This window comes from Marinobacterium lacunae (assembly GCF_000705555.1).
GTDB classification, from domain to species: Bacteria; Pseudomonadota; Gammaproteobacteria; order Pseudomonadales; family Balneatricaceae; genus Marinobacterium_D; species Marinobacterium_D lacunae.
Genome location: NZ_JMQN01000038.1, coordinates 1 through 57,671 on the forward strand (window position 1 = coordinate 1; position 57,671 = coordinate 57,671).

General features: G+C 56.2%; 48 protein-coding genes and 1 pseudogene. 25 read left to right on the forward strand and 24 right to left on the reverse strand.

Going from position 1 to position 57,671, the window contains the following annotated elements; translation table 11 throughout:
• Together ADIMK_RS22125 and ADIMK_RS12065 are read left to right on the forward strand one after the other, a co-directional pair.
• The coding region (locus ADIMK_RS22125; protein ID WP_036188425.1) for a hypothetical protein at nucleotides 1-193 on the forward strand (193 nt) is incomplete at its 5' end.
• Nucleotides 168-5,324 (forward strand): AAA domain-containing protein, encoded by a 5,157-nt coding sequence (locus tag ADIMK_RS12065; protein ID WP_051692907.1) that lies wholly within the window; start codon nucleotides 168-170, stop codon nucleotides 5,322-5,324. The genes ADIMK_RS22125 and ADIMK_RS12065, both read left to right, overlap by 26 nt.
• A gap of 66 nt (nucleotides 5,325-5,390) precedes the next feature.
• Here ADIMK_RS12065 and metH read toward each other — a convergent pair whose 3' ends face one another.
• Nucleotides 5,391-9,101: a methionine synthase gene (metH, locus tag ADIMK_RS12070; protein WP_036188428.1), complete on the reverse strand. Its 3,711-nt coding sequence runs from the start codon at nucleotides 9,099-9,101 to the stop codon at nucleotides 5,391-5,393.
• A gap of 358 nt (nucleotides 9,102-9,459) precedes the next feature.
• Here metH and ADIMK_RS12075 point away from each other — a divergent pair, with 358 nt between their 5' ends.
• The 3 genes from ADIMK_RS12075 (at nucleotide 9,460) to ADIMK_RS12085 (ending at nucleotide 11,696) form a co-directional block, all read left to right on the forward strand.
• Nucleotides 9,460-10,611: an iron-containing alcohol dehydrogenase gene (locus ADIMK_RS12075; RefSeq protein WP_036188431.1), complete on the forward strand. Its 1,152-nt coding sequence runs from the start codon at nucleotides 9,460-9,462 to the stop codon at nucleotides 10,609-10,611.
• A gap of 186 nt (nucleotides 10,612-10,797) precedes the next feature.
• Complete coding sequence (panD, locus tag ADIMK_RS12080) at nucleotides 10,798-11,232, forward strand: aspartate 1-decarboxylase (protein ID WP_036188434.1); 435 nt, start codon at nucleotides 10,798-10,800, stop codon at nucleotides 11,230-11,232.
• A gap of 29 nt (nucleotides 11,233-11,261) precedes the next feature.
• Nucleotides 11,262-11,696 carry a DUF3465 domain-containing protein gene (locus ADIMK_RS12085; protein ID WP_036188436.1) on the forward strand — a complete coding sequence of 145 codons (435 nt, stop codon included), beginning with the start codon at nucleotides 11,262-11,264 and terminating at the stop codon, nucleotides 11,694-11,696.
• 19 nt (nucleotides 11,697-11,715) lie between these two features.
• Here ADIMK_RS12085 and ADIMK_RS12090 read toward each other — a convergent pair whose 3' ends face one another.
• Both ADIMK_RS12090 and ADIMK_RS21385 read right to left on the reverse strand, forming a co-directional pair.
• A complete protein-coding gene (locus tag ADIMK_RS12090) occupies nucleotides 11,716-12,174 on the reverse strand; it encodes a CopD family protein (RefSeq protein WP_036188438.1) in 459 nt (152 codons plus the stop codon).
• An 88-nt stretch (nucleotides 12,175-12,262) separates the two neighbouring features.
• Nucleotides 12,263-12,670: a hypothetical protein gene (locus ADIMK_RS21385; RefSeq protein WP_051692909.1), complete on the reverse strand. Its 408-nt coding sequence runs from the start codon at nucleotides 12,668-12,670 to the stop codon at nucleotides 12,263-12,265.
• A gap of 229 nt (nucleotides 12,671-12,899) precedes the next feature.
• On the opposite strand from ADIMK_RS21385, the gene ADIMK_RS12100 reads away from it, so the two are divergent.
• On the forward strand, nucleotides 12,900-13,361 hold the full coding sequence (locus ADIMK_RS12100) for a GNAT family N-acetyltransferase (protein ID WP_036188440.1): 462 nt from the start codon (nucleotides 12,900-12,902) through the stop codon (nucleotides 13,359-13,361).
• An 8-nt stretch (nucleotides 13,362-13,369) separates the two neighbouring features.
• Here the strand turns inward: ADIMK_RS12100 and ADIMK_RS12105 are convergent, their stop codons facing one another.
• The 5 genes from ADIMK_RS12105 to ADIMK_RS12125 all read right to left on the reverse strand — a co-directional run bounded on the left by ADIMK_RS12105 (nucleotide 13,370) and on the right by ADIMK_RS12125 (nucleotide 18,248).
• Nucleotides 13,370-15,052: a sensor domain-containing diguanylate cyclase gene (locus ADIMK_RS12105; RefSeq protein ID WP_231517046.1), complete on the reverse strand. Its 1,683-nt coding sequence runs from the start codon at nucleotides 15,050-15,052 to the stop codon at nucleotides 13,370-13,372.
• Between the two features lie 70 nt (nucleotides 15,053-15,122).
• Nucleotides 15,123-15,686: a DUF3299 domain-containing protein gene (locus ADIMK_RS12110; protein ID WP_051692910.1), complete on the reverse strand. Its 564-nt coding sequence runs from the start codon at nucleotides 15,684-15,686 to the stop codon at nucleotides 15,123-15,125.
• Nucleotides 15,687-15,703: 17 nt separating this feature from the next.
• A complete protein-coding gene (locus ADIMK_RS12115; RefSeq protein ID WP_036188445.1) occupies nucleotides 15,704-16,957 on the reverse strand; it encodes an ABC transporter permease in 1,254 nt (417 codons plus the stop codon).
• On the reverse strand, nucleotides 16,954-17,655 hold the full coding sequence (locus tag ADIMK_RS12120; protein ID WP_036188447.1) for an ABC transporter ATP-binding protein: 702 nt from the start codon (nucleotides 17,653-17,655) through the stop codon (nucleotides 16,954-16,956). Before ADIMK_RS12120 ends, ADIMK_RS12115 begins: the two co-directional genes overlap by 4 nt.
• Nucleotides 17,652-18,248: a DUF2796 domain-containing protein gene (locus ADIMK_RS12125; RefSeq protein ID WP_036188449.1), complete on the reverse strand. Its 597-nt coding sequence runs from the start codon at nucleotides 18,246-18,248 to the stop codon at nucleotides 17,652-17,654. The genes ADIMK_RS12120 and ADIMK_RS12125 overlap by 4 nt, the downstream gene beginning before the upstream one ends.
• Nucleotides 18,249-18,564: 316 nt before the next feature.
• Between ADIMK_RS12125 and ADIMK_RS12130 the strand changes: the two genes are divergently transcribed.
• A complete protein-coding gene (locus ADIMK_RS12130; RefSeq protein ID WP_255344283.1) occupies nucleotides 18,565-20,514 on the forward strand; it encodes a propionyl-CoA synthetase in 1,950 nt (649 codons plus the stop codon).
• 139 nt (nucleotides 20,515-20,653) lie between these two features.
• Here ADIMK_RS12130 and ADIMK_RS12135 read toward each other — a convergent pair whose 3' ends face one another.
• The 3 genes from ADIMK_RS12135 to ADIMK_RS12145 all read right to left on the reverse strand — a co-directional run bounded on the left by ADIMK_RS12135 (nucleotide 20,654) and on the right by ADIMK_RS12145 (nucleotide 26,017).
• Nucleotides 20,654-23,788, reverse strand: a complete 3,135-nt coding sequence (locus ADIMK_RS12135; RefSeq protein WP_036188452.1) for an efflux RND transporter permease subunit — start codon at nucleotides 23,786-23,788, stop codon at nucleotides 20,654-20,656.
• Between the two features lie 41 nt (nucleotides 23,789-23,829).
• Nucleotides 23,830-24,960 (reverse strand): efflux RND transporter periplasmic adaptor subunit, encoded by a 1,131-nt coding sequence (locus ADIMK_RS12140; protein WP_036188460.1) that lies wholly within the window; start codon nucleotides 24,958-24,960, stop codon nucleotides 23,830-23,832.
• A 181-nt stretch (nucleotides 24,961-25,141) separates the two neighbouring features.
• Entirely contained in the window at nucleotides 25,142-26,017 is an 876-nt protein-coding gene (locus ADIMK_RS12145) for a helix-turn-helix domain-containing protein (protein WP_036188462.1), read from the reverse strand.
• A 191-nt stretch (nucleotides 26,018-26,208) separates the two neighbouring features.
• Here ADIMK_RS12145 and ADIMK_RS12150 point away from each other — a divergent pair, with 191 nt between their 5' ends.
• From ADIMK_RS12150 to ADIMK_RS12170, 5 genes are all read left to right on the forward strand, one after another.
• Nucleotides 26,209-27,108 carry a DMT family transporter gene (locus tag ADIMK_RS12150; protein ID WP_036188464.1) on the forward strand — a complete coding sequence of 300 codons (900 nt, stop codon included), beginning with the start codon at nucleotides 26,209-26,211 and terminating at the stop codon, nucleotides 27,106-27,108.
• 188 nt (nucleotides 27,109-27,296) lie between these two features.
• Nucleotides 27,297-28,046, forward strand: a complete 750-nt coding sequence (locus ADIMK_RS12155) for an electron transfer flavoprotein subunit beta/FixA family protein (RefSeq protein ID WP_036188466.1) — start codon at nucleotides 27,297-27,299, stop codon at nucleotides 28,044-28,046.
• A 10-nt stretch (nucleotides 28,047-28,056) separates the two neighbouring features.
• Nucleotides 28,057-28,986, forward strand: a complete 930-nt coding sequence (locus ADIMK_RS12160; protein WP_036188468.1) for an electron transfer flavoprotein subunit alpha/FixB family protein — start codon at nucleotides 28,057-28,059, stop codon at nucleotides 28,984-28,986.
• A 15-nt stretch (nucleotides 28,987-29,001) separates the two neighbouring features.
• On the forward strand, nucleotides 29,002-29,418 hold the full coding sequence (locus tag ADIMK_RS12165; protein WP_036188470.1) for a PaaI family thioesterase: 417 nt from the start codon (nucleotides 29,002-29,004) through the stop codon (nucleotides 29,416-29,418).
• Nucleotides 29,415-30,212 carry an alpha/beta fold hydrolase gene (locus ADIMK_RS12170; RefSeq protein WP_036188472.1) on the forward strand — a complete coding sequence of 266 codons (798 nt, stop codon included), beginning with the start codon at nucleotides 29,415-29,417 and terminating at the stop codon, nucleotides 30,210-30,212. The genes ADIMK_RS12165 and ADIMK_RS12170 overlap by 4 nt, the downstream gene beginning before the upstream one ends.
• A 20-nt stretch (nucleotides 30,213-30,232) precedes the next feature.
• Here the strand turns inward: ADIMK_RS12170 and ADIMK_RS12175 are convergent, their stop codons facing one another.
• On the reverse strand, nucleotides 30,233-30,850 hold the full coding sequence (locus tag ADIMK_RS12175) for a response regulator transcription factor (protein WP_036188474.1): 618 nt from the start codon (nucleotides 30,848-30,850) through the stop codon (nucleotides 30,233-30,235).
• Nucleotides 30,850-32,364 (reverse strand): PAS domain-containing sensor histidine kinase, encoded by a 1,515-nt coding sequence (locus ADIMK_RS12180; protein WP_036188476.1) that lies wholly within the window; start codon nucleotides 32,362-32,364, stop codon nucleotides 30,850-30,852. The genes ADIMK_RS12175 and ADIMK_RS12180 overlap by 1 nt, the downstream gene beginning before the upstream one ends.
• 534 nt (nucleotides 32,365-32,898) lie before the next feature.
• Here ADIMK_RS12180 and ADIMK_RS12185 point away from each other — a divergent pair.
• The 4 genes from ADIMK_RS12185 to ADIMK_RS12200 all read left to right on the forward strand — a co-directional run bounded on the left by ADIMK_RS12185 (nucleotide 32,899) and on the right by ADIMK_RS12200 (nucleotide 35,857).
• Nucleotides 32,899-33,444, forward strand: coding sequence for a hypothetical protein (locus tag ADIMK_RS12185; RefSeq protein ID WP_036188478.1), 546 nt, complete (start codon nucleotides 32,899-32,901; stop codon nucleotides 33,442-33,444).
• A gap of 107 nt (nucleotides 33,445-33,551) precedes the next feature.
• The gene (locus ADIMK_RS12190) at nucleotides 33,552-34,361 is read left to right on the forward strand and encodes a hypothetical protein (RefSeq protein ID WP_036188480.1); all 810 of its coding nucleotides are present in this window, start codon (nucleotides 33,552-33,554) and stop codon (nucleotides 34,359-34,361) included.
• A 103-nt stretch (nucleotides 34,362-34,464) separates the two neighbouring features.
• Entirely contained in the window at nucleotides 34,465-35,370 is a 906-nt protein-coding gene (locus tag ADIMK_RS12195) for a hypothetical protein (RefSeq protein ID WP_036188482.1), read from the forward strand.
• A 148-nt stretch (nucleotides 35,371-35,518) separates the two neighbouring features.
• Nucleotides 35,519-35,857, forward strand: coding sequence for a hypothetical protein (locus ADIMK_RS12200; RefSeq protein ID WP_036188485.1), 339 nt, complete (start codon nucleotides 35,519-35,521; stop codon nucleotides 35,855-35,857).
• Between the two features lie 472 nt (nucleotides 35,858-36,329).
• Here ADIMK_RS12200 and ADIMK_RS12205 read toward each other — a convergent pair.
• Nucleotides 36,330-37,374 (reverse strand): annotated as a pseudogene (locus tag ADIMK_RS12205) (IS110 family RNA-guided transposase).
• A 176-nt stretch (nucleotides 37,375-37,550) separates the two neighbouring features.
• Here ADIMK_RS12205 and ADIMK_RS12210 point away from each other — a divergent pair.
• From ADIMK_RS12210 to ADIMK_RS12220, 3 genes are all read left to right on the forward strand, one after another.
• Nucleotides 37,551-38,570, forward strand: coding sequence for a HEPN domain-containing protein (locus ADIMK_RS12210; protein WP_036188487.1), 1,020 nt, complete (start codon nucleotides 37,551-37,553; stop codon nucleotides 38,568-38,570).
• 145 nt (nucleotides 38,571-38,715) lie between these two features.
• Nucleotides 38,716-39,150, forward strand: a complete 435-nt coding sequence (gene yidI, locus ADIMK_RS12215; protein WP_036188488.1) for an inner membrane protein YidI — start codon at nucleotides 38,716-38,718, stop codon at nucleotides 39,148-39,150.
• A 49-nt stretch (nucleotides 39,151-39,199) separates the two neighbouring features.
• Nucleotides 39,200-39,490 carry an Ada metal-binding domain-containing protein gene (locus ADIMK_RS12220; protein WP_036188490.1) on the forward strand — a complete coding sequence of 97 codons (291 nt, stop codon included), beginning with the start codon at nucleotides 39,200-39,202 and terminating at the stop codon, nucleotides 39,488-39,490.
• 44 nt (nucleotides 39,491-39,534) lie between these two features.
• Here ADIMK_RS12220 and ADIMK_RS12225 read toward each other — a convergent pair whose 3' ends face one another.
• From ADIMK_RS12225 to ADIMK_RS12270, 10 genes are all read right to left on the reverse strand, one after another.
• Nucleotides 39,535-40,785 (reverse strand): DEAD/DEAH box helicase, encoded by a 1,251-nt coding sequence (locus ADIMK_RS12225; RefSeq protein WP_036188493.1) that lies wholly within the window; start codon nucleotides 40,783-40,785, stop codon nucleotides 39,535-39,537.
• A gap of 115 nt (nucleotides 40,786-40,900) precedes the next feature.
• Nucleotides 40,901-41,572, reverse strand: a complete 672-nt coding sequence (locus tag ADIMK_RS12230; protein WP_036188495.1) for a metal-dependent hydrolase — start codon at nucleotides 41,570-41,572, stop codon at nucleotides 40,901-40,903.
• 482 nt (nucleotides 41,573-42,054) lie between these two features.
• The gene (locus tag ADIMK_RS12235) at nucleotides 42,055-43,755 is read right to left on the reverse strand and encodes an AMP-binding protein (RefSeq protein WP_036188498.1); all 1,701 of its coding nucleotides are present in this window, start codon (nucleotides 43,753-43,755) and stop codon (nucleotides 42,055-42,057) included.
• Between the two features lie 73 nt (nucleotides 43,756-43,828).
• Nucleotides 43,829-44,410: a peroxidase-related enzyme gene (locus ADIMK_RS12240; RefSeq protein ID WP_036188499.1), complete on the reverse strand. Its 582-nt coding sequence runs from the start codon at nucleotides 44,408-44,410 to the stop codon at nucleotides 43,829-43,831.
• Between the two features lie 9 nt (nucleotides 44,411-44,419).
• Nucleotides 44,420-45,388 (reverse strand): hydroxymethylglutaryl-CoA lyase, encoded by a 969-nt coding sequence (locus ADIMK_RS12245; RefSeq protein ID WP_081849778.1) that lies wholly within the window; start codon nucleotides 45,386-45,388, stop codon nucleotides 44,420-44,422.
• Nucleotides 45,388-47,382 (reverse strand): acetyl-CoA carboxylase biotin carboxylase subunit, encoded by a 1,995-nt coding sequence (locus tag ADIMK_RS12250; RefSeq protein WP_036188501.1) that lies wholly within the window; start codon nucleotides 47,380-47,382, stop codon nucleotides 45,388-45,390. The genes ADIMK_RS12245 and ADIMK_RS12250 overlap by 1 nt, the downstream gene beginning before the upstream one ends.
• Before the next feature lie 6 nt (nucleotides 47,383-47,388).
• Nucleotides 47,389-48,198 (reverse strand): enoyl-CoA hydratase/isomerase family protein, encoded by an 810-nt coding sequence (locus ADIMK_RS12255; RefSeq protein ID WP_036188502.1) that lies wholly within the window; start codon nucleotides 48,196-48,198, stop codon nucleotides 47,389-47,391.
• Nucleotides 48,199-48,218: 20 nt separating this feature from the next.
• The gene (locus ADIMK_RS12260) at nucleotides 48,219-49,826 is read right to left on the reverse strand and encodes a carboxyl transferase domain-containing protein (protein WP_036188504.1); all 1,608 of its coding nucleotides are present in this window, start codon (nucleotides 49,824-49,826) and stop codon (nucleotides 48,219-48,221) included.
• Between the two features lie 62 nt (nucleotides 49,827-49,888).
• Nucleotides 49,889-51,055 (reverse strand): isovaleryl-CoA dehydrogenase, encoded by a 1,167-nt coding sequence (locus tag ADIMK_RS12265; protein WP_036188506.1) that lies wholly within the window; start codon nucleotides 51,053-51,055, stop codon nucleotides 49,889-49,891.
• A gap of 45 nt (nucleotides 51,056-51,100) precedes the next feature.
• Nucleotides 51,101-51,511 (reverse strand): MerR family transcriptional regulator, encoded by a 411-nt coding sequence (locus tag ADIMK_RS12270; protein WP_036188509.1) that lies wholly within the window; start codon nucleotides 51,509-51,511, stop codon nucleotides 51,101-51,103.
• Between the two features lie 345 nt (nucleotides 51,512-51,856).
• Here ADIMK_RS12270 and ADIMK_RS12275 point away from each other — a divergent pair, with 345 nt between their 5' ends.
• The 6 genes from ADIMK_RS12275 to ADIMK_RS12300 are packed head-to-tail and all read left to right on the forward strand — an operon-like array spanning nucleotide 51,857 to nucleotide 57,612.
• On the forward strand, nucleotides 51,857-52,894 hold the full coding sequence (locus ADIMK_RS12275; protein ID WP_036188512.1) for a substrate-binding domain-containing protein: 1,038 nt from the start codon (nucleotides 51,857-51,859) through the stop codon (nucleotides 52,892-52,894).
• Nucleotides 52,895-52,913: 19 nt separating this feature from the next.
• The gene (locus ADIMK_RS12280; RefSeq protein ID WP_036188515.1) at nucleotides 52,914-53,930 is read left to right on the forward strand and encodes an ABC transporter substrate-binding protein; all 1,017 of its coding nucleotides are present in this window, start codon (nucleotides 52,914-52,916) and stop codon (nucleotides 53,928-53,930) included.
• Complete coding sequence (locus ADIMK_RS12285) at nucleotides 53,930-54,820, forward strand: ABC transporter permease (protein WP_081849779.1); 891 nt, start codon at nucleotides 53,930-53,932, stop codon at nucleotides 54,818-54,820. Before ADIMK_RS12280 ends, ADIMK_RS12285 begins: the two co-directional genes overlap by 1 nt.
• Nucleotides 54,820-55,644 (forward strand): ABC transporter permease, encoded by an 825-nt coding sequence (locus tag ADIMK_RS12290; protein WP_036188518.1) that lies wholly within the window; start codon nucleotides 54,820-54,822, stop codon nucleotides 55,642-55,644. Before ADIMK_RS12285 ends, ADIMK_RS12290 begins: the two co-directional genes overlap by 1 nt.
• Before the next feature lie 23 nt (nucleotides 55,645-55,667).
• Complete coding sequence (locus tag ADIMK_RS12295; RefSeq protein WP_051692911.1) at nucleotides 55,668-56,759, forward strand: ABC transporter ATP-binding protein; 1,092 nt, start codon at nucleotides 55,668-55,670, stop codon at nucleotides 56,757-56,759.
• A gap of 22 nt (nucleotides 56,760-56,781) precedes the next feature.
• Nucleotides 56,782-57,612 (forward strand): phosphodiesterase, encoded by an 831-nt coding sequence (locus ADIMK_RS12300; RefSeq protein WP_036188520.1) that lies wholly within the window; start codon nucleotides 56,782-56,784, stop codon nucleotides 57,610-57,612.
• Nucleotides 57,613-57,671: the final 59 nt, after the last annotated feature.

A 57,671-nucleotide genomic window follows, 5' to 3' on the forward strand; every position in this document is an offset into this window, starting at 1 on the left:
AAGAATAGAGGATCAGCCCGGTATCGCGGACTTAATCACATGTTCCCTAGCCGAACAGGTCGGATTGGATCAGGTGTTCGAAACGCTCGTGCGCAAAGAACTCAAGCATAAAAAGCAGGACGTTGAGCAGATGAAAATGGATGCACAAAGGATAGTGGAAGCAGCTAATGAAGCACACGCCAACGAACTCTGACGCAAAGACGTTTCTTCAACAACTCGGCGAATGGCGGGAGCAGGCAGCGGTAGGTACGGATGACCTGTTGGGCATGGTATTGCCCTTGTTCGAACAGGTGTCTGACCTCCATGCACAGGGAAAGGTAGCGCCTTTAAATGGTGTGGATGCACTATCAGTATCGATGGGGCAACTCTGGTTTAGCAATGCGGACGCTGAGCGCGTCGGAATCAATGACAGGGTTGTCAGGAAGCTGGGGGCAGAAGCGGCCTCCAACCGAGGGGTCGTCATTACCGGCCATTTTAGCCAAACCCTCTCGTCCGACACCTCCCAGATCATCGATAAGTGTATCGCTGGCCGAGAAGAGGAAGAGCCTCGGATGGCCTACTATCTCGACTACATTGCCTGGGAACAACGGGTCTACCACCACGATGCGTTAAGCGATGTGTATGTGTTGGGGTTGATCCTGGCGAGCCTCGCCGGGCAGCTAGACTTGACCGAGCCCGATGACCTCGCCACCTTCGTGAGGATTCGTACTGATATTCGGCAACTCAATGACCGAATACACCCTGTGGTTGCACAAGCGATCGCGCAGATGACAAGTCTTGTGCGAGAGGAGCGCCCTCAGGATCTGGCCACACTGACACAAGCGCTTTATCACTACCGCGATCAGGATATAGACGATTCGGTGCGCGGGATCTCGCAAGAGGAGGAGGGTGATAAACGGGCGATCCAGCGCAGTTTACGGAACAAACTCTTTGAAATCAGTCGGCGCAACCGACTTCTGTATTTTCGTGAGTCAGGTGGCAGCGTCAACCTGACACATGGCTCTGTTCCGCACGTCCTGGATTATCGGTCGATACGTTCCGAGCAGTTAATGACCGCCAATCAGTATCTGTATAAGGAGCTGAGTAAAGGAAAATCGGTTTCTCTATCCCGTTGGTTACGGTTTGAGGATTATCCCTACTTGGCGGGTAGCCTGGACAAGATAAGGCTGCAGGCGAATCGAGATGAAAAGGAGTATGGGTTTTCCCAACTCCGGTTGGTGTTGGCCTTTTTTCGCTGGCACAACCTCAAAGAAGCTCCCGAGGAGCGGATCAACACGCCACTGTTATTGGCGCCCGCCAAACTCCTGAAAAAAAAGGGGGTTAAAGATCACTACCTTTTCAGCGCAGAACTTGAGAACGTAGAGGTCAACCCGGTTTTACGCCATCAACTTCAACAGCTGTACGGGATATCGCTGCCGGAGAGTATCAACGCCGAGGAACCCGACGCGATAAGGTCTCTCTACGAAAGCCTGAGCCACCAAATCGATAGCAGCACCAGCGGCGTAGGGCTTGCGTTTATCGACCAGCCGCGGATTAAGCTTATTGCGACCAAGGCGAAACGCAAGCTGGATGACTTCCGGCGTAAGGTGCGTATAACCGGTCGAGGCGTGCGCGACTACAAGGGCCTTGCATACAGTTACGCTCGAGATAAGTTCGAGCCTCTTGGCGTACAGATATTCGAACGAAACGTGAGGGTGTCCGTCGCGCCGTGTCGTGAACTGGTCGAGGATCCGGATCGGGCGGCCGTATTCAATGCAATGACCAGCGACGAGACCACCGTCGAGCGCGATCTGTTTGTCATGGATGAGGGGAGTGCGGGCAGCAAGAATCAGTGGGAGTTCGATCTCTGTTCTCTAACGCTGGCAAACTTCAACTATCGCAAAATGACCCTGGTCAGGGATTATAGCGAGTTGCTCAATAGCGACGATCTGACCGATGCCGGGGTGAACTTCTCCACGCTATTCAGCGATCAGGCCAAAGAAACGTTAAGTCCACTCGCACCGATGCCGCTGAAGGAGCAATTCCATGTGCTTCCTGCCGATCCCAGCCAAACCGACTCCGTTCTGCGTGGGCGCAGTGGACAGAGTTATGTAATTCAGGGGCCGCCCGGTACCGGCAAGTCACAAACCATTACCAACCTTATTGTGGACTACCTGGCCCGGAATAAGTCGGTACTGTTTGTCTGTGAAAAGCGTGTCGCCCTGGATGTGGTTTTCCACCGGCTCAAACAGATTGGCCTGGATAGCCTGTGTGCGCTTATTCATGACTCGCAGGCAGATAAAAAGGCGTTCATAAATGATCTCGAAGAGATCTATCAACGCTGGCTCAAGGATGTGCCGGAGACGCAAGAGGGTGGGCGAAATACCGTTCTTGCAGAACTCGAGCAACTCTTGGACGAGCTGGAGCAGTTTTCTGATTCGATGCAGGCAAACATCGAGGGGACTGATACAAGCCTTAGACAACTCATCCAGCTGTGGGTGGCCAGTGGCTGTGTGGAGGTTAGTCTCGATCCGGCGGATCGAGCGCTGCTGCCCACTTGGGAGACGTTCCGGCGCAATGCATCCTTGCTGGGTGAATTGTCGGACCGGCTCGCCGGCGTCATGAAAACGGATGTTCTGGCCGCGACCCCGCTCTGGTGCTTGAGTGGGAGTATTACGCGCGCCGCAGATCCGCAAACCGCATTGAACGAGTTCTCCGACAGGATGCTTCTTGAACGCCCCAGGGTGTTGGCAGCAGCGGATCGGTTGTCCTCTTTTTTGCAGCGCGAAGCGCTGAACTGGCAAGGGCTACTCGAGGCTGACGAACGACTGAAAGGACTACTCCCTCTCATGCTGGACGAGCAGATTGGTTTGCTCGACGGTCAAAGTCTCTCGGCGTTAAAACTTAAAAAGCAGCTCTCGGAGCTGGATAGCCTTGCCGAGGATGCAAAGCAGAAAAGTGCGCTGGCTGCTGGGTGGGATCTAACTGTCGATATAGACGCTATCAAACTGGCGCTGAATGCAGCGCGCGATTGCGAAGGTAGATGGTGGTCATTTCTTAGCGGTCGATGGCGCAGGGCCAAAAAACTTGTAAGGGAGAAGGGCGCTGCAGTCGAGAAGGGGTATACGCAGAGCTTATCCAACGCCTATCAGGCGATTTTGGCGGGTCAGGCCCTGGCGGATAAGAAGCGTGAGATTGAAACCCGCTTCGCTCTGGAGGATGCCGATATCGCAGCGCCTTTGTTGAGCGCCGCCTGGCAAGACCCGAAAGAGCAGAGCGACATTGCACGATCAGTTTACCGGGCCTGTTTGGCGCATGCAGATGATCCAGCCGGGCTGGTAAAACTGACGCAGGACTCTGCCCTTCGCGATGTCGATGTCGAGTTGAGCAATTGGTTGACAGCCTTTCAGTATAAGCAACCCGTTGAAGTGATGGAGGCGGTAGAAGCGCTGAGGGACAAAGGGGAACTGGCATTCGAGATTGGTGATCTGCTGCAACGGCTTGATGCTGCCGGGATGCATGTGAGCCACGCGATTCGACTCATACCCTTGTCTGTAAAGCTTATCGAGAGTGTCGTCATAGCGGACACTATCTCCCTTACACTGCGTCGCAATAGAGCGCTCAATCACTTTGAAGGCGAACGTCTGGATAAAGTTTTCAACGAGTTAGATCAAGTACTGAAACGGTTACGTGATGAAAACTCGGCGTCAGTCAGGCGGGCTGCCCAATTGCACTTTCAGAGCAACATTCAGCGTGCATCAGGTTCAATGGCCGGAACCAGCGAAGAGGAGAAAAACTGGCGAAGGTCCTTTAATCGCGGTCGCAAACTACTGGAGCGGGAGTTTGAAAAGACCCGGGCCTTTAAATCGGTCCGAGAGTTGCTGTCATCGGACTCAGGCACACTGCTTCGTAACCTGAAGCCGATCTGGATGATGAGTCCTTTGAGTATTTCCGATGTGTTGCCACTGAATGAGGAGCTGTTTGACGTCGTTATTTTTGACGAGGCGAGCCAGATTCCATTGGAGGACGCGGTACCGGCCCTGTATCGAGCCCGTCAAATGATTGTGGTGGGTGATGAAATGCAGCTGCCGCCGTCGGCATTTTTTGCCTCTCAGGGTGGTGAAAATGAGGATCAGGACAGCAAGTTGCATCTATACAATATCAACGCCGACTCCTTTCTGACGCGTGCAGTCGGCGCGCTACCCAGCACTATATTGAGCTGGCACTATCGGAGCCGGCATGAGAGCTTGATCGGCTTTTGCAATCAGGCATTTTACACCGGGCAGTTAAAAACCGTGCCCAGTACGCGGGCCCTGATCGAGCAGGCCCCCGTCAATTCAGGCAGCAGTGAAGCGCCGGACGTTAACGGTGGGCGGCCAAACATCCAACTACAGGATCATCTCTACAGTCGCCCGATCAGCTACCACAAGCTTGAAGACAGTCCATACAGCAAACAGCGAAACAAAGGTGAAGCGGAGTATATCGCGCACCTTGTGAGGGAGTTGTTGCTTGACGATAGCGACGACAACACCCTGGGTATCGTCGCTTTTTCGCAAGCGCAACAAAATGAGATTGAACAGGCCCTGGACCGTCTGGCCGCTCAAGACAAGGCCTTTGCCGCACGTTTGGACGCGGAGGAGGAGCGTGAACAGGATGGGCAGTTTGTCGGCTTGTTTGTTAAGAATCTCGAAAACGTTCAGGGTGATGAACGGGATATCATCATTCTAAGCATCTGTTATGGTCCTGGTCAGGACGGCAGGATGTTGATGAATTTCGGCCCCATTAACCAGAACGGCGGCGAGAAGCGTTTGAATGTAATTTTCTCGCGTGCCAAAAAACATATGGTGGTGGTGACGTCCATCGAACCCAATCAGATAACCAACACCTACAATACGGGCGCGAATGCGCTGCGCCAGTATTTGAGATATGCGCAGGCTGTCTCCGAGGGAGATAGTGCGGGAATCCAGAGCGCACTGCTCGAATACGGTTATTCACCCTCAGCGCAAGGTGACGACAGCTTCCTGATGATCGAGGCGATAGCACAGCGGTTACGATCCGAGGGACTTCACGTGGTCACCCAATATGGGCAGTCGTCCGTAAAATGTGACCTGGCCGTTCGGCGCGCAGAGGATCGTCACTTCTCTCTCGGTATTCTTACGGATAATGTCGAACACTATAAGATCAAAGATCTGATTAACCGTTACCATACTCAAGGCAGCGTGCTCAGTGCATTCGGATGGACGCTATGCCATGTGTTAGCCAAAGACTGGTATAAGGACAGCGACGCCGTTGTTAAACGGATTCTTGCAAATCTGAAGTCGCAAGAGACTGTCTCGTCTGAATGATTGTTCTCGTATCAAGGGTGCTGAGGATCGATTCGAACCTCAGCAATACAGGCCGTGAGCAGGGGGCTACCCCTGCTCCGGCTCGTAGCCCAGATTAGGCGCCAGCCAGCGCTCAGCTTCGTCCATGCTCATGCCCTTGCGTTTGGCATAGCTTTCCACTTGATCCTCACTGATCTTGGCGACACCGAAGTACTGTGACTCAGGGTGGCTGAAATACCAGCCGCTGACGGCAGCGGTCGGCAGCATGGCGTAGCTGTCGGTGAGCGTCATGCCGGCAGTGTGGTCCACATCCAGCAGCTCCCAGAGCAGCCCTTTCTCGGTGTGATCGGGGCAGGCGGGATAGCCCGGCGCCGGGCGGATGCCCTTGTACTGCTCCTTGATCAGCGCTTCGTTGTCGAAACTCTCATCAGAAGCGTAACCCCAGAACTCCTTGCGCACTCGCTCGTGCATGCGCTCGGCGAAGGCCTCGGCGAGACGGTCGGCCAGAGCCTTGATCATGATGCTGTGATAGTCATCGTGATCGGCCTCATATGCGGCGACGATCTCATCGATACCGATACCGGCTGTCACGGCAAAGGCGCCGACATAATCCTCTTTGCCGCTGTCTTTGGGAGCCACGAAGTCGGTCAGGCAGAGGTTGGGCTTTTCGTTCACCTTCTGCATCTGCTGCCTGAGGTGATGCACACGCATGTGAACCTTCTTGCGGCTGTCATCGGTGTAGAGCTCGATATCGTCGTGGCCCACCGAGTTGGCCGGGAACAGGCCAATAACGGCGCGCGCCTTGAGCTTCTTGTTGTCGATGATATCGCGCAGCATCAGCTTGGCATCGTCATACAGCTTGCGGGCTTCCTCGCCGACGATCTCGTCATCGAGAATGCGCGGGAAACGACCTGCAAGCTCCCACGACTGGAAAAACGGCGTCCAGTCGATGTAGTGGCTCAACTCTTCCAGATCATAGTCGTCGAACACGTGGATGCCGGGCTTGATCGGTTTAGGCGGCGTGTAGCCCTCCCAGTCGATCTTGTAGCGGTTCTCGCGGGCGGCTTCCAGTGTCACACGGCGCTGGTCGTTCTGACGTGCCGCATGGCGCTCACGCACCGCCTGATAGTCGGCCTTGATCTCGGCGCAGAACGCATCGTGGCGCTCTTTCGAAAGCAGGTTGGAGGCAACGCCGACCGAGCGTGACGCGTTGGTCACATGCACAACCTGATTGTTCTTGTAGTTGGGCTCGATCTTCACCGCCGTATGCGCCTTGGAGGTGGTTGCACCGCCGATCATCAGCGGAATATCGAAGCCCTGACGCTGCATCTCTTTGGCAACGTGCACCATCTCGTCGAGCGACGGCGTAATCAGGCCGGAGAGGCCGATGATGTCAGCATTCTCTTCACGAGCGGTCTTGAGGATCTTCTCGGCTGGCACCATCACGCCGAGGTCGATGATCTCGAAGTTGTTGCACTGCAGGACCACGCCGACGATGTTTTTGCCGATATCGTGTACGTCGCCCTTGACCGTTGCCATCACCACCTTGCCGGCGGAGCTGCTGGCGCTGCCCGCTTTCTCTTCTTCAATGAACGGCATCAGGTAGGCCACGGCTTTTTTCATAACGCGTGCAGATTTCACCACCTGGGGCAGGAACATCTTGCCGGAGCCGAACAGGTCGCCGACGATGCCCATGCCATCCATCAGCGGTCCTTCGATCACCTGCAGCGGGCGTTCGTAGTTGTGGCGGCACTCCTCGACATCTTCGTCGATGTAATCGGCAACACCCTTGACCAGCGCATGGGCCAGACGTTTGTTGACCTCCCAGCTGCGCCACTCAAGATCCTGTTGTACCGAAGAGGCAGAAGCGCCGCCGCGGTACTTCTCGGCGAGTTCCAGCATACGCTCGGTGCCATCTTCGCGGCGATTAAGCACTATATCTTCTACATGCTCGCGCAGATCCGCCGGCAGGTCGTCATAGATCGCCAGCTGACCGGCGTTGACGATACCCATGTCCATGCCTTGTTTGATGGCGTGGTACAGGAATACGCAGTGGATCGCCTCGCGCACCTTGTCGTTGCCGCGGAACGAGAACGACACGTTGGAGACGCCCCCGGATATCTTCGCGTGGGGCAGGTTCTTTTTGATCCAGCCGGTCGCGTTAATGAAGTCGACAGCGTAGTTGTTGTGCTCTTCGATACCGGTGGCGATGGCGAAGATGTTGGGGTCGAAAATGATATCTTCCGGCGGGAAGCCGACCTTGTCGACCAGCACACGGTAGGAGCGCTCACAGATCTCGATCTTGCGCTTGTAGGTGTCGGCTTGTCCGGTTTCATCAAACGCCATGACAACAACGGCAGCGCCATACAGGCGAATCTTGCGTGCCTGCTCAATAAACTTCTCTTCACCCTCTTTGAGGCTGATCGAGTTGACGACACCCTTGCCCTGAATACGCTTGAGACCCTCTTCGATAACCTCCCACTTGGAGGAATCGAGCATGATCGGCACGCGTGAAATATCGGGCTCGGAGGCGATCAGGTTGAGGAAACGGTTCATCGCCGCGATGGCGTCGAGCATCCCCTCATCCATGTTGATATCGATGATCTGGGCACCGTTTTCCACCTGCTGGCGGGCTACATCCAGCGCGGTTTCATAATCGCCTTCCTTGATCAGACGGCGGAACTTGGCGGAGCCGGTGACGTTGGTACGCTCGCCGACGTTGACGAACAGCGTCTCGGCACCGATGTTCATCGGTTCAAGACCTGACAGGCGGCACTCGACGGCCAGTTCAGGAATCGTGCGCGGCGCCTGATCGAGCAGTCCTTCGCGGATGACGCGAATATGTTCGGGCGTTGTACCGCAGCAGCCGCCAACGATGTTCACGAAGCCAGACTGCGCCCACTCGCGGATCTCGTCGCGCATCTGCTCAGGCGTCTCATCGTATTCACCAAAGGCGTTCGGCAGGCCGGCATTGGGGTGTACGGAGACGAAAGTGTCGGCGACACGCGAGAGCTCTTCCACGTACTGTCTGAGCTCTTTCGGGCCCAGTGCGCAGTTAAGCCCGATGCTGATCGGGTTGGCGTGGCGTACCGAGTTCCAGAACGCCTCGGTGGTCTGGCCCGACAGGGTACGACCGGAGGCGTCGGTGATGGTGCCGGAGATCATCACCGGCAGGCGGATGCCGTGATCGTGGAAGTACTGCTCCACGGCGAAGATCGCCGCCTTGGCATTCAGTGTGTCGAAGATGGTCTCAATCAGGATGATGTCGGCACCACCCTCGACCAGGCCGTCCACCGACTCAGTGTAGGACTCCACCAGTTGATCGAAGGTGACGTTACGGAACCCCGGGTCGTTCACATCCGGAGAGATGGTCGCAGTGCGGTTGGTCGGGCCCAATACCCCGGCCACGTAGCGTGGGCGATCAGGCGTAGCGGCCGTGATCTCGTCGCACACCTCTTTAGCAATACGCGCGGCGACTACGTTGATCTCGCGCGAAATGTCCTCCATCTCGTAATCGGCCATGGCGATACGGGTGGCGTTGAAGGTGTTGGTTTCGATGATATCGGCACCGGCTTCGAGATAGCGGCGGTGTATATCGCGAATCATATCCGGCTGGGTGAGCACCAGCAGGTCGTTATTGCCCTTTACGTCCAGATGCCAGTCGGCAAAACGCTCGCCGCGGTAATCCTCCTCCTGGAGGCCGAAGGCCTGTATCTGGGTGCCCATACCGCCATCGAGAATCATGATGCGGTTTTTAAGGGTGTTACGCAGGGTGTTCAGCAAAGTGGTGTCGCTCACGTGTCGCTATCCATCCGGTTACTTCAAAAAGGCGAATATTGTACTGCAAATTGATCTGCCTCTGCCTGAGGCTGCTTCAACTTTCTGTGAATCTGGCTCACCTGGCGCCGTTTCAAACCAGATCGGTTTCCGTGGGCGCAACACAGAGATGCCTGTTTTTCTGGAGCAGAAGTACGCAGACCCGAGCCAGATCAACTAATTAGTCAGGTTTTAGGCGTACAGTGGCGTGAATCAGACAGATCGACAGTTGAGGCTTGTCGTGGACGCGGATCCGTTTCAATCGAAATGATCTGCAGCCATTCCGGGGTATTGAGCATCCGTGCACGACGTCCCAAACACTGTAATGGAGGTACCTAATATGGCTACTCAGGAATTTTTTGTACCCAATGTTTCACTCATGGGACCGGGGTGCTTCGCCAGCCTGCCGGAGCGAGTGCGCATGCTCGGAGGCAGCCGGCCGTTGGTGGTGGCGGACAAGGGAATGACGGCGCTGGGCTATACCGCACGCCTGACCGAACTGCTGGGCCGCGCCGGTATCGCAAGCGTGGTCTACGACGACACTGTACCCAATCCCACCGATATCAATGTGGAGGAGGGGCTGGCCGCCTACGAGGAGGGTGGTTGCGATATGCTGATCTCCCTCGGCGGCGGCAGCGCTCACGATTGCTGCAAAGGGATAGGCATCGTCGCCACCAGTGGCGGCACTATCCGGGACTACGAAGGGCTGGATAAAGCCAGCGCGCCTTTGCCGCCCTATATCGCTGTCAATACCACCGCCGGTACCGCCAGCGAGATGACCCGTTTCACCATCATCACCAACACCAGTAACCACGTGAAGATGGCAATTGTCGACTGGCGCGTGACGCCTGATGTGGCGATCAACGATCCGGAACTGATGGTCGATATGCCGCCGGCACTGACAGCCGCCACCGGTATGGATGCGCTGACCCACGCGGTTGAAGCCTACGTCTCCACCGCTGCGACCCCGATCACCGATGCCTGTGCACTGCAGGCGATTCGATTGATCGGCCAGTATCTGCGCAAAGCGGTGGCGCGTGGAGACGATATGGCGGCGCGTGACAAGATGGCCTACGCCGAGTACCTGGCTGGCATGGCGTTCAACAACGCCAGTCTTGGCTATGTACACGCCATGGCGCATCAGTTGGGTGGTTTCTACAACCTGCCGCACGGGGTCTGCAACGCGTTACTGCTGCCGCACGTCTGCCGGGTCAACCTGATCGCCGCTACCGAACGCTTCGCCGATATTGCCGATGCCTTGGGCGAGGTGACCGACGGCCTGTCCGAACGTGAGGCAGCCCTGCTCGCGATCGATGCAATCGAGACTCTGGCGCAGGATGTCGGTATTCCGCAGTCGCTGGCTGAACTGGGTGTCAAGGATGAGGATATAGATACCATGGTCGGCAATGCACAGAAGGATGTCTGCCGTCTGACCAACCCGCGCAAGCTGTCGGATGCGGAAGTCGCTGCCATTTACCGCGCAGCGCTCTGACAGGGCATCAAGCCGAAACAGTGTCGCTGCTTCGGCTTTTTATTAGTCTCCGGAGATCGATCCGCTCGGTCAAGATCGGCGACTTTCTGGCAATATCGGCCTCAAACCCCTATTATACCGCCCGTTTTATTCAGCCAAACCGCGCCGCAATGGGTCGAGCCATTACAAAGTATAAGGGGGTAAATGATGTTGCAGACCTTCCTCAAAGCCAAGCTGCACCGTGTCACCGTCACTCATGCCGAACTTCACTATGAAGGCTCCTGTGCCATCGATGGCGAACTGCTCGATGCATCAGGTATCCGCGAATACGAGATGGTCCATATCTACAACATCAACAACGGCGAGCGCTTCACCACCTACGCTATCCGCGCCGAAAACGGCAGTGGCGTCATCTCGGTCAATGGTGCCGCCGCGCATAAGGCCAGCAAGGGCGACCTGCTGATTATCGGTGCCTATGTACAGCTGACCGAGAAGGAGGTCGACAGCTTCCAGCCGACACTGTGTTACTTCGAGAATGCCCAGAACGACAGCGGTGTGGGTGTCAGCGATGATGCCTTGCGTGCACGCAACAAAATGACTGGTATGAAATCCGCCATCCCGGTTCAGACGGCCGATATGTAAGCGCCCCTCGATCCCCGCCTGGACGCATGATGAAAAAAATACTGATTTTACTTGTGATCGGTTTCGTTGCGGTCGGCTACCTGAAAAACGAAACGACGCTTTTTCATCCTGGAACAGGCGAAGTCGGTGTCAGTGATGAGCGGTTGGCTGATGCCTGGAAAAACGGCGAGAGTGATCTTCAGGTCGAGGGCGCCGGTGTTGTGATCAAGATTCTGGCGGACGATCTGAGTGGAAGCCGACACCAGCGATTTATTCTCGAACTCGGGACCGGGCAGACCCTTCTCATTGCGCATAATATCGATCTGGCCGAACGCATTGACAGCCTGAGAGAAGGGGATAGGGTCGAGTTCTTTGGCGAGTATGAGTGGAACCAAAAAGGTGGGGTGATTCACTGGACCCATCACGACCCCGCAGGGCGTCACGTCGGCGGCTGGCTGAGGCACGAAGGGGTTACCTACCAGTAGAAGCCAGCCGCCGATTTCATTATCCGTAAAAGAAACGGCCACCGGTTGCGTTAATCACCGTCAGTACACCCAGCGCCAGATTGATACCAACAATCTGGCGTATCTGGTTGAGTGCCTTGCCACCTGCCGGCCAGTCCTCGGTTTCGACAGCCTTTTTGAGCCGCTTGAACGGGGCGAAATAGAGGTGCAGAAACAGCAGCACCATCAGGTAGCCCGTGCCCAGCATGATATGCACGTGGGTACCAGCGTATTTGAAACCGCCTAGCAGCGCGATCATCCAGTGGCCGGTCAGCGGCAGCAGGATTACTGCGCCCCATACCCAGACAAAGAAGCGCTTGAATAATCCGCACCACAGTTGCAGGCGTTGTGGCGGCTCAAACAGAGAAGCGGCCAGGGGGCGCAAGCAGACATAAGCCAGAAACATGCCGCCGACCCAAACGATCGCGGCGAGTATATGAAGCGTCAACGCGTAAGCCATAAGCGTATCCTTGCTGTACAGGTCGAAGGGGGCTTGGGTGTTAGAGCGACACCGATACTAGCAGTAAAACGTTTGCCCCGACATGCCTCTACACCTGGCGCATTGCTTCGGTTTTATCATAATCCCCGCCGAGTTGGCGTTTAATCTCGGCCTCGATTTTCGCCTCGATCCGTTGCTGCTCCCCCAGCGGTAGTGCTTCCAGTGATTCTTCGGTCAGCCCCATATCCTTAAGCATCATGTAGCGTATTCTCTCGGCGGTGCTCATGCTGAGCAGCTTAATGAGTTCCTCTCGGGCATCCTCCTCTTCGGCTTGAGGCTGCAGGGCATCGGCCTCCGTTTCCAGCAGATAATCGCCGCCCTCCTCATCGCGCTCGTCATGCTGCCGGGAGCGGGCGGTTTGCTGGGCCAGAAGCTCGGAGAAACTCGAATCCTCCGAGGCATGTTTAGACGGGTACAGCGTGTTTATCGGCCCCCCAGTGCTGGTGATTTTGATCATGGTGCAGTCCTCCTTGTTAGATCAAAAATTGCTCAGCAATGGATATGCCTGCCGATGTAAAGCTCATTAATAACAAATGATTAGCGCTAATTATAAAAGCGGGTTCGAGGTTTTGTGACGGATGGGTGGCAAGCAATTGCCGGGAACAAGGCAAAATAATGGCCGCCATGCTTGGTCTGTCGATGGGTCTGCGGCAAAGTAGCGAAAGCGTTTCAACAGGAATATTGAAATGAACACTGATTACACCACTGTACAGATTGTGACCGCCCAGCCGGACGACCTTCGAGAGCTCGCCACATTGTTCGACCTGTATCGTGTGTTCTATGGGTATGCGTCGGATCTGGAGAAAGCATCAACGTTCATCCGCGAACGCCTTGATGGCGGTGATGGATTGGTGCTTCTTGCAAAAGTTAACGGGCATGCAGTGGGTTTTGTACAGTGTTACGCTGGATTCTCGTCGCTTGAGTGCAAGCCTAGTTGGCTGTTGAGCGACCTCTATGTGTTGGAAAGCACAAGAGGCAAAGGGGTGGGCTCCGCGCTGCTGGCGGGGGTTAGAGAACGAGCGCTCAAGGCAGGATGCTGTGTCGTCGAGTTGTTTACCGCTGAGGGTAACTTGCCAGCGCAACATCTCTACGAAGCGCAGGGCTACCGGCGGGATGTCGAATATCGACACTACGAGCTGTTTCTATAAAAGCGTGACTAGATGTTGCGGGCAAGAATGAACTGGTTTTTGCCGCTGTTCTTGGCCCGATACATGATCTGGTCAGCCAGTATCAGCAGCTCGGTGCCATCTTCACCGTGATCGGGGTAGCAGACCGCACCCAGGCTGAGAGTGACATTCACATCGCGGTAGGCCGTGGCTGCTTCGCGGGTAACGCGCTCGAGCACGTCCGACAGCATCTGATCATCGCCACAGTTTGGCAGGATTACGGCAAACTCGTCGCCCCCGATACGGGCGAGAATATCGCTCTCTCTCACGAGGCTTTTGAGCGTGGTTCCAAGTGAGCAGAGCAGTTCATCGCCCGCTTCATGGCCGTAGGTGTCATTTACCTGCTTGAAACCATCGAGATCGATATAGACAACACCGACGCGTGTCTCATTACGCTTGCAGGCGGCGATTGCCTGACTCAGGTGCTCGGCAAATAGTCGGCGGTTAGGTAGCCCGGTGAGCGAATCGTGCATCGCCTGGTGCCGCAGCAGCTCTTCCTGTGCCTTGATGTCGCGGATGTCGCTACAGACAAGCACATACTCGCCCGCACCGTGGGCACTGTCGATGGTTGATACCGATGCCAGCACAGGGATCATTTCGCCGTTGCTCAGCTTAAGTTGAAGCTCGCCACGCCATTCGTTGTCGTCCGGCCCGGAGTGACTGACCAGCGCGTTCAGTGACAGCGAGGCACTACTATCCGGATCAACAAAGAGGTCAGCGGCGCATATGGCCTCGACCTCATCACGTTCGTACCCGGTTATCTCAAGTAGCGCATTATTGGTGCGCAGCAGCTGTTGTGCAGCATCGAAAACAAGAATGCCCTCGGCGCAATGCTTGAAGACCGCTTCGGCCAGCTGGAGTTCGGTTTCGGCGAGCCGTCGGTCGGTTATATCAACGACACTGCCCCACATATACTGAAGGTGTTCGTCTGCGTCCTTATGTAGATAGTTGCGCTCAAGCAAGTGACGGATCTCTCCGTTGCGCACTATCCGGTATTCGATCTCATAGGGGCGGGCAGTTTCCTGCGACAAGCGTATTGCCTTGTCGACCTGCGCCCGGTCTTCGGGGTGCACCACCTGCAAATAAGCGTCGTAGCTTGCTTCGAATTGGTTGCGGTCGAGGCCAAACATATCGTAGACGCTGGTTGACCAGCTGAGAGTGTCTTTCTCTATATCCCACTCCCAGGTACCGACACCGGCATCCCTTTGTACCTGATTCAGGATCTCTTCATTCTCAATAGCAGGGTACAGAACCACGACGATATCAAACGGTTCAGTGCCTCCCTGATCGTGAGGCGTGAGCTCTATCCTGACAGGAACCGAGCGGCCTGACTTGTGACGTGCCGCCAGTGCGTTGAGTTGGCCCATCGGGCGGGCTCTGCGCGATTGCTGGAACATCTTGCGCCAGTGAGGATGGTGGTGGCGCTGTTGTTCAGGCACTAGCTCATCGACGCAAAGGCCGACCAGCTCACCCTTATCGTATCCAAGTAAACGACAAGCCGCCTTGTTGGCGAAGCTAATGATTCCAACAGAATCGACCGTAAGAACGGCGTTGGGGATGTGCTCGACGAGACAGGTGGCCGGCAACTCTGTTTTCGTCGACCGGCGCCACAGCCATAGATTGGCGCCTAGCGTTGCAATCAGAGCTGGCACTAAAAGCCATTCAAGCAGCATCTGCACTAAACACTCGCTCTAGTCCCCGTAAAGGGGAGAGCATAGCGCTAAAATTTTTACGAAAACAGCCTCACTGTGTGCTTTCAGGAACAGAATCGTCCTCTTCATAGGGTTCGATACGGTAAGCCTCAAGCCTGTAACCGGAGGTGCCAAGCTCATTGGTGAAACGCTCGACGGTTAATCTGCCTGTGATCCAGACCGCGTCGTAAAGGCTTTCAAGGCGGGTGCCCGGCTCAAAGTGGGTATCGATTATCTGGTTGGACGGTGGCGGAGGGGTGTGGATGCAGGCACCGAAATAGGGGACGAGGAAAAACCTGTCGATACGTTGATCATCGCCGCCCAGTGGAACGACGAAGCCCGGTATGCGAATCATGCTGCCATCGAGTTCCGATACAACGGGGGCGGAGCTCAGTACCTGCTGCATATGATCGAGCATGCTTTGCGCTTCGCCTTCGTAATCGTCGATTGCGTTGATATCGACATCCGAACCATAGAGGTCTTCATAGGAGAGGGTGTAGTCGGGCGGCATGAGATCGTCCCAGGTCATCTCGCGAACCTCCTCCCCGTTGAATACCTTCGCGTGGACAGCGGTACTCAGTAGAAGGGCAAAAAACAGGGTAATGAAACTACGCATACAGGTGTCTCGTACGTTCAGATTTTGGGGGTAAGGCCGTCGGCGAGAGTATAACGCCAGGCCTTCCATGCCGGGAGAGTGCCGGCGAGTGTTCCGGCGATCAGCACTGCTGTGAGTATCTCCCCAAGGCCGGTAGGCCAGCCAAACGTGAGGTAGAGCCCAAGGCCCTCCTGCACAATACTCTGAATGGCTGCCAGTGTGCCCCAGAGTAAAGCCAGACCCGCAGCGATGCCGGTGGCCGTCAGTATGCACGCCTCGGCGATGACCAGCCTGAGCAGGTAGAACGGTGACGCGCCAATGGCCCGCAACAGTGCGAGCTCTCGCCGGCGCTGCTGCATGCCGGTCAAGAGTACGCCCAGCATGCCGGTCAGGCCTGCCAGTACAACGCAGGCCGAAACCAGCAGCATGGCCTTCTCAACACCGCCAAGCACCTGCCAGAGTTCCTGCAGAGCCACACCCGGCAGAATCGCCATAAGCGGCTCCTTTGAGTAGCGGTTGATGGCGCGCTGCATCTGGAATACCTGTGTTTTGGTCTTCAGCCCCACCATGAACGCGGTAATCTCCTTCGGCGTGAGGTCCATCGTGGCGAGTTTATCGGCATCAGCCTTGAATCCCGGCATCGGCACGCCAGCGCGCCAGCCGATGTGAATGGCACTGATTGACTCCAGACTGACCAGAAGTGACTGATCGACCGGTGTGCCGGTCGGAGCCAGTATGCCGACTACGGTAAAGGGCTGATCCTTATGCTGCGAAAAGCTGGTGCTGCCCAAGCCGTGGGCGATAATGACCTGATCGCCAACCTTGTAGCCAAGAGTCTTGGCAACCTTGGCACCGAGTGTTACCTCATGCACAGCGTTAAATGATCTGCCCGTCGACATCGAGAGGCTCTTATCGCGGCCGAAGCGGAAATGCTCGAAAAATGACGCGCTGGTACCGACTACACGAAACCCTTTATGGGAATCGCCGAGCGACACCGGAATGGTCCACTGAACGGCACTGTCGTTGGTGATACGCTGGTAGCTGCTCCAGCGGATATTGTTGGTGGCCGATCCCAGATGAAACACGGAATAGAGCAGCAGTTCTATCTGGCCGGTGCGTGCGCCTACGATCAGATCGGTTTCGGACACGGTATTAAAGAAGCCTTCGCGCATATCCTGTCGTACCTTCTCGACCCCGGCGAGCAATGCAACGCTGAAAGCGATGGTCAGTACGCACAGCAGCGCCGTGCCGCGACGGTTTTTGAGGCTCTTCCAAAGCAGATCGATCATCATGACGCGATGCGGGCTCCTTCCAGATGCAACGTGTGTTCGAAGTGTTGCGCCAGACTGAGGTCGTGGCTGACGAAAAGCAGGCTGGTGCCGCATTCCCGGGCTTCTGCGAGCAGCAGGTCAATAAAGCGGTCGCGGTGTTCCGTATCGAGCGCGGATGTGGGTTCGTCGGCCATGATCAGTTCAGGGCCACCGATCAGTGCGCGGGCAGCGGCCACCCGTTGCTGTTGTCCAATCGAGAGGGCCGAGGTGGGGCGATTATGACTTAACACCTCATCAAGCCCCAGTTCGCTCATGAGCCTGCGGGCGTCCTCTATGACTGAACCGGAACGCTCGACGGCGCGCGTTCGTCGCCGGTCCGAAAACCGGCAGGCGAGGGCGACGTTCTCAAGAGGTGTCAGCCAGGGCAGCAGGTTGAACTGCTGGAAGATCAGGCCTATGTGATCGGCCCGCAGACGGTCACGCTGACGTGCAGAGAGCGACTCAAGGCGTTGACCGCAGATCTCGATTGAGCCCTTGTACCCCTCAAGCACACCCGCTGCCAAATTCAGCAGTGTGCTTTTGCCGCACCCTGAGGGGCCGCGCAGAAACAGGCTGCTGCCGGACCCCAGTTTAAGATCGTCGATCGTGAGAAGCGCAGGCGCATTTTTGGCCCAGCTAAAACTGAGTTTTTGGATTGAAAGTGTGTCGGCTGATCTCATTTGAACCGTATCTGTGGGTTGTCGGCGCTCAGTGTCTGTATCGACTGTGTTTCGTTGATGATCTGGGCCTCGATCGACTCAAGGGCGGGATAGCGCTCAAAGAGCGTAACCGTCGCCGATTTGATCGCCTGCGGTGATCTGCAGGTGAAGCGGTAGTCGAAACTCAGATCCATGTGCTCGTCCATGTGCTGGGCATTACCGCCATTCTCATGTTCATGTTCATGTTCATGTTCATGGTCATGCGAATGATCGTCATCGTGATCGTTCAGTGTCATCTCCTCATGCTGCCCGACTTCGGCATGATCAAGTGCGCAGCCTGCCGCGTCCGGCAGCTTAATCCAGTTCGACGGTGAGCGCATTGTTGTGTCGAGTTCGGCCAGCAGGGCTTTTTCCTCTTCGGTCTTGGGCGCATGCTCGAATCCGACCAGATTGTAAGCGGGCGATTGCAGGCTAAAGCTCAGTAGTTGACCGTCAAGCACCACCTGAAGTTCTGCTGCACCATGAACATGTGGGGCAAGGCTGTCTTGGGCGCTAGCGCTGCCCGAAAGAGCCGCGAGGATAAGGGCAGTGGAGGTGTTTAAGAGGCGGGCCATTCGAGTCTCCTTTTCGGAATGGGTGAAACGGGCATATTTATCGTTATGTTATAGTGTAACGTTTTGCGATCCAAGCGGAATTTTGTATGGCAGGCGCGACATGCAGGATCGCTGGCACAAGTGTCGACAATGTGTGTTGCCGCGGTGTGGCTGTTGTTCAATCACTTGCGGTACAGGAGGACAACGGCGCCATAGCTGTTTTGTGTCAATATTTAGGGCTTGAACCCCTGTTGGGTACGCCTTTTGTCGTATCTCATTTGTCGACATATTGAGCTAGAGTGGCTGTCGATAACGAGGAAGTGTCAACAATAAAAGAATATTCCTCCATACCCCAAGCGACCAAAAACCCAAGAATAAAAGGACCTGTGCCATGTCCTACCAAGCCGAATACAGCAACTCCATCCAGAATCCTGAAGGCTTCTGGGCTGAGAAGGCCACAGATCTACCCTGGTATACGCCACCGAAGACCATTCTCTCTACCGATGAAAACGGCATCTACCGCTGGTTTGCTGATGGCGAAATGAACACCGCCTATATGGCGCTGGATCATCATGTCGAGAGCGGCCGCGGCGATCAGGATGCACTGATCTACGACTCTCCTGTGACCGGAACCAAGCGCAAGCTGACCTACCGTGAACTGCGTGACGAAGTGGCTAAATTCGCCGGCGTTCTGAAAGCGCAGGGCGTGACCAAAGGCGATCGCGTGGTGATCTACATGCCGATGGTGCCTGAAGCGCTCATCGCTATGCTGGGTGTGGCGCGACTCGGTGCTATCCATTCAGTGGTATTCGGTGGCTTTGCGCCCCATGAACTGGCGGTTCGTATTGACGATGCCGAGCCGAAGGTCGTGGTCAGTGCGTCCTGCGGTATCGAGGTCTCGAAGGTTATCGAGTACAAGCCGATGCTGGATCAGGCGATTGAGCAATCCGCCCATAAGCCGAAGGCCTGCATTGTCCTTCAGCGTCCAGAAGCGAAAGCGGCGCTGACGGCGGGGCGTGATATCGACTGGGAAGAGGCGATGGCATCGGCCGAGCCTGCCGACTGCGTACCGGTTAAGGGCACCGATCCGTTGTATATCCTCTACACATCGGGCACCACCGGAAAGCCGAAAGGGGTTGTGCGCGATAACGGCGGCCACGCCGTTGCGCTCAAGTATTCCATGAAGGCGATCTACAACATGGCGCCGGGCGACGTGTTCTGGGCGGCGTCGGATGTCGGCTGGGTGGTCGGACACTCCTACATTGTGTACGGACCGTTGCTGGCCGGTTGCACCACTGTCGTCTACGAAGGTAAACCGGTGCGCACACCGGATGCCGGTGCCTTCTGGCGTGTGGTTGAAGAGTATAAGGCCAAGGCGTTGTTTGCTGCGCCGACCGCTTTCCGTGCAATCAAAAAAGAGGATCCGGAAGCCTCCCTGCTCGAGAACTACGACCTGTCGTCACTCAAGACCATTTTCATGGCCGGTGAGCGTCTTGATCCGCCGACCTACGACTGGACCGTCAGTAAAACCGGTAAGCCGGTAGTGGACCACTGGTGGCAGACCGAAACCGGTTGGGCTATCTGCGGCAACCTGATGGGTATCGAGCCGAAAACACCGAAGGCGGGTTCATCCACACTGCCGGTGCCGGGCTTCAATGTTCAGATTCTCGGCCCGGACGGGCAGGAGCTGCCAGCAGGTGAACAGGGCTCTATCGCACTCAAGCTGCCGCTGCCGCCGAGCTGTCTGCCCACCATCTGGGGCGACTTCGAGCGCTTCCGTACCGGTTACCTGTCTGACTTCCCCGGCTACTACACCTCCGGTGACGGCGGTTACAAGGATGAAGAGGGATATGTCTTCATCATGGGGCGTACCGATGATGTGATCAACGTGGCCGGACACCGTCTCTCCACCGGTGAGATGGAAGAGATCGTAGCGGCGCATCCGGCTGTGGCCGAGTGTGCGGTGATCGGTGTCAACGATCCACTCAAGGGACAAGCGCCGATCGGCCTTGTACTGCTTAAAGACGGTGTAGAGGTTGAAGAAGACCAGCTCCAGGGCGAACTGGTTGCGATGGTACGCAAAGAGATCGGGCCGATCGCCTGCTTCCAGCGTGCAATTGTGGTTCAGCGTCTGCCAAAGACCCGCTCAGGCAAGATTCTGCGCAAACTGTTGCGACAGATAGCAGATGGTCAGAGCTACACCGTGCCTTCCACCATTGATGACCCGGCCAGCCTGTCCGAGATCGAAGGGATCATGGACAGTCACGGTCTGGTGCAACGCGCGTAAAAAATCAGTGGCTAACCCTGGCTGCTGTAATAAAAATAAATAAGTCCAACGGCAAGGGGTGAGGTACAGGGAAGTGCCAGCCCCGCCTGCGAAGGATACGCAGGCGGGGCCAACATGGATGTGTTTAAGCGATACCCGTCTACTCGGCGCGCTCCAGCGCCAACTCGGCGTTCAGTTCCGGCTCCTGTTCATGCTGACGCGCAATCAGCATATAGAGCGAGGGCACCACGAACAGCGTAAAGATCGTTCCGATCGTCATACCGCCTACCAGTACCAAACCAATCGAGTTACGTGCCGCAGCTCCAGGACCGTCTACCAGCGTCAGCGGGAAGTGACCGGCTATGGTGGCAATGGAGGTCATTAGCACCGGACGCAAACGTGTCATGGCGGCTGTGCGGATCGCATCGATCTTGGCCTGACCCTGCTCCTGAAGTTTGTTGGCAAACTCCACGATCAGGATACCGTTCTTGGAGATCAACCCGACCAGCGTCACCAGACCCACCTGAGCATAGATATTCATGGTGGTGGTCCAGCCGTCGGTCCAGAACGGGATATCCGGGTTGGGCATCTTCAGCACGGTGAACGTCAGTGCACCGAACATCGCCAGTGGCACTGAACCCAGCAGAATCACGAACGGATCGCGGAACGAGTTGAACTGTACCGCCAGCACCAGAAAGATCATCAGTATCGCCAGCCCAAGCGAGGGCAGGAACTTGTTGCCCTCGGTGCGCAGCTGGCGGGACTCGCCGGTATAGTTGATGGTGTAGTTGGTTGGCAGAATCTCTTCGGCCGAGCGCTCAAGCACCTTCAGGCCCTCGTCGATCTGGGCCGTCATGCCTGACAGCTTGACCGCGTTAAGCTGCTGAAACCGGTTAAGCGAGCGCGGCACAGTGGTGTCGTTAAGCGTCGCAATCGAGCTTAGCGGAATCAGCTGGCCGCTGGGACCGGTGACATAGATCTGGCTTAGCTGCTCGGGATTGAGCCTGTCGATACGGGCGATCTGCGGGATCACCTTGTAGGCGCGGCCATCCACATTAAAGCGGTTAACGTAGTTGGCTCCGAGTGCTGCACCGAGATCTGCGCCCACCTGAGCGTTGGTCAGGCCAAGCGCTGCAACCTTCTGGTGATCGATCACAATCTCCGACTGCGGTTGGTCGTACTTCAGGTCGATTTCGGGCGGGAAGTAGAACAGACCGCTCTCCATCGCTTTCATCTGCAACTGCTGGGCGTATTCCAGCATCTGTTTGGGATCGTCAGTGGATGTGATGACGAACTCGACAGGGAAGTTGCTGCCGCCGGGTAGGGCAGGCGGCTGGGTTACGAAAATCTGCAAGCCCGGAATAGTCGAGAGCTGACCCTGCATCTCACGGATCAGCTGGTTGACCGACTTGTCGCGCTCATCCCAGGGTTTGGTAACCATGCCGCTGAAACCGCCGATGCCCAGTGCCGCCGCGAACGAGTCAGACGGCGCGAGCAGAATCTGGAAGGTCAGTTCGCGGTCGGGGGCGTTGTAGAACATCTGCTCGGCAGCTTTGCCGAAATGCACCTTCTGGTCAGCCGAGGCGTTGGCAGCGTTATTGATAATGCCGAACATGACACTCTGGTCCTCAAGGGGGGCCAGCTCTTTGGGCGAAAAGATGTACATCGGCACCACCATGATGCTGAGCGCAATCCACACCACGTACACCACAGGGCGCACGTTCAGAATGCGGGCAAGCAGTGCGCCATAGCCGTCGCGCAGGCGGTCGAAGAAATGGTTTACCTTGCCGGTAAAGCCGTGCTCTTCGCTTTCTGCACTTTTGAGCAGGTGTCCGGCCATCATCGGCGATAGCGTCAGCGCCACAATCCCGGAAATGGTGACGGCGCCCGCCAGTGTCAGCGCGAATTCACGGAACAGCGCACCGGTAAGACCGCCCTGTAGGCCGATGGGGGTGTACACGGCGGCAAGGGTAATGGTCATGGCGATGACCGGTCCGATCAGCTCTCGGGCACCGATAATCGCGGCGTCCATGGGCGAGCGTCCTTCGCGCAGGTGTCGCTCCACGTTTTCGACCATGACGATGGCGTCGTCCACCACAAGACCCACCGAAAGCACGATGGCCAGCAGCGTTAGCAGGTTAAGGGTGAAGCCGAACACCTGCATCAGGAAGATTGCACCAATCAGCGACACAGGAATCGCCACAATCGGCACCAGAACCGAGCGCATGGAACCCAGGAAGATAAAGATCACCAGCACGACGATGGCCAGAGTCTCGGTCAGCGTACCGACCACTTCATGAATTGCATCGTTGATATAGGCCGACGCGTCATAGCCGATATCGGCTTCCATACCGCTGGGCAGGCCGGCTTTGATCCCTTCGAGATCCTTGCGGACGAGTCCGATAACATCAATGGTGTTGCTATCCGGTAGGGGGAATATCCCCATGAACACCGCGTTCTGGCCATTGAAGCTGACGTTGGTTTCGTAGTCTTCGGCACCAAGCTCCACATCGGCCACATCGCGCAGACGGATGATGGTGTCATTCTCGTTGCGAACTACCAGTTGCTCGAACTGCTCGCGGGTGTGCAGGTCGGTGTTGGCGGTGAGGTTTACCTGCACCATATTGCCCTTGGTATTACCCACGGCGGCCAGATAGTTGTTCGACGCCAGCGCCGTTCGCACCTCAACCGGGCTGATGTTTAGCGAGGCCATGCGGCCCGGGTCCAGCCAGACGCGCATGGCGAAGGTGCGCGCGCCGAAAATATCGGCACGCTGTACACCCTCAAGCGCCGACAATCGGGGTTGAACCACACGCACCAGATAATCGGTGATCTCAGCCTGCGACAGCGTATCCGAGGAGAAGCTCAAATAGGCGGCGGCAAACTCGGAATCGGCAGACTGAATGCTGATGGAGGGCACTTCGGCTTCGGCCGGCAGCGAGTTGCGCACCTGGTTCACTTGCGCGGTGATATCGGTTAGCGCCTTGGTTGGCTCGTAGTTGAGTTCAAGGCGCGCGGTCACCATCGAGAGACCCAGCAGGCTCTTTGACTCGACGTAATCCACGCCCTGAACCGCGCCGATGGCGCGCTCTATTTCGGTGGTGACAAAGCCTTTGACCACCTCGGCGCTGGCGCCAATGTAGGGGGTGGTTATGGTAATGGAGGCGTTTTCGCTCTGCGGGTATTGACGCACGCTAAGCGACCACCAGGATTGCACGCCCGCTATGATGATGACGACACTGACCACGATGGCAAGGACAGGTCGGCGGACAAAAATATCGGTAAAAGCTTTCATGATCGATCTTCCGGCACAGGTTCGGGTTAAGTGACGCAGCTTCAGCTATTGCCGGGCTTGGGTTCGAACTTGAACTCCGGTGCCAGACTGTTATCGACCACTACCGCCATACCCGGGCGCAGTTTGAATACGCCGGTGGATACCACACGATCACCCGCTTTAAGTCCTTCTGTAACCTCGACAAAATCGCCTTTGTGTGTGCCCAGCTGGACACTCTGCTGGCGCAATACCAGTGTGTCGGGGTTGTCCTTGCTGGCTTCGATGATAAATACCGTTGATCCGTACGGGCCATACTGAATAGCCGTGGTCGGCAACATCAACACCTTTTCGGTGGCGGCTTCGAGCAGGCTTAACGACACATACATACCCGGGCGCAGAAGGCTCTCGGGGTTGGGCAGCGTCGCCTGCACACGGATGTTGCGGGTTACCGGATCAATATCGGGGTTGAATGCCGAGATGCGGCCTTCAAATGTACGATTCGGGTAGGCGTCGGAGATAACCTGAACCGTCAGCCCCATCTGCAGGTTGGACTGGCGCTGCTGAGGCAGGGAGAAATCGACATAGATTGGGTCCAGCGCCTGAAGCGACACGATCTCGTCGCCTTTATTGAGAAACTGTCCAACGCTGATCTGACGAATACCGAGCGTACCTGAGAAGGGCGCGCGAATGGTCTTTTTTGCGATCACGGCGCGCACATAATCCACCTGCGCATCGGCTTGTTTCACGTTGGTGCGGATAGAGTCGAATTCGGACTGCGCGATATACTTGCTCTTGCGCAGCTCTTGAGCACGCTTTAATGAGATGCGTGACAACTCAGCCGTGGCTTCTGCCTCACGAAGCTGCGCCTGCTCCAGTTCGATATCAAGCTGCACAAGCGGCTGGCCCGCTTCTATGTAGGTGCCGGGGGTGAATAGTATCTCGCGTACAATCCCTTCGGCTTCAGTGCGAACCGTGGTGCCTTGTACGGCCATAACAGTACCGACCGCAGCAATTTCGGGCTGGCGTGTGTATTCGAATACTTCCGCGGCGTTGACCTGCTCGGGCGGCATGGTCATTTCGGCAAATGCATCGCCCATCGTCTTGAACTGCAAAAGCTTGATACCTGCCAGGCTTGCGATCAGAGGTATCGCGATCACCGCGCCGAGCAATACCAGCAGTAGTTTCCTTAACATCTTTCCTTGTCCCTTTTTCGGTCAGTTTTTGCAGGCTTTCACACCGTTTCGCGTCTCAATAATAAAGGATATAGATCGGCAAGGCCGCTAAAGAGATGTGAAAAGTACATTAATTTCACAAACCCTGTTTATTGCGTAATACCGTCTGAGAACGGCCTCGCAAAAGAGGGTTTGTTCGGAGTTACACCGCGCGTCTACGAACATCGGACGGCGGGTAACCCATATTTTTGCGAAAGCAGTTGCTGAAATGGCTCGACGAGCTGAAACCGCAGCGCAGTGCGATGTCGGTCAGTGGCAGCTTTGTCGTTATCAGCAGGTCACGGGCCCGTTCCAGCCGTCTGTTGGTCAGGTACTGGTGCGGTGGTATACCAAGGCTCTGACGAAACATACGCGCGAAATGGTATTCACTCAGATCGGCGATAGCCGCCAGTTCGCTAAGGGGTATCGGCCTGTCGAGACTTGACTCGATATACTCGATTACCCGCTTAAGCTGATAGGGTGCAAGCCCGCCACGGATGCGCGGCGCGGTCCAGTCCAGCTGGGTATAGCCTTTTATCAGGTGCGCCAGCAGCAGGTTGACTGCACTGGTTAACTGTAACTGCTCCTCGGGTGCCTGCCAGTCGCAGTTGAGCAGAAACTGACGGTAGATAGCCGTTACCTTGGCGTCATCTGTGAAGATCTTCTCATCGAGGCGTATCTCGGCGGGGGATCTGTCCCAGGTGTTTTCCGCCAGTTCGCGTATGTGTCGGTCGTTGAAGTAGAAATGCACGAAAGTAAGCGGGCCGCGAATATCCCAGGTGTTGCAGCTCTGTTCCGGCATCAGGCACATGCGGTCGGGCCCGCCGCCGTTATGCCAGGCGTTGCCCTGGCGACGGTAGCTCTCATAGCCATCTTCGATGTAAAGGCTGAGGGTGTGGTGCGGGTTCTCTTCCTGATGGATACGGTCACGATCATTGTGCCAGTGAGCCAAGGCCATGCCGGAGGGCAAGCTTGCGCTATTCCTCAACTGAGCGTTCGATTTTGCGAGCGTTTCGAATACCCGATATGTCGGCTCCACCCAGAGCTCTCCGATCTATCCATTTTTACGAAAGCCTGATACTAGCGAGCAGGACCTGACCGTGCCAACAGGTTTGGCGAAATATCTGGCGAGAAAACCGCAAGATTGTGCAAGTCCGCGCGCCTTTGTGAAAGCTCAAATCTGCGCAGTTGGTGACACTTGTGGTAAACCCAACCTACGAGAGCACTTCTATGAATGCCGTGCTGTATATGCTGACTGTACTGATCTGGGGGACAACCTGGATCGCGATCTCGCTTCAGGAGGGGATAGTTGCGCCGGTGGTGTCGGTGTTTTACCGCTTTGCCGTTGCAGCAATCCTGCTGTTTCCGTTGCTGATACTCTGCAAGCGATTAAGGCCGCTGGATAGGCGTGACCACCTGTTTTGCATGCTGCAGGGCATGTGCGTGTTCGGCCTTAACTTCTATTGCTTTTATACCGCCGTGAGCTACATCAGCAGCGGGCTGGAATCGGTGATCTTCTCCATTGCCGTGATATTCAACGCGCTGAATGCCGTGGTGTTTTTGCGCCAGCCCGTTACCGCCAAACTCCTGTGTGCGGCCCTGCTGGGCGTTGCGGGCATGGTGAGCCTGTTCTGGAACGATCTGGTTAAGGATGTGGGCAACAGCGATACGCTGCTCGGTGCCGGCCTGTGCCTGCTGGGCACCTACGGATTCTCGTTGGGCAATATGATAAGCGCACGGCACCAGAAGCGGGGGCGCGACGTAATGACCACCAACGCCTGGGCGATGGGGTATGGCGCGCTGTTTATGGCCGCTTTGGCCACGCTAAGCGGTGCGGAGTTTACCATCGAAATGACGCCATCCTATCTGATCAGCCTGTTCTACCTGTCCGTGATCGGCTCGCTGGTGGGCTTCGGTGCCTACTTTGCGTTGATCGGGCGCATCGGTACAGGCCCCGCGGCCTATGCCACCGTGCTGTTCCCCCTGGTGGCGCTGTCCATCTCCACTGTATTTGAGGGCTATGTCTGGACGCCGGGCGGGTTTCTCGGCCTTGGTCTGATACTGCTGGGCAATATCGTGATGTTTGCGCGCTGGCCTAAGGTCCGGTTTCTGGCGCAGCGTTATCAGTAGCCCTGATAAATACGTATGAATACCTATTACCCAGGTGGTGCTCAAAGACCTGGCGTTGGTCATCGATGCATAATAAGGGTAATTGCTTATATCGTTGAAGCTGGTAGGATAAGGGAAATCACTTATTTCTGAGCGGTCGCCAATAGGGCTGCTGCACACCCAACAACAATGACATAAGGTTTGCAGAGATGAAGGTACTCGTAGCCGTTAAGCGGGTGATCGACTACAACGTCAAGGTACGTGTGAAAGCCGATAACACCGATGTGGATCTGGCCAATGTCAAAATGGCGTTGAACCCGTTTTGTGAAATTGCAGTAGAGGAGGCGGTGCGCCTTAAAGAGGCAGGTGCCGCAACCGAAGTGGTTGTGGTGTCGATAGGCCCTAAGGCGTGTCAGGAGCAGATTCGCACCGCGCTGGCACTCGGTGCCGACCGCGGTATTCATATCGAAACCGACACTAGCCCCGAGTCGCTCTCGGTGGCCAAACTGCTGGCCAAGGTGGTCGAGCAGGAGCAGCCGGGAATTGTGATTCTCGGCAAGCAGTCAATCGACTCAGATAACAACCAGACCGGCCAGATGCTGGCCGCACTAACCGGCATGCCCCAGGGCACCTTTGCATCGAAGGTTAGCGTGATCGACGGATCGCTCAACGTCACCCGCGAAGTGGACGGCGGCCTGCAGACGTTGGCGCTGAAACTGCCCGCTGTAATCACCACTGATCTGCGCCTCAACGAGCCGCGCTATGCAAAACTCCCCGACATTATGAAAGCCAAAAAGAAACCGCTGGAGGTGAAAACCCCGGCTGATCTTGGCGTTGAGTTGCGCGAGCATACGCGACTGTTGAAGGTAGAGGCCCCGGCGACGCGACAGGCCGGTATCAAAGTGGCCAGCGTGGATGAGCTGGTCGAGAAACTCAAAAACGAAGCCAAGGTAATTTAAGGGGGCAGTGATGGCTATTCTGGTAATTGCGGAACACGACAACAGCTCCCTGAAGGGCGCAACACTTAACACCCTGGCTTCGGCCGCGCAGATTGGGGGCGATATTCACCTGCTGGTTGCCGGCAGCGGCTGCGAGGCAGTTGCACAAGAGGCCGCAAAGGCCGAGGGCGTCGGCCGCGTACTGTGCGTTGATGCGCCTATCTACGAGCATCAGCTGGCCGAGGACGTCGCGCTGCTGGTAGCCGAATGCGGGCGGGATTACAGCCACATACTGGCACCGGCCACCACCAACGGCAAAAACCTGATGCCGCGGATAGCGGCGCTTCTGGATGTGGCCCAGATCTCTGACATTACAGCCGTCGAGAACGAGAACACCTACCGCCGCCCGATCTACGCCGGTAACGCCATCGCCACCGTGCAGGCGCTGGACCCGATTCAGGTGATTACCGTGCGTGGCACCGGCTTTGATCCGGTATCGGCCAGCGGTGGCAATGCCGAGGTGCAGATGCTGAGCGCGGCAAGTGCAGCGGGGCTGTCACGCTTTGTCGGCGAAGAGCTGGCCCAGTCGGACCGTCCTGAGCTGACTGCCGCCCGTGTGGTTGTCTCCGGTGGACGTGGGCTTGGCAGTGGCGAGAACTTCGCGATACTCGAAAAACTCGCCGACAAACTCGGCGCGGCTGTCGGTGCCTCGCGTGCAGCGGTGGATTCAGGCTTTGTGCCCAACGACATGCAGGTGGGGCAGACCGGCAAGATCGTCGCGCCCGAGCTGTATATCGCCGTGGGCATCTCCGGTGCCATACAGCATCTGGCCGGTATGAAAGACTCCAAGGTGATCGTGGCGATTAACAAGGATGAAGAGGCACCGATCTTTCAGGTTGCCGATTATGGCCTGGTGGCCGACCTCTTTGACGCCGTACCGGAGCTTGAGCAAAAGCTGTAACGGGGGTACGCCGCGATGATGAATTTCGACGATCTGGTCGCCTTTCTCAACGACCACTTTCCGCAGGGTGCCCAGTACGGCGAGTTGGTCGAACTGGGCGACGGTTGGGCGCGTATGCGCCTGCCGGTGGATGATCAGCATCTGCGCCCGGGCGGCACGGTATCGGGCCCCGCGATGATGGGGCTGGCCGATGTGGCGGTGTACGCCGCGCTGCTCAGCCGAATAGGGCCAGTGCCGCTGGCGGTAACCACCAGCCTCAACATCAACTTCCTGCGCCGGCCCCGTTCCGGTGCCGATATTCTCGCCTACGCCAAAATGCTGAAGGTGGGCAGGCGTCTGGGTGTGGGTGAGGTGTATATCACCTCAGACGGGGATGAAGAGCCGGTCGCCCACGCCACCATGACCTACTCGATACCGGAGCGGGGCGAATGAGCATTCAGTATGAAGATCTGATGCTGTCGATATCCGATGGTGTCGAGATCCACGCCCTGCACGGCCGCCATCCCGAGGGTGGCGGCAGGCCCACGCTGGTGTTTCTGCACGAGGCGCTGGGCCATATCCGCATGTGGAAGCAGTTTCCCGAACAACTGGCCGAACGCTGCGGCTGCGATCTGCTGATCTACGAGCGTCAGGGCTATGGCGGCTCGACGCCAATTGAACTGCCGCGCAGCAATGACTACCTGCTGGTAGAGGGGGAGTACTATCTGGCAAAGGTGACTGAAGCCGCCGCTATCGATCAGATGATCCTGATCGGCCATAGCGACGGTGGCAGCATCGCGCTACTCGGTGCCGCCTGCCTTGGCGACAGGGTGCGGGGGCTGATCACCGAGGCCGCCCACATCAATGCCGATGAACTCACGCTGGCTGGCGTGCGCCAGGCGGTCGATACCTATCGGAACACAGATCTGCATCAACGGCTGGAGCGTTATCACGGCGATCGCACCGAACTGCTGTTCAGGGCATGGACCGAAACCTGGTTGCGCGAGAGTTTCCATCAGAACATCGACCTCAGCCCCTGGCTGTCGCAAATTCGCTGTCCGGCGCTGATCATGCAGGGCAGGGATGACCAGTACGGCCTGCCGCAACAGGTGGAGGATATCTGTCAGGGGATAGGTGAGCACGCGCAGGCGGCGTTTATAGAGGAGTGCGGGCACATACCGCATCTTGAAAGACCCGATGCGGTGCTTGATCTGATGGTGCCCTTTATTCGAGAACTAATCGACTGAAGGCTGGCGCGGCGCGGCGATCAGGCCTGTGGGTTCAGGCGCGCCGACTGTTGTACCAGCTCTGCAAGGCTTCCCGCCTGCATCTTGCTCATCACCCGTGAGCGGTGCACCTCAACGGTTTTCGGGCTGATGCCCAGTGTTTCGGCGATCTCGCGGTTAGACTGCCCCTCAACCACCAGCGCCATCACCTCTTTCTCACGACGGCTCAGCTGCGCGTAGCTGTCGTGAATCTGGCTGTTCTGCGCCCGCAACTGGTGCTGCTTGGCGGCCTGTGCCAGCGCCTGATTCACCAACTGCAGCATCACCTCGTCGTCAAACGGCTTCTCGATGAAATCCAGTGCGCCGTTTTTCATGGCGCTGACCGCCATCGGAATATCGCCGTGGCCGGTCATTACGATGGTGGGCATCTCGATGCCGCGCATCTGCAAAATCTGTTGCAGGGCCAGGCCGTTTATTTCGGGCATGCGCACATCCAGCAGCAGACAGCCAAGCTCGCCGTCGTAGGCATCGAGAAACGCCTGGGCGCTGGCATAACCGGACACCTTCAGGCTTGCCGATTCCAGCAGCCACTGCATGGAGTCACGGAAATCCTCGTCGTCATCAACGATATAGACAGTACCGGGCGCAGGGTGTCGCATCATGAATCCTTCAACGGCAGTTTAAGGTGAAAGCAGGTTCCGGAGTGGCCGTCGCTCTCGGCCCACAGCTGGCCGCCGTGGGTTTCGATAATGGTGCGCGAGATCGGCAGTCCCATGCCAAGACCGGTCGACTTGGAGGTGTAGAACGGCTCGAACAGCTGGTTAAGCGCCTCGGCCGAGATACCCTTTGCCTTGTCGGTGATCCTGATATGCAGCTCATCTCCGGTGCTGCGGGTAGAGAGCATAACGGGTCGCGGGGTCTTGTCACAATCACTGTACGCTTCAATGGCGTTGCGCATCAGGTTAAGCAGCACCTGCTCAATCTGAATCTTGTCTGCCAGCAGCGTAGGGTTTGATGGGTCCAGATCCATTTCGAAGCGGATGCTGTGATCCTGCGCCTCCTGATGCAGAAACTTGCTGACATCCACGCAGGCATCGTTAATGGGAAAGCGCAGGCGCTGATACTCGGTTTTGCGTACAAAACTGCGCATCCGCTTGATAATCTCGGCGGCACGCCGCGCCTGACGGGAGATCAGCTCGATGGCACGCTTTGCCGTACCGACAGGGTCATCCGCGCCTTCATCAAGGCGGCGCTGTGCGCCATTGCTGTAGTTCAAAATCGCCGCCAGCGGCTGATTCAACTCATGGGCCAGCCCCGTGGCCATCTCGCCAACGCTGAGCAGGCGCGACATATGGGCCATCTCTAGCTGGTGGCGCTTGGCCTCTTCCTCGGCCTTACGCTTGATGGTGATATCGCGGGCGATAATCGAGTAGTACTCCACCTTCATGTTCTCGCGACGGTTGCGGTGGGCGATGATCTCGCGCACCTCGGCATGGCGCTGCTGCACCGGCAGCTGCATCGACAGCGTGCCTTCCCAACTGCCGGCGGTGGCGGCCTGAAGCAGGGCGGTTTTAAGCTCGTTCTGCGCTGTGGCGGCATCGAACAGCTCGGGCAGGCTGAGCGCGCCGGGGTTGTCACGATCAGCCCCCAGCGTGAGGCAGGCGGACTCGTTCAGATAGGTAAGCTGCAACGCATCGGGGCTGCAGAACAGAATCATATCGCTGGAGGCTTCCACCACGCGGGCCAGACGGCGAATCGACTGCTGCGCCTGCTCACGCTCGGTGACATCGCGGGTGACGCAGATAATCTCCTGCGGCTGCCCCTTCTTGTCGCGAATGGTGCGGCTGGTGGTTTCCAGCCAAACGTAATGCCCCTGCTTGTGCCTATAGCGGTACACGTTGGTGTACATCCCCTTCACATACCGCACCGACTCGGCCCGCTGTTGCAAGTTATCGGCATCGTCCGGGTGAAAGAGGGCGCGCCCGGGTGTGCCGATCAGCTCTTCGGGTTTATAACCCAGCAAGCGCTCCACCGCTGGGCTTACATCGATATAGGTCCAGTCCGGTGATGGTGTTTGGCGCGAGATCATATCGGTAGACTGCTCGGCAAGCAGCCGATAACGGTCCGCCTCGGCGCGGCACTTTTCCAACTCGGCAGGAATCGGCACAGTCATGACACCCCCTCGGGTATACCCGGAGTGCACTCCGGTGTTGCAGTGTTATGACAGTAGAATACTGCAAAAAATAGGTGAAAACACTTATGCGCATGGCGTGACTGCCCACGGCAGAAAGGGAAGGGCGCAAACGCAGATAAAACTTGTGCCTTTATTCAGACAGTCGCTATATTTGGAGAACGCGTCAGACAGGCAGTAGACGCATGCGATGACTCGCAGACGATCCGAAAGGGACTGATTTTATGGATGCGTACACTTCACCCCACCCGTCGGTGGCCATCTCGATTCTTTACGGAAAATCCTTAACGGGATGTGCTGGCTCGTCTTGGCTGCGGTTACCTTTTCTGCACGTAGTATATGAAAAGGTATACCTTTTTCGTCTGTGCACGCGGAAGGGTTGGCTAATTTTTGAAGTGATATCAAATGCTTGTAAAAACACCCTCGTTCGGGAGCGGAGTTAGAAGGTAAACCTTATAAAAACTATTATGAGGTCGAAGACCTCATAATTGGACTGTTATACGCAAAGGAAGGATCATGCTTAAGAAGGTAGTAATAGGTCTTATTCTGGCATTGCCATTGATCGCAATAGCAGAAGAAAAGGAGCCGGAATTTGAAATTTCCTGTCAGGGTGGACCTGAGGGAATGGTTATAGAAGTTCCAAGTGTAGTTAGCGCTTTAGCAAGTGTTAAATGTACACTCTACGGCCAAATTATAACCGGAGCGGAAGGTGTTCTTTGGAACTATCCTGGTGGTTTCGCGCCAGTAATAATTCCAGCACAAATGGTTCGTAGTCAACCTGAAAAGGTTAATAACGAATACTATTTCACCTCTATAACCGCAAAGAATCTTAGTAAAAAAGAGGCTGCCGAGGTTTATAAGGGGTTTGGGCAAGGATTTGATCAAATGCCAAAAGATGCGCCGGAAACAACTGAGATAATTGCTACCAATCAAAAGGGTGTGGTCCAAAAAGTGTATCTTTTCCAGCTAGGGCCGCAAACAATATGGGGCTATGCTTGTCAACCAACATGCAAGCCAGAAATGTCATTTATGGTAATGAAGTTTGAGCGTCCAAAATCGTAAGCGTATAACAAGTGCATGTTGTTCGCCCCTGCGGGGCTGGGACCTTCGTTCCGCTGCGCTTCACTACGGCCCCAAATGCAAGCGTTAGGCATCTCGGGGAATTTGACATGACTTTGTGCATCACCTACGCCACCGACACCGGCAAGGCACTATCAGTTTCTGATTCACTTCTTTCGACAATAAAACGTAAGGAAAAGCCGTCAGAAGAAAACGCTAGTTTCCTCCCCTCAGATCAGGAGCTTATTCATCAGACACCATTCGCTGTGAAGATTCATATCGTCAAAAATGCTGCTGCTTATGGTGGACACGAAGTTGACATGCTTACGGCAATAGCAGGAAATCTCTCACTAGGGCTGCAATGTACCCTACATATAGAGGCATACATGCAGTCTGGGCTTACACGCTGGTTCGGTGATTTGAAATTTGATCTTGAGCAGCGAATTCGGCAATTCTGGAATCATGCCCGAGACCAACAACTGCAGATGTCATTTGCTCTTTTTGACCATAAGTCACGCCCTCATATTTTCGAGTGTCGCTCAGACGAGTTCGGGGCATTCGCGTTTTCCTCTGCAGAAGATTCTGGAGGCTTCAAACTCTCCGTCTTGGGCGATGGGGCGGATCAAGTTCGAGAGAGCATATTGTGTAAAGTAAATTCATTGCTGTACCAGCACGATCTTGAAACGGCACTTCGAATTGCGTCCGTTTCCAAACTTCAGGAAAAGATTGAGGATGATGCCGAGTTGTTTATCGGCGGAAGCATTCAAGGGGCCCACATGCAGGAGTATCACGCGCAGTACCTTCTGGTGGACTATTTAGAAAAATGTGTGCGCGGTGCACCTATAGAACACTACGAAGAACTTGAGCTTCCAACTCTTAGGGTGTTTGATTCTGAGCACAGAATTGAAGTCTATGCCTAAAAACGTGCCGGAAGGGACGTTTGGCCCGCTGGCCATTTACGTACAACACCTAAAACGTCCCTGAACATGGGCGTTGAGGGGCCAGTCAACTGAAGGAGCGAGAATGATCACCACCGTTAGCGAATTTCAGGATGCCGTCGCATTCGAAACCTATGTTCTCGACAAGATGTTGCCGGTGGTCTCAGGTGGTGAAAACGGTTCTATAGATTTGCGAGGAGATGCCACTATCGCAGCTATTCAGGTTTCGTTTACTGATAACTTGTCGTCTGGTGCCGTAGAGAGCGTAAAGAACGATCTGGCTCCATTGATGTTTGGTGCTGCCTGGAAGGTGTTAGACCTTGCGCTGGAGCTAATTCTCAATGCCGGCGCCCTTACGGCAGACCGTAGAAATGGAAATGAGTGGTCAATCATTGCCAAGCAATCTCTCGCCGCACAAAGTGCCGGTGATTTCCACGTTCTAACTTCTGATCGTCAGGTTTGGGTGGCAATTGGCGCTCTATATGCCAATACAGTCGAGCATCGGCATTGTTTGGTTCACCGTACAGCGCTGATCGATTCAAACACCGGAGCATTAGGGGGAAAGGACAGATCAGGCAACGCACTGGCAAGTCTTTCTCTCGATCAACAGAAAGCTATTGCCCGTATAGCTTCGCTGGTAGCAGAGGGGATTGTTGGCGGTGGAGTTACAACTCGGAATCGGGACCATCTCTGTTACTTCTTAGACCAAGTAGCACCACATACTAATCAAACGCCCTTCGGTGTCACGAAGCAGGGTGCCCCGGCTACAATTTACACTGACTTAAAAATCAATGATGAGCATCTTGTCGTTGATGTCCAAGCAGCGGCTGAGAAAGCCGCAGGTGTGTTTCAGGATGTACTGCACTTCAATGTGGTTTTCGACATTCCAGATGGAACCGGCAGAAAGCTTAAGGCAAATCTTGAAGAAATTCCATCAGGTCAAACAGTGGTCGATTTAGATGATCTACCTGATTGGTTGTCGCTTGTTTAGTTACTCAGGGGTTGGCGTATTGTCGCCTAAAAAATCGTTGCAGTGGACACTTGATACGCAGCCCATTTTACTACCACAAAAACAGGCATCGACTCAGATACCGTCGAATTCAAACGCTAGGCTAAAGTTAAAATTCATGGAGACTCAGATGAAATTTGAAATTGCTCTTAAGAGTAGAAACTCTTTAGAAATTAGAGAATTTGATATTATTTCTTTCGAAAAGAATTTTCAAATTAAACCGTCCTCACTGGCAGATTTTGATGGTGCTATTGGAAGGTATTGTTTTGGTTACGATGGAACTGAACTTCCTGTGACAATAGAAAAGATAGATAACCAAAATAATGCTATAAATCTACGATTCTCTGATAACAATGTCGCAAAATTAGTGTTTTTTGAACCAATAAAAGTTGGAAGTAAAGCTAAGTATTCAATTGTAGGAAGTTATGAAAATTCTATCTTTGAAGTTAGTGTGCTAGAACAAAAATAAGCCTAACACATATGAGCCTTCTCGTAGTCAATAGGCAATAGTGTTTTTAATTGGCCGCATTGACGGCCAATGCAAAACCCTGAGCGAGGACGTCTACTTCGTCTGTCTGAGTCGGCTGTTAATGCACTTACAGCAAACACATATAGAGGCTCTCTTATACGGCTTTCGCCGCAGCCCGGCCGGTTCAGTCCGTTGGGTCGGTCAGGGGCACTAGACATTCATCGGTTAACCGGGCACTGGCACTATTCAAACGACGGGTTGTATAGACTCCAGTTAGTTTCAGGCTCAGGCCGGTGTAAGCGCACTGGCTCAGGGCATCGATGCACGCCAACGGGGTGGCTAATCAAAGCATCGGGCTTCAGGAATGGGTGTACAAAGCCGGTTCGGATCTCGTGGGATCAGTCAGCAGACACCGGTATTGGGCACACTCCGGAAGGATCCAGTTAGACGTCATGCTCACCCCGTTGCGTGACTAACCCGTCAGGAAGCGCTGTTCATCGAACACCTTCTCGTTCTTTAACATGAAGTACACCGCCCGGCCCAGCTTGTGGGCCAGTGCCGACAGGGCCTTGGCCTTGTTCATCCGTTTCTGCAAGCGCTGGAGATAGCGCTGTGCCTTGGGGTTGCCTTTCAGATAGAGTACGGCGGCCTCGGAGAACGCCCACTTCAGATGCGCGTTGCCGATCTTGTTGCCCAGGGTGCCGTAGCTCTTGCCGGCGGACTCGGCCTTGCATTTGACCAGTCGGGAATAAGAAGCGAACTTCTGTACCGAGTCGAAGCGGCGGATATCGCCGATCTCGTAGAGGATGGTCAGGGCCAGGATGCGGCCGATCCCGGGGACGGTTCTAAGCAGGTTCAGATACACCGGATTGTGCTGTTTCGCCCGCCGTTCGATGAAGCGTTCTATCTGGTACAGTTCCCGGGCATAGCAGTCCAGTATCGCCATATCCAGGTCGACATTACGCTGAACCTCCAACTGCTCAAAGGTGTGGCGTAACTGGTTGCGGGCATAGATATGCTTCAGGTTGACCCGGTTGGGCGGCAGGTTGTACTGGCTGGTGGTGTTGGCGACACGAGCCTTCAGGTCGGCACCGTGGCGCATGATGCGGGTACGGCGGCGCAGCAGGTCACGGGTGGCGCGCATGGCTCTGGGATAGGCATAGGCCAACGGAAAGTTGCCGCCGCGCATCAGGGTGGCAATCTTGTAGGAATCGATACGGTCGTTTTTGGTCTTGCCGCCGTGGATAGCGCGCATGTACAGGGCGTGGCCGAGGATGAACTTAATACCTGTTGTCCTCGCAGAAGTCGGCCACCCAGTACCAGCAGTGCATGCACTCGACGCCGATCACCAAATCGTCGCGGTAGGGTTCGATCAGTTGTTCAAGGGCATCGGGGCTGGCGGGAATCTCCTTGTGCAACAGGGTGTCACCGGCGTGATCGAGTATGCAGACGTAGAGACTGCGAGCGTGAAGATCGATACCACAATAATGGCGATGGGTGCTAAGGTAGAAATTCATGAGTCTTCTCCCTTGTTGTGTTTGGTCGCCATCCAGCTTAGCGGTTGAGCCGCTAAGCTGGGGGAGAAGGCTCAATCAGTATCAAGCGGTTGTGATCGCCGCGAAAAATGCGGCTGGGACGGCTTACGCTACGCTCCAGCCGCCCCTAAACCGAGCGATAAATTTTAAGAGGACATATGAATACGGAAGTTAATTATCTTATCTTGTTTGACAAGAAAAAATTTCAGTTTTCCGGAGTTGATACTTTTATAAAACTCATAAATTTGTTGGATGCTGTTACAGCAACAAATGACTCAATTAAGTTCAAAGGTAGTGAGTTTGGTTTTGGTTTAACTAGCGAGGGAGATCGTTTCGAAAATCATGATACTGAACTTTTCGATCTAGTTATTACTTCCAACAAAAATGAAAAAGATGTAGAGCATCTTGCACAACTTTTAAGAGAAATCCGCATAACGGTTTCTAATCAGCAAGGCACTATAACTCCTGTTTTTGACGGTGTTTCGGCATTCTATGCTGAAAAAGCTTATCCATATATTCACTATATTGAGAACCTTATGCGTAAGCTTTACTCAAAGTTTGCACTTATCAAGTTGGGACCTCAATGGGTTGATAGCATCCCAGATAACGTGGCTGTATCTGGGAACAAAAATGGTGTCAATGGTTCTAATCCTCTTTATGATATGGACTTTATCACGATCAATGATTTGCTCTTCAAAGAACACCCTCTAAAAGAAATTACTCCCGACATTCTTAAAAAATTGAAAACTGGAGATATCTCACCCGAGGAGATCGAACCATATATTCCCACATCAAATTGGGTTCGTCATTTTTCAGATCTGGTTGACTGTGAATCCAACTATCTTGAAACAAGATGGAAAAAACTCTATGAATTGCGTAATAAAATTGCACATAACAAGCAATTTACAAAACCAGATCTGGAAGATGTCAAGAAAATAACGGAAGATGTAAAGTCTAAGCTTTTACCCGCATTTACTAAAATATCGGATTTAGAAATTACAGAAGTTGAGACTCCAACCGTTGGACTGCAAAGAGAGAGTAAGCCTCCAATTGAGGGGGAACTTTGTAATGGGGATATTGTTAAGCAGGGTAGCGAAATCGTAAAAAAGGAGAACGATTTGGGAGGGCTGGCTACTTTAGCTTTGGTCGTAGGTTTTCTCGCTGCAATATCGAAGTGAAAATTTTCAACAAACTATTTAAGAGTGATTCAGCACGCTTGGAATTTTTGGTTTGAGTCAAGTTTGGTGATTACGGTACTCAATTGAGTTGTGTGGTAGCGTTCTTCACACCTTAATTGGGCGTTATTTTTTTCGAGAGGTAATCATGGAACGAAAAAGATCAGTATTTGGTGTCTTCGGAATCCTCCTTGGCAGCATCGCGCTTCTATTGTCACTCGTCCATTTCTGGGCGGGGCCATTCTCGCCAAAGCCTACACTCGAAACGTTTGTAGCCGAGAAAGCAGTGTCTATTCGAATTGCGACCATGAGTGCGTTGAAGGGTGAGGAGCCTGTCAGAGAGTATCAAACCTCAAGCTGGGACAATGATCGGATAGCCGATCTAGCAACGGCTGTTTTGGGTGGTCTGGCATTCATTCTCAGCATCATAGGATTCGCCAAGCAAGAGCCTAAAAGGGTTGTCGGTGGTGCCGCTGTCTTGGGTATCAGTGCAGTCGCGTTTCAATTCATAGCGATGTACGCCATGGCGCTCTTAGCTGTCATATTAATTGCAGCTGTTATATCGAGTATTGGATTTGGGTGAAACGTGGATTTAGGCCCTGCACTGTAACGTTATAGCTAAGGGAGTATTTATGAAAACCTATAAACTATTAGATGCTGATGGCTCTACGATCACGAGTGAAACGCCGGGGACGCTGGGTGGCAATTCTAAAGCTGGAATATACGGTCGGTTAGACTGCCCAGCCGCCAATGGTGCGCTCTCCAAAGGATATGCCCAGCACCGCGTATTCTTCGCGAACGAGCAAAGCGCGATTCAAGCAGGCTTCAGGCCCTGTGGCCGATGTATGGTGTCAGAATACAAGGAATGGAAATCCGGCCCAGAGGGCAAGGAACACTACCCTTGGAAGACATTACCTGAATAGTAATTCGTAGCGCTTACCCAGCCTCAAAACACTTCGACAAAGCCCTAGTGGCGACGTTGTCTTCCTGCTTTGCCTTTATTGCTACCGCCTTGCCCAAGCGCTTTGGCGCGTTGGCTTTTCTTGGACGGTTTGCGCCTAGCGTTATTCGACTCTTCCTGTGCCATAAGGTTCGGCTCGAAGCCTTCCATCCACTGCAGGACAAAATGTTCGCCCGTGAGTTTTTCGACGTCTTGGAGTAGGTATTTCTCTTTATGCGAGACCAATGAGACGGCCAGGCCCGCTTGACCTGCGCGGCCTGTTCGGCCAATGCGGTGAATATAGTCTTCGGCGTTGTAGGGCAGCTCGTAATTGATTACGTATTGCAGCTGATCGATGTCCAACCCGCGCGCGGCCACATCGGTGGCGACAAGCGCACGCACCTTGCCGGTTTTAAACTCTTCCAAGCCTCTATCGCGGGCACCCTGAGACTTATCGCCATGTACCGCCGCCGCACTGATGCCATCTTTCTCAAGCTCTGTCGCCAGCTCATCCACCGCTTGTTTGGTGCGGGTGAAGATAAGTACCTGATGCCAGTTCTTGGAACCTATCAGGTAGGCCACCAAACCCGCTTTGCGCTTGTTGTCGACTTCGTAAAAGCGCTGTTCAATTTTCGCCGCCGTCGCATTGCGTTCGGCCACTTCAATCAGTTTTGGCTGCTTTAAGATGTTCTTGCTCAGGGCAAACACGTCATCGTTGAAGGTTGCCGAGAAGAACAAGGTTTGGTGCGCCTCGGGTAGGCGTTTCAGGATGCGCTCGATATCGACAATAAAGCCCATATCCAACATGCGATCGGCCTCATCCAGCACCAGTGTCTCAACCGTGCTGAGGTCAATTAACTGTTTGGTGGCAAGCTCCAGCAAACGCCCCGGTGTAGCCACGAGTACATCACAGCCTTCGTTGAGTGCGTCGATCTGCGGGTTAATGCTCGCGCCGCCGTAGGCCACTACGGAGTTAAGGCCCAAGCCCTGGCTGTATTTCACAAAACTCTGGTGCACTTGTTGCGCCAGCTCCCGCGTGGGCGTCAGCACCAACACGCGAATGGCTTTTTCAGATGCTGCGCGCACGAGGTGGCGTTGAATCAATGGCAGGGCGAATGCGGCCGTTTTTCCCGTACCCGTTTGTGCCCCTGCCATCACATCGTGACCGGCCAGCACTTCAGGGATAGCCGCTTGCTGAATCGGCGTTGGTGTCTGATAGCCAAGCGTATCGACAACAGCCAGCAGTTCCGCGTGAAGCCCCAGGGTGGAAAAACTCATAAACCAGCACCGCTTACCATAAATGTAGAGGGCGCTAGTGTACCGAGTTAGCCGCTAACAGTAGACACCTTCAGTGAGGTTTGCGCGTTACAGCCGGTTAAACGTGCACCAGCGCTCAAACTAGATTAGCGCTGGCGATTTTGACCACTTCATTAGGCAGTTTATGCGGCAGGGGAAGCTGCATGGCGCAGTAGAGTGCGATGGCGAGAAAGATGCTACTGGCCCACCAGTTTTCAATGCTCACCGGTTTTAGCGCGGTTCCGAAGGAACGCTTGAACTCCATATCGGCAAGGTTAACGGCATAACACTCATCGAGAATGAGGTGCACCAGATACCCGGCGAAGACCATGCCGCCCAATGCCCATGAAAAATCGATGCTTTGTGTGGTGAATCGCCAGCACAGGAATACCGACAGCAGCCCGACGCTTACGGCGGCCATTAGCGAGTGAAATGAGCCGCGATGCTCGGTCAGGTGGGCGAATATTTGTAACAGGCCAAAGCGCACGCCCAGAAAGGCGGCGAGCATGGCGCCCCATAGATGCAGTAATGGCCAATCTGGGAAACTGAACAGCACGCCAAAGGATGCAATCACGCCAAGGGCGCTGAAGAGTCCTTTCAGTATGCCGGTTGTGTCTGAGTCCAGATCGGGGGCCAGGCTTGCGACAGTGCCAGCGGCCCAGAGGCTCATGCCTTGGCTGGGTGTAAAGAGCCCGGTGAGTAGCAGGGTAGAGGTGAGCACGCAGGATGTAACGGCACCGCCTAGAAAGTGTGTGTTGAAATTAGCCATTGCGTAATCGTGTCCCTTATCGAGGCCGGCGCTATGGGGCAGCGCCGCTGGAATGCAGCGGCATTCTAGCCGCGATAGGCTCAGACTCGTACAGGTGAATCTTGTTCCATTGGCGGTGTTTCCCTTTCATGAGATGAGATTTTATAGTGTCGATACTGTTCCGGGAGAGGTCGTATCAGTGAAAGTAAGAATTGGTACAGATTTACAGGATACCGAGCGTATGCAACGACGAAATAAACTATTCGTTGGACTTTTGCGAGGAGAACACGCTGCAGCTGCGGGAAAGACGCACAGCCAGAGTGAGGCCAAGAAGAGGCTAGATAAATGGCTGAAGCCGCCTGTCCCGTAATATTCTGTAAGGTTTGGAACGTTTAATATTCACGGCAATCATTGCCGTATTTATAAAGAATTTTAAACCGATGTGTGAAACATACGAAAACGCCGGCCATGAAGCCGGCGTTTTCGTCATCCTGCTCTGAAGATTACTCCTTATCCAGCCCCAGCTCTTCAATCGAGATCTGGCGCATCTTGAACTTCTGGATTTTGCCGGTCACAGTCATCGGGAACTCTTCAACAAACTTGAAGTAACGCGGGATCTTGAAGTGGGTGATCTGCCCCTTGCAGAACGCGCGCAGCTCTTCAGGGTCGACCTCATCGACGCCGGGTTTCAGTTTGATCCAGGCGATCAGCTCTTCGCCGTATTTCTTATCCGGTACGCCGGTGACCTGCACGTCGGAGATTGACGGGTGGGTGTAGAGAAACTCTTCAACCTCTTTCGGGTATACGTTCTCGCCGCCACGGATCACCATATCCTTGATGCGCCCGACAATCTGCACGTAGCCCTCTTCGTCCATGGTGGCGAGGTCGCCCGTGTGCATCCAGCCGGCTTCGTCGATGGCGCTGTGGGTGGCGTCGTCGTTGTTCCAGTACTTGAGCATGACGCTGTAGCCGCGGGTGCACAGCTCGCCGATCTCGCCGCGGGGCAAAATGTAGCCTGTGGCGGGGTCGACAATCTTGGATTCAAGGTGCGGCTGGGTGCGGCCTACGGTGGTCACGCGCTTGTCGAATGGATCATTGGCGGCGGTCTGGGTGGAGACAGGGCTGGTTTCCGTCATGCCGTAGGCGATCTGTACCTCCTGCATGTGCATCTTGGAGTTGACCGCTTTCATCACCTCGGCGGGGCAGATAGAGCCCGCCATGATGCCGGTGCGCAGGCTGGAAAGGTCGTATTGTGCGAAATCCGGATGATCGAGCTCTGCGATGAACATGGTCGGCACACCGTAGAGTGCAGTGGCGCGCTCTTCGGCCACGGCCTGCAGTACGGCACCGGGCTCGAACCCTTCACCGGGGTAGATCATGGTTGCGCCGTGGGTGATGCAGCCCAGATTACCCATCACCATGCCGAAGCAGTGGTAGAGCGGTACGGGTATTACCAGCCGGTCTTTATGGGTGAAGCCCATGCTCTCGGCCACGAAGAATCCGTTGTTGAGGATATTGTGGTGGGAGAGGGTGGCACCCTTGGGAAAGCCAGTGGTGCCCGAGGTGTACTGGATGTTGATCGGGTCGTCGAATTGCAGCTCTCGCTGGGCGTCGGCGAGTTGTTCGGCATCGATGGCGTCGGCCTTTTCGACAAAGTCGTTCCAGCGCCACATGCCGGGGTAGGTGTTCTCCGAGAGGTTGATGATGCCCTGCAGGTGCGGCAGGTTGCGCGACTCAAGCGCACCGGGTTCGCAGTGTTCAAGCTCCGGTGCCAGTGATTGCAGCATCTCGGTGTAGTTGGAGCTCTTGAAGCTGTTGGCGGTTACCAGAAAACGCGCTTCCGACTGGTTCAGTGCGTATTCCAGCTCGTGCAGGCGATAGGCTGGGTTGATGTTCACCAGTATCGCACCGATTTTGGCGGTGGCGATCTGGGTTTGCAGCCACTGGGCGTTATTGGGCGACCACATGCCGACACGGTCGCCGCGGCGCACACCCACCGCCAGCAGGGCGCGGGCGACGGTGTCCACTTGTGCTTTCAGCTCGGCGTAGGTCCAACGGATCTGCTGATGGCGCACGATCAGCGCATCGTTATCGGGGTACATGGCGGCGATCTGGTCGAACTTGTCGCCGATGGTCATGCCGATCAGCGGCACGGTGCTGGTGCCGCTGGTGTAACTCGGGAGTGTGGTGGGCAGGTTGTTCATCTGTTGTATCCCAATGAGTCGTTTATTGTTGTTGTCTCAATCCGGGTTTCGCACGTATTGGCAGGGCGGGGCCTTACCTATGCAGTGCGTGGTATTCGGGATTAGGCTGCATATCCACGGCGCTGGCGACGCGGTTGGTCATGTTGTAGAAACCGATGATATTGGCGATGTCCCAGATATCGCTGTCGCTGAAACCGGCATCGCGCAGCTGTTGGCGGTCGGCTTCCAGAATGCGGTCGGGGGTTTCGGTGAGCTTAATGGCAAAGTCGAGCATGGCGCGGTGGCGCGCTGAGAGTTCAGCCACGCGGTAATTCATGACAATCATCTCGCCCAGTTGCGGCTGCTCGGAGTATTCCCGCACGGCGGCGCCGTGGGCCACCTGGCAGTAGTAGCAGCCGTTGCTGGACGACACCGCCACGGCGATCATCTCGCGCTCTAGTGTTGAGAGGCCGCTTTCGCCGAACATTAGCTCGTTATAAAGCTTAGAGAAAACATCGAGTTGCGCAGGGTTCTGGCTGTAAGCCTTGAGCACGTTGGGTACCATGCCCAGCTTCTCTTCGCAGATCGCGAAGTACTTCTGAAACGTCTCGGGTAGACGATCCCGCTCCGGGATCGGCAGGTCCAGTGCCGTGATGTGGTCCGGTTGGGTGTACATGCGATTTCCTCAATGGTTCGTGTTGTCAGATTCAGATTCAGATTCAGATTCAGATTCAGATTCAGATGCGGGTTGCGCGGTACAGCCAATCGCCTGCGCCACGCGTGCGGTCAGCGGTCGGTTCAGCTGCTCGCTGATCCAGCAGCTGGTCGCAACCAGTTTGTCGAGATTGACGCCGGTTTCGATGCCAAGGCCGTTGAGCATGTAGAGCACATCCTCGGTGGCCACGTTGCCAGAAGCACCCCGTGCGTAGGGGCAGCCGCCAAGGCCCGATACCGACGAGTCGATCACGGCGATACCCTCTTCAAGCACCGCGTAGAGATTCGCCAGTGCCTGGCCGTAGGTGTCGTGAAAGTGGGCGGCCAGGTGCTCCATTGGTATCTCGCGGGAGACCGCTTCCAGCATCCGCTTGGCTTTCAGCGGTGTGCCAACGCCAATGGTGTCGCCAAGGGAGATCTCGTAGCAGCCAAGCTGGTACAGATCGCGGCTGACGGCGGCCACCTCGGACGGTGCAATCTCACCGGCGTAGGGGCAGCCCAGTGTGGTGGACACATAGCCGCGTACACGCAGCCCCTCGGCGCGGGCACGCTCTATAAGCGGCGCGAACCGCTCAAGGCTTTCGGCAACGGAGCAGTTGATGTTTTTCTGCGTGAACGCCTCGGACGCGGCGGTAAATACCGCCACCTCCGAAACGTCCGCCGCAAGCGCCGCTTCCAGCCCTTTAAGGTTGGGGGCCAAGGCGCTGTAGATCACACCGGGTTTGCGCCGGATACCGGCCATCACCTCGGCGCCATCGCCCATCTGAGGCACCCATTTGGGCGAGACGAAGCTGGCCGACTCGATATGGCAGAGGCCCGCCTCGGCGAGGCGCTCGATCAGCTCCACCTTTATGGCTGTCGCGATAACGGGGCCTGATTCATTCTGCAGGCCGTCGCGTGGGCCAACCTCGACCAGACGCACCTGTTGCGGTAGAGCCATCAGGCGGCCTCCTCGTCGTCGGTGGCCAGTGCGATCAGGGCGTCGCCCTCTTTGACCTGCTCACCCTCGGTGAAAAAGATGTCGCTGACGATGCCGTCATGAGGCGCATGGATGCTGTGCTCCATCTTCATCGCTTCCATGATCACCAGTGTCTGGCCCGCTTCAACCTGCTGACCCTTGCCGACCAGAATCGCGACAACAGCGCCGTTCATCGGGGCCGACAGTGAGCCTTGCGCGCCCTGATCCGTCTCGGCGAAGGTGTCGCGGTGCTGACGGCAGATGAACTGGTCACCCTCGTGGAACAGGGTCAGGTTGTCACCATCCTGATAGCCGTGCAGCGTCAGGCGATGGCCGTCGATTACCAGTTGCAGGGCGTCTTTTTCAAGCTGGGCGTTAACGCGGTGGCTGGCACCGCTGAGCGTGATCTCATACTCACCCGGCAGTTCACGCACGCTCAGTTCGTGAGTCATATCGCCCACCACCAGCTTCAGCGGACGGGCATACTCGGAGTTGAGCCGCCAGCCGTTTTGGGCCGAGAAGGGGGAGTGCTCGTCACCGCGGATGCGATCACCCTTGCGGGCCAGCTCCAAAAACCAGGCGGCTGCGCTGACAAGGCAGCGGTCCAGGTCGAGCCTGCCCGGTGCAAACAATCGCTCGCGGTGGCGCTCGATAAAGCCGGTATCCAGCTGCACCTCACGGAAGGGTGTGGCATCGGCCAGACGGTGCAGGAAGCGGGTGTTGGTTTTCAGGCCGCCAATACGGTACTGCTCAAGGGCCTGCACCATGCGGTTGATCGCGCCTTCGCGGCTGTCGTCCCAGACGATCAGCTTGGCGATCATCGGGTCGTAATAGACGCTGACCTCATCGCCTTCGATCACGCCGGTGTCCACGCGGACATGGGCGCTTTCATCGGGGGTGCGCAGGTAGCGCAGTGTGCCGGTGGCGGGCAGGAAATCCTGATCCGGGTCTTCGGCGTAGATGCGGGCTTCAAGCGCATGGCCGCGTATCTTGATCTCGTCCTGCTTGAGCGGCAGAGGCTCGCCATCGGCGACACGCAGCTGCCACTCCACCAGATCAAGGCCGGTGATCATCTCGGTGACAGGGTGTTCCACCTGCAGGCGGGTGTTCATCTCCATGAAGTAGAACGAGCCGTCCACGTCATAGAGAAACTCGACGGTGCCCGCGCCGACATAGTCGATCGCCTGCGCGGCGCGCACGGCGGCTTCACCCATGGCGCGGCGGGTGTCGTCAGACAGGCCCGGTGCCGGTGCTTCTTCTATGACTTTCTGGTGACGGCGCTGTATCGAGCAGTCACGCTCGGCCAGATAAACGCCGTTGCCCTGGCTGTCGCAGAACACCTGAATCTCCACGTGGCGCGGCTGTGTCAGGTATTTCTCGATCAGCATATTGGGGTTGCCGAAGGCGTTTTTCGCCTCGCGGCAGGCGGAGGTGAGTGCCTCGTCGAACGCTTTGAGCGATTCAACCACGCGCATACCCTTGCCGCCGCCACCGGCGACCGCTTTCAGCAGCAGCGGGAAGCCGCACTTTTCCGCTTCGCGCTTGAGGGTGTCGGGCGATTGGTCATCGCCGTGATAACCCGGCACCAACGGCACGCCAGCGGTCTCCATGATCGCCTTGGCGGCGGATTTTGAGCCCATTGCGGCAATAGCGCTGGAAGGCGGGCCAATAAAGACGATGCCGTTGCGCTCGCAGGCGTTGGCAAATTCGGTGTTCTCGGACAGGAAGCCATACCCGGGATGAACCGCCTGCGCACCCGACTCCTTACAGATCTCAATAATGCGATCGGCGCGCAGATAGCTTTCGCTGCTGGGCGCGGGGCCGAGCAGGAAGGCTTCGTCGGCCATGGCGACATGGCGTGCGTTGCGGTCTGCTTCGGAGTACACGGCAACACACTTGATACCGAGGCGGTGCGCGGTCTTGATAACCCGGCAGGCGATCTCGCCGCGGTTAGCTATGAGTATTTTATTGAACATCGTTGCTTATTCCTCTTGCCCTTTCGGGGCCTCGACCCAGTTGGGCTGACGCTTGTTCAGGAAGGCGCTCAGCCCCTCCTGACCCTCGGCGCTGACGCGGATATCGGCGATGCGCCGGGCGGTGTCGTCGATCACGTTCTGGTCAATCGGTTTCTGGCTCACGGCGTGGATCAGCTTTTTCGCCTCGGCAATGCCCTGCGGGCTGTTGCGGCGTAGCTGCCCGATGAGCGTCTGCGCAATCGACTCAAGCTGAGCGTCGTCATTGGCTAGCTCATGTACCAATCCAAAGCCCTTGGCGGCTGTGGCATCGAACGCCTCGGCGGTTACAAAGTAACGCCGTGCCTGACGCTCACCGATGGCGCGCACCACATAGGGGCTGATCACGGCCGGTATCAGGCCTATCTTCACTTCAGAGAGGCAGAAACGGGCATCGTTGCGGGCGATGACGATATCGCAGCAGGCGGCCAAGCCTACAGCGCCGCCGTAGGCCGCACCCTGTACCAGCGCCAGCGTGGGTTTGGAGAGGTTGTTCAGCCGCTCCATCAGGCGCGCCAGTTGCCTGGCATCTTCGAGGTTCTGCTCATGGCTGTTTTGCGCCATGCGCTTCATCCAGCCAAGGTCGGCGCCGGCGGAGAAGTTCTTGCCGTTGGCGCGAAGCACCAGCGCCCGCACGCTTGCATCCTTGTCGGTTGTCTCCAGCGCATCGATGATCTGGGCGATCATTGTGTCGTCGAAAGCGTTGTGCACCTCGGGGCGATTCAGAGTCAGCCAGGCGGTGCCCTGGGCGTCGCGCCTCAGTTCTACATAATCTGTCATGTGAGCTCCTTGCCGCCCGGTTACATGCGGAACACGCCGAAGCGTGTCTCACGCTGGGGTGCATTGAGTGCCGCCGACAGCCCCATTGCGACTACCTCGCGGGTTTGCGCGGGGTCGATAACGCCGTCGTCCCATAGGCGTGCCGAGGCGTAGTAGGGGTGACCCTGATGCTCGTAGGTCTCGATGATCGGCTTTTTGAACGCGGCCTCCTCTTCGGCGGACCAGCTCTTGCCCTGACGCTCAAGACCGTCGCGGCGCACGGTGGCCAGCACGCCGGCGGCTTGTTCGCCGCCCATGACGGAGATGCGTGCATTCGGCCACATCCACAGGAAGTTGGGGTTATACGCACGTCCGCACATGCCGTAGTTGCCGGCGCCGAACGAGCCGCCGATCAGTACGGTGAGCTTGGGCACATTGGCGCAAGCCACCGCGGTGACCATCTTGGCGCCATGCTTGGCGATCCCTTCGGATTCCGCTTTCTGGCCCACCATGAAGCCGGTGATGTTTTGCAGAAACAGCAGCGGGATGTTGCGCTGGCAGCACAGCTCGATGAAGTGTGCGCCTTTCTGCGCCGAATCGCCGAACAAAATACCGTTGTTGGCAATAATGCCGACCGGATAGCCGTAAATATGCGCAAAGCCGGTAACCAGCGTCGTGCCGTAGAGCTTTTTGAACTCGTCAAACTCCGAGCCGTCGACAATGCGCGCGATCACCTCGCGAGCGTCGTAGGGCTTTTTAAGGTCAGTACCGACAATGCCGTACAGCTCATCGGCCGCATAGAGCGGGGCGACGGGTTCACGCAGATCGAGCGGTGGGTTTTTGCGCTTGTTCAGGTTGGCCACACAGTTGCGGGCGATCTGCAGGGCGTGAGCGTCGTTTTCGGCGTAGTGGTCGGCAACGCCGGAGGTGCGACAGTGTACATCCGCACCGCCGAGATCCTCGGCGGATACCTCTTCGCCGGTGGCGGCTTTCACCAAGGGCGGGCCGGCCAGGAAGATGGTGCCCTGATTGCGCACAATGATCGACTCATCGGCCATTGCCGGTACATAGGCACCGCCTGCGGTACACAGGCCCATGACTACGGCAATCTGCGGAATGCCCTTGGCGGACATCTGCGCCTGATTGTAAAAAATGCGGCCGAAGTGGTCGCGGTCCGGGAATACTTCGTCCTGACGGGGCAGGTTGGCACCACCTGAGTCCACCAGATAGATGCACGGCAGGTGGTTGCGCTCGGCAATCTCCTGAGCGCGCAGGTGTTTCTTGGCGGTAAGCGGGTAGTAGGTGCCGCCTTTTACGGTGGCATCATTGGCCACAATCATGCACTCGACACCGCTCACGCGGCCGATGCCGGTGATAATGCCGGCTGCCGGTACGTTCTCGTCGTACACGTTGTACGCGGCCAGTTGTGAGAGTTCGAGAAAGGGGGAGCCTTCATCGAGCAGGGCGTTGATGCGTTCACGCGGCAGCAGCTTGCCGCGTGCGAGATGGCGCTGCTGGTAGTCGGGGCCGCCGCCGAGCTCGACGGTGGCGACCTTGTCGCGCAGGTCGGCCACGGCTTCACGCATGGAGGCGTCGTTGTGGCGGAACTCGTCGCTGCGCGCGTTGATCTTGGTTTGCAGAACGGGCATGTCGTTCTCCCAGTGTGCTTGTTGTTATACGGACTGCCTGTTGGGTTGTGGTGTACGCCCGATCAATTGTTCAGGAACAGCTCGCGGCCGATCAGCATGCGGCGAATCTCGGATGTTCCGGCGCCGATCTCGTACAGCTTGGCATCACGCAGCAGTCGCCCGGTGGGAAACTCGTTGATATAGCCGTTGCCGCCGAGCAGCTGGATCGCATCCAGTGCCAGCTTAGTGGCGTTTTCAGCTGAGTAGAGTATGGCGCCTGCACAATCCTTGCGGCTGGTTTCGCCACGCTCGGCGGCGCGGGATACGGTGTAGATGTACGATTTCGACGCGTTCATCAATGTGTACATGTCGGCCAGCTTACCCTGTACCAGCTCGAACTCGCCGATCGCCTTGCCAAACTGCTGGCGGTCGCGGCAGTAGGGCACAACTATATCCATAGCGGCCTGCATGATGCCGAGCGGCCCGCCGGAGAGTACCAGCCGCTCGTAGTCCAGGCCGCTCATCAATACACGCACACCGCCGTTGAGTTCGCCCAGGATGTTCTCTTTCGGGACTACGCAGTCTTCAAACACCAGCTCGCAGGTGTTGGATCCACGCATGCCGAGCTTGTCGAGCTTCTGATGACGGGAAAAGCCGGGGAAGTCGCGCTCGACAATGAACGCGGTGATGCCACGGGGGCCTGCCGTAACGTCGGTCTTGGCGTAGATCACATAGGTGTGGGCATCGGGGCCGTTGGTGATCCACATCTTGTTGCCGTTGAGCACGTAGTGATCGCCGTTGTCGCGGGCGTGCAGTTTCATCGATACCACGTCGGAACCTGCATTGGGTTCGGACATCGCCAGTGCGCCGATATGTTCGCCGCTGATCAGCTTGGGCAGGTATTTCTGCTTTTGCTCTTCTGTGCCGTTGCGGTGAATCTGGTTAACGCAGAGGTTTGAGTGCGCGCCGTAGGAGAGGCCCACCGAAGCTGAGGCGCGGCTGATCTCTTCCATGGCGATCACATGAGCCAGATAACCCATGTCGACACCGCCGTACTCCTCTTTAACGGTGATGCCGAGCAGGCCCATATCACCGAACTTGCGCCACAGATCGTTGGGGAAGGCGTTTTCACGGTCGATCTCTTCCGCACGTGGTGCTATCTCGCGGCTGGCGAAGGTGTTGATCTGCTCGCGCAGCATATCGAGGGTTTCGCCAAGTCCAAAATTGAGGCTGGTGTACTGTGAAATCATCGTTCTCTACCTATGTGCTTTGCGCATCGGATCCCGCTAAGGGGCCTAACTTGCTTGTTGTTTTTGTGTAAGCAATTCGTTCAGGGCGTCGCGGCAGCGGCGCTCTGCGTTGTCCAGTTCCAGTTGTACCATCGCGATATCTTTCAGCTGCTGATCAAGCTCGGCGCGCTTCTGGTGGATGATCTCCATCAGCAGGTTGAGCTGCTTCTCACTACCGCTGGGCGTTTCATCCCAGAGTGAAAACAGATCGCGTATCTCCGCCAGCGAGAAGCCCAGGCGCTTGCCGCGCAGTATCAGTTTCATGCGCACGCGGTCCTGACGGCTGTAGATGCGTGTCTGGCCGCGGCGGGTGGGATGCAGCAGCGCCTGATCTTCATAGAAGCGGATGCTGCGTGTGGTGACATCGAACTCGCTGGCCAGCTCGCTGATGGAATAGCTCTTTTTCTTTTCCGTCATCATCGTGCTCGTACTGTTGGACGTGTTTTCAGGCTAGTGGAAGTTTACGTTAACGTAAAGCAAAAATAGGTATATACCCTTATTTTGCTTTACGTGCTGGATCTTTCATAAGTAATTGAATGTACGAATTAAAAGATCGGGATGAGCGTGTTTTTGCAATGGGTATAAGACTAAAGTAGTAATGGTGAATACCTATTTGTATTCATGCTTTCACCTGCAATCCATGCAGCCCCCGGCGTCTTTTTTCTGCCGTTATTCCGTCACCGATGTGTCATCTGTTGTTGCTACCTTGCCTGAAATGAGATCGATCTCATTTTGTATAAACAGTGCACAGCAGGGATCTGCATGAGTGATTTGGCAACAGTTGCGAAACGAGCGGGCGTATCCCGGGCCACAGCGGCCAGAGCGTTTTCACAGCCAGAGCTGGTGCGCGCAAGCACACTGGCGCGGGTAATGGCCGCAGCAGCGGAGCTTTCGTTTCGCCCCAACAGGCTGGCGCAGCAGCTGCGCACCCAAGCTACCCGCATCATCGGGGTACTGATTCCAGATCTTCGCAATCCGGTATTCACCGAGCAGCTACAGGCGATGGAGATCGCAGCCCGGGCGCAGGGGTATGCATTGATGGTGACGACCACCGGATACGATGCCAGCCGTGAAGCGGAAATTGTGGAGGAGATGCTGTGTCAACGGGTGGACGGACTGGTACTGACTGTGGCGGATGCGGAGCACAGCGAGCTGTTAGTCAAGCTTGAGCAAGAGTCTGTGCCCTATGTGCTGGTCTACAACCAACCCGATTCCGAGTCTGTGTGTGCAGTCTCGGTCGACAACCGGCAGGCGATGCATCAGGCCACGCAATATCTCTATTCGCTGGGGCATCGTCATATCGGCATGGTTGCAGGTCCCGTGGCGCAGTCAGATCGCGCCCGTTTGCGTTACGAGGGCTATTGCCGGGCGATGGAGATGTGCGGATTGGTGCGACAACCGGTGATCGAGATGCCGCACCACACGCGAGCCCGCTTTGAGCTGTTGGCACCCTGGCTGGAAGGGCCTGAGAGACTGACGGCATTGTTGTGCTCCAACGATCTGCTGGCGTTGAGCGTAATCGGTGATCTACAGCGTCAGGGTTATCGGGTGCCCGACGATCTGTCCGTGATCGGCTTTGACGGTATCGAACTGGGCGAATTGACCTACCCGTCGCTCTGTTCCGTGGTTCAACCGCGTGCGGCCATTGGCCGTGAGGCGGTCGAGGTGTTGCTGGCCAGGATGAGGGGCGAGCAGCCGAAGATCCAAAGACTGCCTCATCAACTCAGAGAGGGTGAGAGTGCCGGACCGCTGCAACGGTCCGACACAGACGCTCGCCGCACTGTACCCGTAAGTACTTAACGTCTAAGCAGGAGTCATTATGAAGAAGTCGTCTTGGCTGCGCCAGTTGGCCGCACCCATGTTGTTGGCCGCCGGCATTGCCGGCCCCGTTCAGGCCGCTGAAACCGCTATCTGCTACAACTGCCCGCCGCAATGGGCTGATTGGGGTACCCAGCTGAAATCGATCAAGGATGATCTGGGTATCAGTGTGCCTCAGGACAACAAGAACTCCGGCCAGTCACTGGCGCAGTTGCTGGCAGAGAAAGCCAATCCGGTGGCGGATGTCGTCTACTACGGCGTGACCTTCGGTATCCAGGCTCAGCAATCCGATGTGGTCAGCAGCTACAAGCCTGCGCATTGGGATGAGATTCCTGCTGGCCTGAAAGATCCGGACGGGCACTGGTTCGCGATCCACTCCGGAACTCTGGGCTTCATGGTCAATGTCGATGCGCTGGGCGGTAAGCCGGTTCCGCGCTCATGGAGCGACCTGCTGAAGCCGGAATACAAGGGGATGGTCGGCTATCTGGATCCCTCCAGTGCGTTTGTCGGTTATGTCGGTGCGGTAGCGATCAATCAGGCCGAGGGCGGTAACCTGGATGATTTCTCTCCGGCGATCAGCTACTTCGACAAGTTGGCGGCCAACGATCCGATCGTGCCGAAACAGACCGCCTATGCACGTGTGCTCTCCGGCGAGATACCCATCCTGCTGGACTACGACTTCAACGCCTACCGCGCCAAGTATAAAGATCACGCCAATGTTGAGTTCGTGATTCCCTCTGAAGGTAGCGTCGTAGTGCCTTACGTCATGAGCCTGGTTAAGAGTGGGCCCCATGCGGAACAGGGCAAGAAGGTGCTGGACTACGTGATGTCCGACAAGGGACAGGCCGTGTGGGCGAACGCCTTTCTGCGTCCGGTAAGGGCAAGTGCTATTTCGCCGGAGGCTCAAGCGTATTTCCTGCCGGCCAGCGAATATGCCCGGGCGAAGCCTGTTGATTTTGCCCACATGGCAAGGGTGCAAAAAGCGTTCTCTGCCCGTTACATGGCTGAGGTGAATTGATGTCGCAGGATGTACTGGCGACAGAAGGGCAGCCCGCACGCCGGGCTGTCTTTCACCCTGTGTTGAAACGGTTCCGGCGGATGGCCAGCCACTGGTGGCTCGCCCCCGCGCTCGGTTTCTTTTGCGCCTTCTGGTTGTTGCCCTTTGTACAGCTGATCGCCATTGGCGCGCAGCCAGATAACAGCAGTCAGACGCTCGGGTATTGGGCGGTGCTCACGCACAGTCAGTATCTCTGGAGCCTGCTGTCGACGGTGTTGCTTTCGCTGAGTGTTTCCCTGATCGCCGTTGCGGTAGCGGGCGTCTGCGGTTGTTTTCTGGCGCGTCACCGGTTTTTTGGCAAAAGCGCGGTGTTGGCGATGTTGACGTTTCCGCTGGCTTTTCCGGGTGTGGTTGTCGGATTTCTGGTCATTATGCTGGGAGGGCGACAGGGGCTGTCGGCGCAGATTGGGCAGGTGCTGTCCGGTGAGCATTGGACGTTCGCCTACTCGTTGACCGGGCTGTTTGTCGGTTACCTCTATTTCTCCATACCACGGGTGATCATGACGGTGATGGCGGCGTTCGAAAAACTCGACCCCAGTCTGGAGGAGGCGGCGCGCTCGCTCGGTGCCAGCACCTGGCGGGTGGTTCGCGATGTGCTCATACCGGGTATTCGCCCAGCGCTGATCTCCACAGGGGCGATCTGCTTTGCCACCAGTATGGGGGCGTTCGGCACAGTGTTTACGCTGGGTACCCGCATCAACGTGGTACCCATCGCCATCTACGGTGAATTTACCAACTACGCCAACTTCGCTATGGCCGCCGCGCTGTCGGTGATTTTGGGTGTGGTTACCTGGATTTCCCTGTCACTGGCACGCCGCTTCGCGGGTGACAGCGTAGGAGGAGGGGCGTGATGTTTTCGTCGAAAACCATCCGGTCGCGTCACGGACTGTTTCTGCTGCAACTCGCGTTTACGCTGATCGTATGCGCGTTTATGGTCGTGCCGGTGCTCATGTCGGTGACGGCCGGTTTGACGGAGAACTATTTCGTTGGACTGAAAAGCGGGCTGACCACCCGTTGGCTGTTGGAGGTCTGGGATCTCTATGCCGACAGTATCTGGCTGTCGATCTATCTGGCGCTGGCCTGCCTCGTATGTACCCTGATTCTGGGTGTTCCCGCTGCGTACGGACTACTCAAGTGCAACCGTCGCTGGGCGGCCTTTGTCGAGGAGATGCTGTTAATGCCGGTGGCGGTGCCGGGGTTGGCCACGGCACTGGCGTTGTTGCTGGCGTACGGCGGTTCCCAGGGTTTCCGGACCAGCTGGCTGTTCATTCTGGTAGGGCATGTACTCTTTACACTGCCGTTTATGATGCGGCCAGTCTTGTCGGTGATGCAGGCGATCGATGTGGTGCGCCTGGAAGAGGCCGCTTCAAGTCTCGGCGCCGGTCAGCTCAAGCGCTTCTTTACGGTGGTCTTGCCCAACTGTACCGGCGGCATCCTGGCTGGCGCTTTAATGGTGATTACGCTGTCGGTAGGTGAATTCAATATCACCTGGATGCTGCATACGCCACTGACCAAAACCCTGCCCGTTGGGCTGGCTGACAGTTACGCCTCCATGCGTCTGGAGGTGGGTTCGGCCTATACCCTTATCTTCCTGATGATGATCGTTCCGCTGATGATGATCATTCAGTGGGTCGGACACTGGGCGACACGCCGAGCCGAACGCGTAGGTCCCTGAGCATAACCGAACTGGAAAAGATGATGAGTTCTTACGATGACTTTGACCGTGCCAAAACACCGGTCGCTATCCGGCTGCGCCAGTGCAGCTGTACCTTCAACGGCTCAGGCAAGGGCCGCACGGCCCAGACTGCACTGCATCCTTTGGATCTGGAGATTCGTGCCGGCGAAACGTTGGTACTACTGGGCCCCTCGGGGTGCGGAAAAACCACCACGTTACGCATCATAAGCGGGCTGGAGCAGCCTGATGCGGGCGGCGAAGTCTGGTTCGGCGATGAGGAGGTGACAAACCTGCCTATCGAAAAGCGGGATGTTGGGATGGTGTTCCAGAACTATGCGCTGTTCCCCAACATGAATGTGGCGGCCAACATCGCCTATGGGTTGCGCATCAAGGGATTGAGTGACGATGCACTCAAGCGTCGGGTCGCGGAGATGGTCGACATGGTTCACCTCAACGGCTACGAACAGCGTCGTATCAGTGAGCTGTCCGGCGGGCAGAAGCAGCGGGTGGCGTTGGCGAGGGCGCTGGCGGTGCGCCCGAGAGTGCTGTTGTTCGACGAACCGCTAGCCGCGTTGGATGCCAAGTTGCGTGATCGCTTGCGCGTGGATATCGGTCAACTGTTACGCAATCTCGGTATTACGGCCGTCTATGTGACCCACGATCAGGCCGAGGCGATGGCACTGGGCGATCGCATTGCGGTAATGGAGAAGGGACGGATCGTCCAGCTTGGCACGCCGCGTGAGATCTACCATCAGCCGCGCACCGCGTTTGTCGCCGATTTCATCGGCAACGTAAACCGATTCAAGGTTCAGGGCCGCGACGCTGAGAAGCTTCATGTGGAGGGTGGTTATCTGCGCGCAGGGCTGCATCTCGATGCCCCGGTGCTGTATTGCCGTCCTGAGGATATAGAGATCTGTGCGCCGGACAGTGCCCCGTTGCAAGGCCGGGTGTTGCAGAGCGTATTTCTTGGCCAGAGCCAGCGGCTGCTTGTTGATACCGGGGGCGATATACCCCTTCAAGTGGAGAGCGACAGTCGTCAGCGGTGGTTTCCAGGGCAGCCGATTGGCCTGTCGGTAGCGGGCGAAGCGCTGTTCCCCATTGCCGATGTCCGTTAAGCGTTCGTAAGGAAGCGTGTGAATGAGTCAGCAGTTTATCGTTGCGCAGATCAGTGATCTGCACATCAAGGCCGGTGGTCGGCTGTCGTATCGAAAAGTGGATACCCTGAAGGGGCTGTACAACGCATTGGAGCGGCTGAATGCGCTGGTGCCACAACCCGATGTGGTGGTGATTACCGGTGATCTGGTGGATTTCGGCCGGGCAGATGAGTACGCCTGCCTGAAGGAGGCGCTGTCGGAGCTGGATATGCCGTATTACCTGGTGCCCGGCAATCACGACAACCGGCAGGCGATGCGTGCGGCTTTCCCTGAGCTGGATCATCTGCACCAGCAACCAGAGTTTGTGCAGTGGTGCATCGAAGATTATCCGGTGCGGATGATCGGGTTGGACTCAACCGTGCCGGGCGCGCCTCATGGTGAGCTGTGCGCCGAGAGGCTGGCCTGGCTGGAGAGTACGTTGTCGCAGCGTCCGAATGTTCCGACCCTGGTGATGTTGCACCATCCGCCATTTGCCAGCGGTATCGGTCATATGGATCGTCAGCGATTGATGGACAGCGCTGGATTGGCCGCGGTGATCAGTCGTCATCCTCAGGTTGAGCGGGTGTTATGCGGGCATCTGCATCGCAGCATTCAGCAGCGTTTTGCCGGCAGCCTTGCCTGCTGCTGTCCGGGGACGGCGCATCAGGTGGTCTTGGATATCGATCCTGACGCACCTGCCCATTTTGTATTGGAGCCACCGGGTTATTTGTTGCACGTATGGACGCCTGAACAGGCGATGATTACCCATATGGGTATGATCGAACATTTCGATGGTCCCTATCCCTTCTTTGACAGTCACGGCCTGATCGACTGAGTACGGCAGGCGAGGGCGTGTTCGTAGCTGTGCATCGTGTGTATTCAGCCCGTCGGAGT

Bases quoted from the DNA above. Each gene is read 5' to 3' on its own strand.
- ADIMK_RS12180 (WP_036188476.1), bottom strand. From the start codon at position 32,364: ATGACTGTGCCGATTCCTGCCGAGTTGGAAAAGTGCCGCGCCGAGGCG.
- ADIMK_RS12255 (WP_036188502.1), bottom strand. From the start codon at position 48,198: ATGACAGATTATGTAGAACTGAGGCGCGACGCCCAGGGCACCGCCTGG.
- ADIMK_RS12285 (WP_081849779.1), top strand. From the start codon at position 53,930: ATGTCGCAGGATGTACTGGCGACAGAAGGGCAGCCCGCACGCCGGGCT.
- ADIMK_RS12115 (WP_036188445.1), bottom strand. From the start codon at position 16,957: ATGATGATCGATCTGCTTTGGAAGAGCCTCAAAAACCGTCGCGGCACG.
- ADIMK_RS12100 (WP_036188440.1), top strand. From the start codon at position 12,900: ATGAACACTGATTACACCACTGTACAGATTGTGACCGCCCAGCCGGAC.
- ADIMK_RS12085 (WP_036188436.1), top strand. From the start codon at position 11,262: ATGAAAAAAATACTGATTTTACTTGTGATCGGTTTCGTTGCGGTCGGC.
- ADIMK_RS12245 (WP_081849778.1), bottom strand. From the start codon at position 45,388: ATGGCTCTACCGCAACAGGTGCGTCTGGTCGAGGTTGGCCCACGCGAC.
- ADIMK_RS12135 (WP_036188452.1), bottom strand. From the start codon at position 23,788: ATGAAAGCTTTTACCGATATTTTTGTCCGCCGACCTGTCCTTGCCATC.
- ADIMK_RS12235 (WP_036188498.1), bottom strand. From the start codon at position 43,755: ATGAACAACCTGCCCACCACACTCCCGAGTTACACCAGCGGCACCAGC.
- yidI (WP_036188488.1), top strand. From the start codon at position 38,716: ATGGAACGAAAAAGATCAGTATTTGGTGTCTTCGGAATCCTCCTTGGC.
- ADIMK_RS12280 (WP_036188515.1), top strand. From the start codon at position 52,914: ATGAAGAAGTCGTCTTGGCTGCGCCAGTTGGCCGCACCCATGTTGTTG.
- ADIMK_RS12230 (WP_036188495.1), bottom strand. From the start codon at position 41,572: ATGGCTAATTTCAACACACACTTTCTAGGCGGTGCCGTTACATCCTGC.
- ADIMK_RS12210 (WP_036188487.1), top strand. From the start codon at position 37,551: ATGAATACGGAAGTTAATTATCTTATCTTGTTTGACAAGAAAAAATTT.
- ADIMK_RS12090 (WP_036188438.1), bottom strand. From the start codon at position 12,174: ATGGCTTACGCGTTGACGCTTCATATACTCGCCGCGATCGTTTGGGTC.
- ADIMK_RS12110 (WP_051692910.1), bottom strand. From the start codon at position 15,686: ATGCGTAGTTTCATTACCCTGTTTTTTGCCCTTCTACTGAGTACCGCT.
- ADIMK_RS12190 (WP_036188480.1), top strand. From the start codon at position 33,552: ATGACTTTGTGCATCACCTACGCCACCGACACCGGCAAGGCACTATCA.
- ADIMK_RS12165 (WP_036188470.1), top strand. From the start codon at position 29,002: ATGATGAATTTCGACGATCTGGTCGCCTTTCTCAACGACCACTTTCCG.
- ADIMK_RS12065 (WP_051692907.1), top strand. From the start codon at position 168: ATGAAGCACACGCCAACGAACTCTGACGCAAAGACGTTTCTTCAACAA.
- ADIMK_RS12170 (WP_036188472.1), top strand. From the start codon at position 29,415: ATGAGCATTCAGTATGAAGATCTGATGCTGTCGATATCCGATGGTGTC.
- ADIMK_RS12220 (WP_036188490.1), top strand. From the start codon at position 39,200: ATGAAAACCTATAAACTATTAGATGCTGATGGCTCTACGATCACGAGT.
- ADIMK_RS12125 (WP_036188449.1), bottom strand. From the start codon at position 18,248: ATGGCCCGCCTCTTAAACACCTCCACTGCCCTTATCCTCGCGGCTCTT.
- ADIMK_RS12295 (WP_051692911.1), top strand. From the start codon at position 55,668: ATGAGTTCTTACGATGACTTTGACCGTGCCAAAACACCGGTCGCTATC.
- ADIMK_RS12175 (WP_036188474.1), bottom strand. From the start codon at position 30,850: ATGCGACACCCTGCGCCCGGTACTGTCTATATCGTTGATGACGACGAG.
- ADIMK_RS21385 (WP_051692909.1), bottom strand. From the start codon at position 12,670: ATGATCAAAATCACCAGCACTGGGGGGCCGATAAACACGCTGTACCCG.
- ADIMK_RS12155 (WP_036188466.1), top strand. From the start codon at position 27,297: ATGAAGGTACTCGTAGCCGTTAAGCGGGTGATCGACTACAACGTCAAG.
- ADIMK_RS12160 (WP_036188468.1), top strand. From the start codon at position 28,057: ATGGCTATTCTGGTAATTGCGGAACACGACAACAGCTCCCTGAAGGGC.
- ADIMK_RS12225 (WP_036188493.1), bottom strand. From the start codon at position 40,785: ATGAGTTTTTCCACCCTGGGGCTTCACGCGGAACTGCTGGCTGTTGTC.
- ADIMK_RS12195 (WP_036188482.1), top strand. From the start codon at position 34,465: ATGATCACCACCGTTAGCGAATTTCAGGATGCCGTCGCATTCGAAACC.
- ADIMK_RS12120 (WP_036188447.1), bottom strand. From the start codon at position 17,655: ATGAGATCAGCCGACACACTTTCAATCCAAAAACTCAGTTTTAGCTGG.
- ADIMK_RS12140 (WP_036188460.1), bottom strand. From the start codon at position 24,960: ATGTTAAGGAAACTACTGCTGGTATTGCTCGGCGCGGTGATCGCGATA.
- ADIMK_RS12185 (WP_036188478.1), top strand. From the start codon at position 32,899: ATGCTTAAGAAGGTAGTAATAGGTCTTATTCTGGCATTGCCATTGATC.
- ADIMK_RS12105 (WP_231517046.1), bottom strand. From the start codon at position 15,052: ATGCTGCTTGAATGGCTTTTAGTGCCAGCTCTGATTGCAACGCTAGGC.
- ADIMK_RS12260 (WP_036188504.1), bottom strand. From the start codon at position 49,826: ATGCCCGTTCTGCAAACCAAGATCAACGCGCGCAGCGACGAGTTCCGC.
- ADIMK_RS12200 (WP_036188485.1), top strand. From the start codon at position 35,519: ATGAAATTTGAAATTGCTCTTAAGAGTAGAAACTCTTTAGAAATTAGA.
- ADIMK_RS12075 (WP_036188431.1), top strand. From the start codon at position 9,460: ATGGCTACTCAGGAATTTTTTGTACCCAATGTTTCACTCATGGGACCG.
- ADIMK_RS12250 (WP_036188501.1), bottom strand. From the start codon at position 47,382: ATGTTCAATAAAATACTCATAGCTAACCGCGGCGAGATCGCCTGCCGG.
- panD (WP_036188434.1), top strand. From the start codon at position 10,798: ATGTTGCAGACCTTCCTCAAAGCCAAGCTGCACCGTGTCACCGTCACT.
- ADIMK_RS12150 (WP_036188464.1), top strand. From the start codon at position 26,209: ATGAATGCCGTGCTGTATATGCTGACTGTACTGATCTGGGGGACAACC.
- ADIMK_RS12270 (WP_036188509.1), bottom strand. From the start codon at position 51,511: ATGACGGAAAAGAAAAAGAGCTATTCCATCAGCGAGCTGGCCAGCGAG.
- ADIMK_RS12300 (WP_036188520.1), top strand. From the start codon at position 56,782: ATGAGTCAGCAGTTTATCGTTGCGCAGATCAGTGATCTGCACATCAAG.
- ADIMK_RS12240 (WP_036188499.1), bottom strand. From the start codon at position 44,410: ATGTACACCCAACCGGACCACATCACGGCACTGGACCTGCCGATCCCG.
- ADIMK_RS12275 (WP_036188512.1), top strand. From the start codon at position 51,857: ATGAGTGATTTGGCAACAGTTGCGAAACGAGCGGGCGTATCCCGGGCC.
- ADIMK_RS12265 (WP_036188506.1), bottom strand. From the start codon at position 51,055: ATGATTTCACAGTACACCAGCCTCAATTTTGGACTTGGCGAAACCCTC.
- ADIMK_RS12290 (WP_036188518.1), top strand. From the start codon at position 54,820: ATGTTTTCGTCGAAAACCATCCGGTCGCGTCACGGACTGTTTCTGCTG.